The sequence below is a fragment of the Leisingera aquaemixtae genome, assembly GCF_001458395.1.
Taxonomy (GTDB): Bacteria; Pseudomonadota; Alphaproteobacteria; order Rhodobacterales; family Rhodobacteraceae; genus Leisingera; species Leisingera aquaemixtae.
Genome location: NZ_CYSR01000022.1, coordinates 167,180 through 223,536, shown reverse-complemented (window position 1 = coordinate 223,536; position 56,357 = coordinate 167,180). Strand labels below are relative to the sequence as shown.

Annotated in this window: 51 protein-coding genes and 1 tRNA gene (2 of these 52 running past the window's edge); 21 read left to right on the top strand and 31 right to left on the bottom strand. The window is 65.9% G+C overall.

The features are described 5' to 3' along the window. The 5 genes in view from mreC to PHA8399_RS11810 are tightly spaced (at most 17 nt apart) and all read left to right on the top strand, a layout consistent with a single transcriptional unit that may run on beyond the window. Window positions 1-412: the end of a rod shape-determining protein MreC gene (gene mreC / locus PHA8399_RS11830; protein ID WP_058286350.1), read on the top strand. The gene continues 530 nt to the left of window position 1, outside the view; 412 of the gene's 942 nt are visible here — the last part of the coding sequence; its start codon lies off the left edge, out of view; its stop codon occupies window positions 410-412. Then, window positions 405-941 (top strand): hypothetical protein, encoded by a 537-nt coding sequence (locus PHA8399_RS11825; RefSeq protein WP_058286349.1) that lies wholly within the window; start codon window positions 405-407, stop codon window positions 939-941. The genes mreC and PHA8399_RS11825 overlap by 8 nt, the downstream gene beginning before the upstream one ends. After that, window positions 941-2,887 carry a penicillin-binding protein 2 gene (gene mrdA / locus PHA8399_RS11820; RefSeq protein WP_058286348.1) on the top strand — a complete coding sequence of 649 codons (1,947 nt, stop codon included), beginning with the start codon at window positions 941-943 and terminating at the stop codon, window positions 2,885-2,887. Before PHA8399_RS11825 ends, mrdA begins: the two co-directional genes overlap by 1 nt. Next, the gene (gene rodA / locus PHA8399_RS11815; RefSeq protein ID WP_058286347.1) at window positions 2,884-4,035 is read left to right on the top strand and encodes a rod shape-determining protein RodA; all 1,152 of its coding nucleotides are present in this window, start codon (window positions 2,884-2,886) and stop codon (window positions 4,033-4,035) included. Before mrdA ends, rodA begins: the two co-directional genes overlap by 4 nt. Before the next feature lie 17 nt (window positions 4,036-4,052). Then, entirely contained in the window at window positions 4,053-4,985 is a 933-nt protein-coding gene (locus tag PHA8399_RS11810; protein ID WP_058286346.1) for a 2-hydroxyacid dehydrogenase, read from the top strand. A gap of 117 nt (window positions 4,986-5,102) precedes the next feature. Here the strand turns inward: PHA8399_RS11810 and PHA8399_RS11805 are convergent, their stop codons facing one another. From PHA8399_RS11805 to PHA8399_RS11775, 7 genes are all read right to left on the bottom strand, one after another. Continuing rightward, window positions 5,103-7,118: a M3 family metallopeptidase gene (locus PHA8399_RS11805; protein ID WP_058286345.1), complete on the bottom strand. Its 2,016-nt coding sequence runs from the start codon at window positions 7,116-7,118 to the stop codon at window positions 5,103-5,105. A 108-nt stretch (window positions 7,119-7,226) separates the two neighbouring features. Continuing rightward, window positions 7,227-7,577 carry a hypothetical protein gene (locus PHA8399_RS11800; protein WP_058286344.1) on the bottom strand — a complete coding sequence of 117 codons (351 nt, stop codon included), beginning with the start codon at window positions 7,575-7,577 and terminating at the stop codon, window positions 7,227-7,229. A 9-nt stretch (window positions 7,578-7,586) separates the two neighbouring features. Continuing rightward, on the bottom strand, window positions 7,587-8,636 hold the full coding sequence (locus tag PHA8399_RS11795) for a HesA/MoeB/ThiF family protein (RefSeq protein WP_058286343.1): 1,050 nt from the start codon (window positions 8,634-8,636) through the stop codon (window positions 7,587-7,589). Continuing rightward, a complete protein-coding gene (gene dut, locus PHA8399_RS11790; protein ID WP_058286419.1) occupies window positions 8,636-9,091 on the bottom strand; it encodes a dUTP diphosphatase in 456 nt (151 codons plus the stop codon). The genes PHA8399_RS11795 and dut overlap by 1 nt, the downstream gene beginning before the upstream one ends. Window positions 9,092-9,128: 37 nt before the next feature. Continuing rightward, window positions 9,129-10,325 carry a bifunctional phosphopantothenoylcysteine decarboxylase/phosphopantothenate--cysteine ligase CoaBC gene (gene coaBC / locus PHA8399_RS11785; RefSeq protein ID WP_058286342.1) on the bottom strand — a complete coding sequence of 399 codons (1,197 nt, stop codon included), beginning with the start codon at window positions 10,323-10,325 and terminating at the stop codon, window positions 9,129-9,131. Between the two features lie 222 nt (window positions 10,326-10,547). Then, window positions 10,548-11,384 carry a ChaN family lipoprotein gene (locus tag PHA8399_RS11780; protein WP_058286341.1) on the bottom strand — a complete coding sequence of 279 codons (837 nt, stop codon included), beginning with the start codon at window positions 11,382-11,384 and terminating at the stop codon, window positions 10,548-10,550. Beyond that, window positions 11,381-12,259 carry an RNA polymerase factor sigma-32 gene (locus tag PHA8399_RS11775; protein WP_058286340.1) on the bottom strand — a complete coding sequence of 293 codons (879 nt, stop codon included), beginning with the start codon at window positions 12,257-12,259 and terminating at the stop codon, window positions 11,381-11,383. Before PHA8399_RS11775 ends, PHA8399_RS11780 begins: the two co-directional genes overlap by 4 nt. A 275-nt stretch (window positions 12,260-12,534) precedes the next feature. Between PHA8399_RS11775 and cobU the strand changes: the two genes are divergently transcribed. From cobU to PHA8399_RS11755, 4 genes are all read left to right on the top strand, one after another. Next, window positions 12,535-13,053 carry a bifunctional adenosylcobinamide kinase/adenosylcobinamide-phosphate guanylyltransferase gene (gene cobU, locus PHA8399_RS11770; protein ID WP_058286339.1) on the top strand — a complete coding sequence of 173 codons (519 nt, stop codon included), beginning with the start codon at window positions 12,535-12,537 and terminating at the stop codon, window positions 13,051-13,053. Next, window positions 13,050-13,631 (top strand): histidine phosphatase family protein, encoded by a 582-nt coding sequence (locus PHA8399_RS11765; protein ID WP_058286338.1) that lies wholly within the window; start codon window positions 13,050-13,052, stop codon window positions 13,629-13,631. The genes cobU and PHA8399_RS11765 overlap by 4 nt, the downstream gene beginning before the upstream one ends. Window positions 13,632-13,689: 58 nt before the next feature. After that, window positions 13,690-14,373, top strand: coding sequence for a glutathione S-transferase (locus tag PHA8399_RS11760; protein WP_058286337.1), 684 nt, complete (start codon window positions 13,690-13,692; stop codon window positions 14,371-14,373). A gap of 113 nt (window positions 14,374-14,486) precedes the next feature. Next, window positions 14,487-15,995, top strand: coding sequence for a YifB family Mg chelatase-like AAA ATPase (locus PHA8399_RS11755; protein ID WP_058286336.1), 1,509 nt, complete (start codon window positions 14,487-14,489; stop codon window positions 15,993-15,995). Here the strand turns inward: PHA8399_RS11755 and PHA8399_RS11750 are convergent. The 4 genes from PHA8399_RS11750 to rsmI all read right to left on the bottom strand — a co-directional run bounded on the left by PHA8399_RS11750 (window position 15,984) and on the right by rsmI (window position 19,134). After that, entirely contained in the window at window positions 15,984-16,892 is a 909-nt protein-coding gene (locus PHA8399_RS11750; protein ID WP_058286335.1) for an alpha/beta hydrolase fold domain-containing protein, read from the bottom strand. The two genes, PHA8399_RS11755 and PHA8399_RS11750, sit on opposite strands and share 12 nt — an antisense overlap. Then, window positions 16,892-17,827 carry a glutathione synthase gene (gene gshB / locus PHA8399_RS11745; RefSeq protein ID WP_058286334.1) on the bottom strand — a complete coding sequence of 312 codons (936 nt, stop codon included), beginning with the start codon at window positions 17,825-17,827 and terminating at the stop codon, window positions 16,892-16,894. The genes PHA8399_RS11750 and gshB overlap by 1 nt, the downstream gene beginning before the upstream one ends. 71 nt (window positions 17,828-17,898) lie before the next feature. Continuing rightward, window positions 17,899-18,273, bottom strand: coding sequence for a YraN family protein (locus PHA8399_RS11740; RefSeq protein WP_058286333.1), 375 nt, complete (start codon window positions 18,271-18,273; stop codon window positions 17,899-17,901). Between the two features lie 3 nt (window positions 18,274-18,276). Further along, complete coding sequence (gene rsmI / locus PHA8399_RS11735; RefSeq protein WP_058286332.1) at window positions 18,277-19,134, bottom strand: 16S rRNA (cytidine(1402)-2'-O)-methyltransferase; 858 nt, start codon at window positions 19,132-19,134, stop codon at window positions 18,277-18,279. A gap of 87 nt (window positions 19,135-19,221) precedes the next feature. Here rsmI and PHA8399_RS11730 point away from each other — a divergent pair, with 87 nt between their 5' ends. The 5 genes from PHA8399_RS11730 (at window position 19,222) to PHA8399_RS11710 (ending at window position 25,604) form a co-directional block, all read left to right on the top strand. Then, entirely contained in the window at window positions 19,222-20,388 is a 1,167-nt protein-coding gene (locus PHA8399_RS11730) for an ABC transporter substrate-binding protein (RefSeq protein ID WP_058286331.1), read from the top strand. After that, window positions 20,348-23,188 (top strand): [protein-PII] uridylyltransferase, encoded by a 2,841-nt coding sequence (locus tag PHA8399_RS11725; protein ID WP_082649531.1) that lies wholly within the window; start codon window positions 20,348-20,350, stop codon window positions 23,186-23,188. Before PHA8399_RS11730 ends, PHA8399_RS11725 begins: the two co-directional genes overlap by 41 nt. Next, a complete protein-coding gene (gene murJ, locus PHA8399_RS11720) occupies window positions 23,185-24,735 on the top strand; it encodes a murein biosynthesis integral membrane protein MurJ (RefSeq protein WP_058286330.1) in 1,551 nt (516 codons plus the stop codon). The genes PHA8399_RS11725 and murJ overlap by 4 nt, the downstream gene beginning before the upstream one ends. Continuing rightward, window positions 24,732-25,319: a Crp/Fnr family transcriptional regulator gene (locus PHA8399_RS11715; RefSeq protein ID WP_058286329.1), complete on the top strand. Its 588-nt coding sequence runs from the start codon at window positions 24,732-24,734 to the stop codon at window positions 25,317-25,319. The genes murJ and PHA8399_RS11715 overlap by 4 nt, the downstream gene beginning before the upstream one ends. Before the next feature lie 87 nt (window positions 25,320-25,406). Further along, window positions 25,407-25,604: a YgaP family membrane protein gene (locus PHA8399_RS11710; RefSeq protein ID WP_058286328.1), complete on the top strand. Its 198-nt coding sequence runs from the start codon at window positions 25,407-25,409 to the stop codon at window positions 25,602-25,604. 136 nt (window positions 25,605-25,740) lie between these two features. On the opposite strand, the gene PHA8399_RS11705 is transcribed toward PHA8399_RS11710, so the two are convergent. Further along, window positions 25,741-26,427: a rhomboid family intramembrane serine protease gene (locus PHA8399_RS11705; protein ID WP_058286327.1), complete on the bottom strand. Its 687-nt coding sequence runs from the start codon at window positions 26,425-26,427 to the stop codon at window positions 25,741-25,743. 100 nt (window positions 26,428-26,527) lie between these two features. On the opposite strand from PHA8399_RS11705, the gene trpS reads away from it, so the two are divergent. Together trpS and PHA8399_RS11695 are read left to right on the top strand one after the other, a co-directional pair. Continuing rightward, window positions 26,528-27,556, top strand: a complete 1,029-nt coding sequence (gene trpS / locus PHA8399_RS11700; protein ID WP_058286326.1) for a tryptophan--tRNA ligase — start codon at window positions 26,528-26,530, stop codon at window positions 27,554-27,556. Window positions 27,557-27,700: 144 nt separating this feature from the next. Continuing rightward, window positions 27,701-29,737: an OmpA family protein gene (locus tag PHA8399_RS11695; protein ID WP_058286325.1), complete on the top strand. Its 2,037-nt coding sequence runs from the start codon at window positions 27,701-27,703 to the stop codon at window positions 29,735-29,737. Window positions 29,738-29,794: 57 nt separating this feature from the next. On the opposite strand, the gene PHA8399_RS11690 is transcribed toward PHA8399_RS11695, so the two are convergent. The 5 genes from PHA8399_RS11690 to paaG are packed head-to-tail and all read right to left on the bottom strand — an operon-like array spanning window position 29,795 to window position 33,216. Beyond that, the gene (locus PHA8399_RS11690; protein WP_058286324.1) at window positions 29,795-30,007 is read right to left on the bottom strand and encodes a hypothetical protein; all 213 of its coding nucleotides are present in this window, start codon (window positions 30,005-30,007) and stop codon (window positions 29,795-29,797) included. 57 nt (window positions 30,008-30,064) lie between these two features. Further along, complete coding sequence (locus tag PHA8399_RS11685; protein ID WP_058286323.1) at window positions 30,065-30,661, bottom strand: TetR/AcrR family transcriptional regulator; 597 nt, start codon at window positions 30,659-30,661, stop codon at window positions 30,065-30,067. A 16-nt stretch (window positions 30,662-30,677) separates the two neighbouring features. After that, entirely contained in the window at window positions 30,678-31,988 is a 1,311-nt protein-coding gene (gene paaK / locus PHA8399_RS11680) for a phenylacetate--CoA ligase PaaK (protein WP_058286322.1), read from the bottom strand. A gap of 14 nt (window positions 31,989-32,002) precedes the next feature. After that, window positions 32,003-32,428 carry a hydroxyphenylacetyl-CoA thioesterase PaaI gene (gene paaI / locus PHA8399_RS11675; protein WP_058286321.1) on the bottom strand — a complete coding sequence of 142 codons (426 nt, stop codon included), beginning with the start codon at window positions 32,426-32,428 and terminating at the stop codon, window positions 32,003-32,005. 2 nt (window positions 32,429-32,430) lie between these two features. Next, window positions 32,431-33,216 (bottom strand): 2-(1,2-epoxy-1,2-dihydrophenyl)acetyl-CoA isomerase PaaG, encoded by a 786-nt coding sequence (gene paaG / locus PHA8399_RS11670; protein ID WP_058286320.1) that lies wholly within the window; start codon window positions 33,214-33,216, stop codon window positions 32,431-32,433. A 126-nt stretch (window positions 33,217-33,342) separates the two neighbouring features. On the opposite strand from paaG, the gene paaZ reads away from it, so the two are divergent. From paaZ to PHA8399_RS11655, 3 genes are all read left to right on the top strand, one after another. Further along, window positions 33,343-35,373 (top strand): phenylacetic acid degradation bifunctional protein PaaZ, encoded by a 2,031-nt coding sequence (paaZ, locus tag PHA8399_RS11665; protein WP_058286319.1) that lies wholly within the window; start codon window positions 33,343-33,345, stop codon window positions 35,371-35,373. An 83-nt stretch (window positions 35,374-35,456) separates the two neighbouring features. Continuing rightward, window positions 35,457-36,257, top strand: a complete 801-nt coding sequence (locus PHA8399_RS11660) for a PaaX family transcriptional regulator C-terminal domain-containing protein (RefSeq protein ID WP_058286318.1) — start codon at window positions 35,457-35,459, stop codon at window positions 36,255-36,257. A gap of 191 nt (window positions 36,258-36,448) precedes the next feature. Then, a tRNA-Met gene (locus tag PHA8399_RS11655) sits at window positions 36,449-36,525 on the top strand. 204 nt (window positions 36,526-36,729) lie between these two features. Here the strand turns inward: PHA8399_RS11655 and PHA8399_RS11650 are convergent. From PHA8399_RS11650 to PHA8399_RS11605, 10 genes are all read right to left on the bottom strand, one after another. After that, window positions 36,730-38,271, bottom strand: a complete 1,542-nt coding sequence (locus PHA8399_RS11650) for a catalase (RefSeq protein WP_058286317.1) — start codon at window positions 38,269-38,271, stop codon at window positions 36,730-36,732. 114 nt (window positions 38,272-38,385) lie between these two features. Further along, window positions 38,386-39,333 (bottom strand): YihY/virulence factor BrkB family protein, encoded by a 948-nt coding sequence (locus PHA8399_RS11645; protein WP_058286316.1) that lies wholly within the window; start codon window positions 39,331-39,333, stop codon window positions 38,386-38,388. 64 nt (window positions 39,334-39,397) lie between these two features. Then, a complete protein-coding gene (locus PHA8399_RS11640; protein ID WP_058286315.1) occupies window positions 39,398-40,543 on the bottom strand; it encodes a DUF3618 domain-containing protein in 1,146 nt (381 codons plus the stop codon). Beyond that, complete coding sequence (locus PHA8399_RS11635; protein WP_058286314.1) at window positions 40,533-40,946, bottom strand: phage holin family protein; 414 nt, start codon at window positions 40,944-40,946, stop codon at window positions 40,533-40,535. Before PHA8399_RS11635 ends, PHA8399_RS11640 begins: the two co-directional genes overlap by 11 nt. Then, window positions 40,943-41,449 carry a hypothetical protein gene (locus PHA8399_RS11630; protein WP_058286313.1) on the bottom strand — a complete coding sequence of 169 codons (507 nt, stop codon included), beginning with the start codon at window positions 41,447-41,449 and terminating at the stop codon, window positions 40,943-40,945. Before PHA8399_RS11630 ends, PHA8399_RS11635 begins: the two co-directional genes overlap by 4 nt. 278 nt (window positions 41,450-41,727) lie before the next feature. Then, a complete protein-coding gene (locus PHA8399_RS11625; RefSeq protein ID WP_244270207.1) occupies window positions 41,728-42,702 on the bottom strand; it encodes a C45 family autoproteolytic acyltransferase/hydrolase in 975 nt (324 codons plus the stop codon). A gap of 15 nt (window positions 42,703-42,717) precedes the next feature. Next, complete coding sequence (locus PHA8399_RS11620) at window positions 42,718-44,178, bottom strand: biotin carboxylase (protein WP_058286312.1); 1,461 nt, start codon at window positions 44,176-44,178, stop codon at window positions 42,718-42,720. Between the two features lie 15 nt (window positions 44,179-44,193). Next, a complete protein-coding gene (locus PHA8399_RS11615) occupies window positions 44,194-46,956 on the bottom strand; it encodes an aminotransferase class I/II-fold pyridoxal phosphate-dependent enzyme (RefSeq protein WP_058286311.1) in 2,763 nt (920 codons plus the stop codon). 66 nt (window positions 46,957-47,022) lie between these two features. After that, window positions 47,023-47,976, bottom strand: a complete 954-nt coding sequence (locus PHA8399_RS11610) for a carbon-nitrogen hydrolase family protein (protein ID WP_058286310.1) — start codon at window positions 47,974-47,976, stop codon at window positions 47,023-47,025. A 131-nt stretch (window positions 47,977-48,107) separates the two neighbouring features. Further along, a complete protein-coding gene (locus PHA8399_RS11605) occupies window positions 48,108-48,671 on the bottom strand; it encodes a TetR/AcrR family transcriptional regulator (RefSeq protein WP_058286309.1) in 564 nt (187 codons plus the stop codon). Between the two features lie 207 nt (window positions 48,672-48,878). On the opposite strand from PHA8399_RS11605, the gene PHA8399_RS11600 reads away from it, so the two are divergent. Beyond that, window positions 48,879-49,352 (top strand): nuclear transport factor 2 family protein, encoded by a 474-nt coding sequence (locus PHA8399_RS11600; protein WP_058286308.1) that lies wholly within the window; start codon window positions 48,879-48,881, stop codon window positions 49,350-49,352. Window positions 49,353-49,415: 63 nt separating this feature from the next. Here PHA8399_RS11600 and PHA8399_RS11595 read toward each other — a convergent pair whose 3' ends face one another. From PHA8399_RS11595 to PHA8399_RS11585, 3 genes are all read right to left on the bottom strand, one after another. Continuing rightward, window positions 49,416-50,399, bottom strand: coding sequence for a GlxA family transcriptional regulator (locus PHA8399_RS11595; RefSeq protein ID WP_058286307.1), 984 nt, complete (start codon window positions 50,397-50,399; stop codon window positions 49,416-49,418). A 20-nt stretch (window positions 50,400-50,419) separates the two neighbouring features. After that, the gene (locus PHA8399_RS11590) at window positions 50,420-52,894 is read right to left on the bottom strand and encodes a GcvT family protein (protein WP_208856295.1); all 2,475 of its coding nucleotides are present in this window, start codon (window positions 52,892-52,894) and stop codon (window positions 50,420-50,422) included. A gap of 152 nt (window positions 52,895-53,046) precedes the next feature. Then, window positions 53,047-54,567, bottom strand: coding sequence for a trimethylamine methyltransferase family protein (locus PHA8399_RS11585; protein WP_058286306.1), 1,521 nt, complete (start codon window positions 54,565-54,567; stop codon window positions 53,047-53,049). 94 nt (window positions 54,568-54,661) lie between these two features. On the opposite strand from PHA8399_RS11585, the gene PHA8399_RS11580 reads away from it, so the two are divergent. Next, entirely contained in the window at window positions 54,662-55,576 is a 915-nt protein-coding gene (locus PHA8399_RS11580; protein ID WP_058286305.1) for a LysR substrate-binding domain-containing protein, read from the top strand. Window position 55,577: 1 nt separating this feature from the next. On the opposite strand, the gene PHA8399_RS11575 is transcribed toward PHA8399_RS11580, so the two are convergent. Continuing rightward, window positions 55,578-56,357: the 3' portion of a metal ABC transporter permease gene (locus tag PHA8399_RS11575; RefSeq protein WP_058286304.1), read on the bottom strand. Its footprint extends 81 nt past the window's final position; the window shows 780 of its 861 coding nt (coding positions 82-861); the start codon falls outside the window, past its right edge; it ends in the stop codon at window positions 55,578-55,580.

Sequence of the window (56,357 nt, the reverse complement as noted above, 5' to 3'; positions counted from 1 at the left end):
GATCCTGCTGACAGATGCCGCCAGCGCGGTGCCGGCGACCATCCAGCCCTCCGGCCAGACCGCACTGGTCACTGGCGACAACAGCGCCGCGCCGGTGCTGAGCTTTCTGGAAAACCCCGATCAGGTGCGCCCCGGCGACCGGGTGATTTCCTCCGGCGACGGCTCCGTCTTTCCGGCGGGCCTGCTGATCGGCCAGGTGGCCAAGGACCGGTCCGGGCGGATGCGGGTGCGCCTGTCCGCGGATTACGGGCGGCTGGAGTTCCTGCGGGTGCTGCGCCACCACGGCACCGAAGTGATCCAGGACCCGGGCGGGCTGGTCGGGGCGCCGCCGGGCGATCCGGTGCCGCAGCCGCGGCCCGAGGGCTTGGGGGCAGAGAGCGCAGACGGCACGGCTGAGGCGGGCAATGGCTAATACCTCGCCCGCCCGGATCTGGACCATGCGCGCGGCGTTTGCGGCGCTGGCACTGCTGATCATGTTCTTCCACCTGCTGCCGCTGGAGACCGAGCCGCGGTTCTGGGCGCCGCCGGACCTGCTCCTGGCGCTGGCGATGGCCTGGAGCCTGCGCCGCCCGGATTATGTGCCTGCGCTCTCCATCGGTCTGGTGATGCTGCTGGCGGATCTGCTGTTCCACCGCCCGCCGGGGCTGCTGGCGCTGCTGACGGTGCTGGGCTGCGGCTTCCTCAAGGGCCGCGCAGCGCCCCATCGCGAGAGCACCTTTGCCAGCGAATGGCTGTCGGTTGCGCTGGTGCTTACCGGGATTGCCACCCTGAACCGGCTGATCCTGACCCTGTTCGGGGTTGCGCAGGCGCAGCTGAGCCTGACCGTGATCCAGGTGGTGATGACCATCGCCGCCTATCCGCTGGCAGTTTGGGCCAGCCAGTCTATTCTGGGGGTGCGCAAACTGTCCCCGTCCGAAGCCGAAGCCCTGGTGAGCCGCTGATGAAACGCAATCCCAAGGATCTGGATGCCGCACACGGCAAGATGACCCGGCGGGCGCTGTTCCTGGGCGGGCTGCAGCTGGCCTTTGCCGGCGGCCTGGCGGCCCGGATGCGCTATCTGCAGGTGGATCAGGCCGATGAGTTCCGCCTGCTGGCCGAGGAAAACCGCATCAACATCCGCCTGCTGCCGCCCGCGCGCGGCCAGATATTCGACCGCAACGGGCTGATCGTCGCGCAGAACTCGCCGTCTTACCGGATCACCGTGGTGCCGGAGGATGCGGGCGACGTCGAGGCGGTGATTGCCAAGCTCTCCAGCCTGGTGCCGCTGGACCCGGAGGACCTGGAGCGCGCCCGCACCGAGATGCGCCGCTCGCCGCCGTTCCTGCCGATCACCCTCGCCGACCAGATCGGCTGGGAGGATATCTCCAAAGTCGCCGTGAACGCCCCCGCCCTGCCCGGCGTCACGCCCGAGGTGGGCCTGACGCGGGTCTATCCGCAGTTGGACGATTTCGCCCATGTGGTGGGCTATGTCGGCCCCGTGTCCGACTATGACCTGAGCAAGATGGAAGACCCGGAGCCGGTGCTGATGATCCCGCGCTTCCAGATCGGCAAGGTGGGCTTTGAGGCCCGGCGCGAGGATGTGCTGCGGGGCAAGGCCGGCGCCAAACGGGTCGAGGTCAACGCCACCGGCCGGGTGATGCGCGAGCTGGACCGGCGCGAGGGGATCTCCGGCGCCGACATGCAGCTGACCATTGACGCCGAGCTGCAGAATTATGTGCAGGCGCGGCTGGGCCGGGAAAGCGCTGCCGCGGTGGTGATCGACTGCGAGGACGGGGACATCCGCGCGATCTGCTCCTCGCCCAGTTTCGACCCCAACCTGTTCGTGCGCGGCATCTCGGTTGCCGACTACCGGATGCTGACAGAGGACAAATACCGCCCGCTGTCCAACAAGACCGTGCAGGGCACCTATCCGCCCGGCTCCACCTTCAAGATGATCACCGCGCTGGCGGCGCTGGAAAACGGCGTGATCGGGCCGGAGGAAACCGTCTGGTGCCCCGGCTACCTCAAGGTTGCCGGCCGCCGCTTCCACTGCTGGAAACGTGCAGGCCATGGGCATGTGGATCTGAACACCTCGCTGAAACGGTCCTGCGACGTCTATTACTACGACGTGGCGATCAAGACCGGGATCGACAAGATCTCCGAGATGGCCAACATGTTCGGCCTGGGCATCAAGCACGAGCTGCCGATGTCGGCGGTGGCCCAGGGGATCACCCCGACCAAGGAGTGGAAGGCCAGCTCCTATGGCAAGGACTGGCTGATCGGCGATACCGCGAACTCCTCCATCGGCCAGGGCTATATGCTGGCGTCGCCCTTGCAGCTGGCGGTCATGACCGCGCGGATTGCCACCGGGCGCAGCGTGACGCCGCGGCTGCTGAAGTCGCTGGACGGCGTGGAACAGCCGAGCGGCGCAGGCGAGCCCCTGGCGGTCAGCGGGAACAGCCTGCGCATGGTGCGGCGCGGCATGCATTCGGTCAGCAATGACCGCCGCGGCACCGCCTACCGCTCCCGCATCATCGGCGATGGCATTCAGATGGCCGGCAAGACCGGCACCAGCCAGGTCCGCAACATCACCGCCGCCGAACGCGCGGCCGGTGTGATCCGCAACGAGGACCTGCCGTGGGAACGGCGCGACCATGCGCTGTTTGTCTGCTTTGCGCCCTATGACAAGCCCAAATACGCGGTTGCGGTGGTGGTCGAACACGGCGGCGGCGGCTCCAAGGCGGCGGCTCCGGTGGCACGCGACGTGCTGCTGCAGGCGCTTTACAACGGCACCCCGCCGCTGGAGGCCTACCCCAACGCCGACCGCAGCCGCATCAAGGCGCAGCAGGAGCGGCTGGAGCGCGAGCGCGTCAAGCGGCCGCTGGGCAGCAGGAGCAGCCGGGCATGAGCTATCTTGAGTACCACGCCAAATCGACCCCCACGGGGCTGCGCAAGATCCTGCACCTCAACTGGGGGCTGACGCTGCTGCTGATCACGGTCGCCAGTGTCGGCTTCCTGATGCTCTATTCGGTGGCGGGCGGCTCCTTCAGCCCGTGGGTGGAGCCGCAGGTCAAGCGGTTTGCCCTCGGCCTTGCGGCCATGTTTGTGGTGGCGATGATCCCGATCTGGTTCTGGCGCAACATCTCGGTGGTGGCCTATCTGGGGTCGCTGGCGCTGCTGGTCGCGGTGGAGCTGTTCGGCACCGTCGGCATGGGCGCGCAGCGCTGGATCGACATCGGCTTCATGCGGCTGCAGCCCTCGGAAGTCACCAAGATCGCGCTGGTGATGCTGCTGGCCGCCTATTACGACTGGCTGCCGCCCGAAAAGACCTCCCGCCCCTTGTGGGTGCTGCTGCCCGTGGCGCTGATCCTGCTGCCCACCGCACTGGTGCTGAAACAGCCGGACCTTGGCACCTCGATCCTGCTGATGGCGGCAGGCGGCGGGGTGATGTTCCTGGCGGGCGTCCACTGGGCCTATTTCGTGGCGGTGATTGCCGCCGGCGTGGGGCTGGTCAGCACCGTGTTCCAAAGCCGCGGCACCGACTGGCAGCTGCTGAAGGACTATCAGTTCCGCCGCATCGACACCTTCCTGGACCCCTCGCAGGACCCCTTGGGCGCGGGCTATCACATCACCCAGTCCAAGATCGCGCTCGGCTCCGGCGGCTGGTCGGGGCGCGGGTTCATGCAAGGCACCCAGTCGCGGCTGAACTTCCTGCCGGAAAAGCACACCGACTTCATCTTCACCACCCTGGCAGAGGAGTTCGGCTTTATCGGCGGTGTGACCCTCTTGGTCATCTACATGCTGATCATCCTGTTCTGCATCGCCTCGGCGATTGCCGCCAAGGACCGGTTCTCGTCGCTGGTGATCATGGGCATTGCCATCACCTTCTTCCTGTTCTTTGCGGTGAACATGTCGATGGTGATGGGGCTGGCGCCGGTGGTTGGCGTGCCGCTGCCGATGGTGTCTTATGGCGGCTCGGCGATGCTGGTGCTCCTCGGTGCCTTCGGCATCGTGCAAAGCGCCCATATCCACCGCCCGCGGCAATCGCCGCGCTAGAACGTCAGGGAGACCTCATGACCGCCAATGTCCTGTTTGCAGGCCGCGCCGATGGCTGGCCAACCTATGAGCCGCTGCTGAAAGCGGAGCTTGCCCGGCGGGGCGTGGAGGCAGATCTGCGCACCGGCTTCGCGCCCGAAGACGTGGATTATATCGTTTACGCCCCCAGCGGTCCGGTCAGCGATTTCACCGCCTTCACCCGGCTGAAGGCGGTGCTGAGCATGTGGGCTGGTGTTGAAAAAATCGTGCCTGTTGTGCCCGCTTCCGTGCCGCTCACCCGGATGGTGGACAGCGGGCTGGAACAGGGGATGACCGAATGGGTGGCTGGCCACACGCTGCGCTATCACCTGGGCATGGACCTCCATATCCGCGGGCTGAACGGGCGCTGGCACCGGCATGTCCCGCCGCTGGCCAAGGACCGGCACGTCACGGTTCTGGGCCTCGGCGCCCTGGGCACCGCCGCGGCCAAGGCGCTGGCGGCGCTGGGGTTCCAGGTTACCGGCTGGAGCCGCACCCAAAAGGAGATCGAGGGCATCACCTGCCACGCAGGCCCGGAGGGGCTGACGGCCGCGCTGCGCCAGGCCGAGATCGTGATCCTGCTGCTGCCCGACACCCCCGCCACCGAAAACACGCTGAATGCCGAGACACTGGCCCTGCTGCCCAAGGGGGCAAAAGTCATCAATCCGGGCCGCGGGCCGCTGATTGACGACGCGGCGCTGCTGGCGGCACTGGACAGCGGCCAGGTTGGCCACGCGACGCTGGATGTGTTCCGCGTCGAGCCGCTGCCGCCGGAGCACCCCTATTGGGCGCATCCCAATGTCACGGTCACGCCGCATATCGCTTCGGAAACCCGGGAAAGCACCGCGGCCGAAGTCATTGCCGAAAACATCCGCCGCGCCGAAGCCGGCGAGCCGCTCTTGCACCTCGTCGACCGCAGCCTCGGCTACTGAACGGACAAGAGCGGGCTGGCGCCCGCTCTTTCATCTTTCCTGAAATACTCAAGTCCCGCTGCCCGGCAGGCGGCTTTGCCGCCGGAAGGGGAGGCAGCGCCCGCTAGGGCGCTTTCCTTACTCCGCAGCCAGCCCGCGGCCTTTCAGCAGTGCCTCCACGCCCGGAAGCCGCCCGCGGAAGGCAACATACAGCTCCGCCGGATCCGCAGAGCCGCCGGTGGAGAGAATATGTTCCTCCAGCGCCCTGGCGCGTTCGGCATCAAAGGCTCCGCCTGCCTCCTTGAAGGCGGCAAAGGCATCGGCGTCCATCACCTCCGACCACATATAGCTGTAATAGCCCGCGGAATAGCCGTCGCCCGAGAACACATGCGCGAAATGCGGCGTCGCGTGGCGCATGGTGATCGCGTGCGGCATGCCGAGTGCCGCAAGCACTTCGTTTTGCTTTTCTATCGGGTCGGACGGCGCAGGACCGTCATGGAAGGCAAGGTCCACCAGCGCAGAGGCGGTATACTCCACCGTTTGGAAGCCCATGTCGAAATTGGACGCCCCCAGCACTTTCTCCAGCATCTCCTGCGGCATCGGCGCGCCGGTTTCCGCGTGGGTGGCAAACTCCTGCAGCACCTCCGGCACCTCCAGCCAATGCTCATACAGCTGGCTGGGCAGCTCCACGAAATCGCGCGCCACCGACGTGCCCGAGATGCTCTCATAGGTCACATCCGACAGCATCTGATGCAGCGCATGGCCGAACTCATGGAACAGGGTTCGGGCATCGTCCCAGGACAGCAGCGCCGGGTCGCCCTTGGCGAAGTTGCAGACGTTGATCACCACCGGGGCCTGCACCTCCGGGAACTTGGCCTGCTGCCGCATGGCTGAACACCAGGCGCCGGAACGCTTGGAGCGGCGGGCGAAGTAATCACCGATGAAAACCGCCACATGCCGGCCCTCCCGCGTCACCTCCCAGGCGCGGCAGTCCGGATGGTAGAGCGGCACGTCCAGCGGTGTGAACTCCAGCCCGAAAAGCCGGGTTGCACAGGCAAAGGAGGCCTCGATCATCCGGTCAAGCTGCAGATAGGGTTTCAGCTCCGCCTCATCGAGATCATGCTCCGCCTTGCGGCGCTTCCCGGCGTAGTAGCGCCAGTCCCAGGGCTCCAGATCGCCGTTGTTTCCATCGGCCTGCATCATCCCGGTCAGCACCCCGGCGTCTTTTTCGGCCCGGGCCTTGGCCGCCTCCCAGACCTCCATCAGCAGCCCGCGCACCGCCTCAGGCGTTTTGGCCATTTCGGTTTCCAGCTTGTAGGCGGCGAAATTTTCATAACCCAACAGCTGCGCCCGCTCCTCGCGCAGTTGCAGGATCTCGGCGGCAATGGCGCGGTTGTCGGTTCCGCCGCCGTTGGCCCCGCGGGCGGCCCAGGCGTTGAACGCTTTCTCGCGCAGGTCGCGGCGCGGTGAGAACTGCAGGAAGGGCGTGATCAGCGAGCGCGACAGGGTGACAACCGGACCGCCCGCGCCCTTCTCCTCGCCTGCCGCACGCGCGGCCTTGACCACAAACTCCGGCAGGCCTTCCAAGTCGTCTTCGGACAGCTCCATGAACCAGTCGCGCTCATCCGCCAGCAGGTTCTGGGTGAACTGGGTGCCCAAGGTCGCCAGCCGCCCCTTGATCTCCTGCATCCGGGTGTCGGCCGCGCCCTCCAGCGCCGCGCCGCCGCGGACAAAGCCGCGGTGGGTCAGCATCAGGACGCGCTGCTGCTCCTCGGTTAGATCCAGCTCCTCCCGCTGGTCCCAAACCGCCTTCACCCGCGCATACAGCGCCTTGTTGGCGGTAATTGCCGAGAAATGCGCCGCAAGCTTCGGGGAGAACTCCCGCTGCAGCTCCTGCCGCTTGGGGTTGCTGTCGGCACCGGCCACGGTGAAGAAGACGCCCAGCACCTGCTCCAATGCGCGGCAGGGCGTTTCCAGCGCCTCGATCACATTGGCAAAGCCGGGCGGCTCGGCGCTGTTGGCGATGGCGCCGATCTGTTCCTTATGCGCCGCCAGCGCCTGCTCCAGCGCGGGGGCGAAATCATCATCGGAAATGCTGTTGAACGGGGCAATTTCAAACGGCGTGTCCCAGCGGGACAAAAGCGGGTTGGACATATGCGGGTCTCCTTTGCAGGCGACGCTAGCGGTAAAGACGGGGGGCCGCAATCACGCTCAGGCGGGTTGCGCGGGCCGGGCCGGCGTATCCGGTTCCGGCTGCCTGGATCAGCCGCCGGCCCCGAGGCTGTGCGCCAATTCAGCCGGGATAATCCGGATCGGAACGCCCGCGATATTGGCCGCGCGGGCGATGCGCCACTCAAAGCGGCCCAACGTGCCGTCGGTATCAATCAGCGCAACCACCGCTTCCTTGCCGGTGATTTCCGCCGCGAACAGCGCCTGCTGAATACTGTCCAGGCTGCTGCGCTTGTCGAGACCGAATTCAATGACGCGGTTGCGGTTTTCGCAATCGGTCCGGATGGATGCCGCCCCGCCGGGATAGGTGAACTGATGCACCGTCTCCGTCTGACCGCCGAACAGGGCGCCGCACAGCAGCGCGATGTAGTAAGCTTCATTCACGGGAAAGGATCAGCTTGCTTGCGTGCCGCCGCAGACCGGGCAATCGTCCCGTCGGGACAACCTGATCTTGCGGGTCTCGCCATAGAGCCCGTCGTAGATCAGCATTTCGCCCCGCAGGACGGCTCCTGCCCCGATGATCTGCTTGACTGCCTCGACCGCCATCATCGACCCGACAACCCCCGGCAGCGGGCCGATCACCCCGGCCTCGGAGCAGCTGGGCGCCAGGCCGGCCGCAGGTGCCTCCGGGAAAATGCACTGGTAGCAGGGCCCGCCTTCTGCCGGGTGAAACACGCTTAGCTGCCCCTCCCATTGCGACAGCGCGCCGGAGATCAGCGGCTTGCCCAGCGCCACGGCGGTGCGGTTGACCAGATAACGGGTTTCGAAGTTATCGGTGCCGTCAAGGATCAGATCATATTCGGCAAACAGATCCGCCGCGATGTCATCGCCCAGGCGGCGGTTGTAGGGGCGCACCTCCGCATAGGGGTTCTGCGCCTCCATCGCGGCCTGGGCAGAGAACACCTTTGGCGTGCCGATGTCCTTGTCCCGGTGGATCACTTGGCGCTGCAAATTGGCGTTGTCGACCACGTCATCATCAATCACCCCGATGGTGCCAACACCAGCGGCGGCCAGATACTGCAGCGCAGGCGCGCCCAGACCGCCTGCGCCGATCACCAGCACCTTGGCCTGTTTCAGCCGTTTCTGCCCCGGCCCGCCCAGCTCGCGCAGGACGATATGGCGGGCATAGCGGTCAAGCTCGCTTTCGGTGAAGGTGCCTGCGGGCTGGCTCATCTGCGTGTCCTGGGGCTGGGCGCGGTTTCTTAAAGCCGCCACGATACGCGCATAGAAACCGGCCACAAGGGCAAAGCCGCCGAGCATAAGCCAGGGCGCGGCTGAACCGCCGGTGCCTTCGCGCAAGGGATGCCCGTCCGGCAGGGTCAGCTGCACTGCCAGCACGGCGGTGAACAGCACCGCCAGCAGCCCAAGGCGCAGGTTGCGCGGCAGGCCTAGGAACCGCCCGCCCCACCAGATCAGCGCCGCCAGGATCAGGATCCGCAGCATCAGGCCTGCCCGGTCGAGCCAAAGCCGCCCGCCCCGCGGGCCGTTGCGGACAGCTCATCCGCCCGTTCAAACCGCGCCTGCAGGACCGGCGCCACCACCATTTGCGCAATGCGGTCGCCATGCGCGATCTGAAACGGCTCCTGCCCCGCGTTCAGCAAGATAACCCCCAAGGGCCCGCGGTAGTCGCTGTCGATGGTGCCCGGCGTGTTGGGCAGCGTGATCCCGTGTTTCAGCGCCAGCCCGGAGCGCGGCCGGATCTGCACCTCATAGCCAGCCGGAATCTCCACGCGCAGCCCGGTGGGCACCAGCGTGCGCTCCCCCGGCTGCAGCACCAGAAAACCGCGGTCCGGCAGGTTGGCCCGCACATCAGCCCCCGCCGCACCGGCAGTCTCATAGGAAGGCAGCGGCACATCCCGGTCCGCAGCTTCCTCATGGATCACACGGATCGTGACCATCCCCGCTCCCCCTTCATCTTTCCAAAAATACTCAAAATCACCCGGCCAGCGCCGCGGCAATCCGCTCTGCCAGTTTGCGGGCGACCTCATCCTTGGCCATGCGCGGCCATTCCTCGGCGCCGCCGTCAGAGATCAGGATCACCGCGTTTTCGCTGCCGCCCATGATGCCGGTCGCGGGCGAGACGTCATTGGCGACGATCCAGTCGCAGCCCTTGCGCTTGCGCTTGGCGGTGGCGTTTTCGACCACATCGTTGGTTTCCGCGGCAAAGCCGACCACCAGTCCGGGCCGGCCTTCGCTCATCTGCGAGACGGTTTTCAGGATGTCGGGGTTTTCCGCGAACTCCAGAACCGGCAGCCCGTCCTTGGATTTCTTGAGCTTGCGGTCCGAGGCGCTGGCCACCCGCCAGTCCGCCACCGCAGCGGCAAAGACCCCGGCGTCTGCGGGCAGCGCCGCCTGCACCGCGGCTGCCATCTCGCGGGCGCTTTCCACCGGCACCACCTGCACCCCCTCAGGGGGCCGGACCGCTGCCGGGCCGGTGATGAACACCACCTCCGCGCCCAGATCGCGCAGAGCACGGGCCACCGCCGCCCCCTGCGCCCCGGAGGAGCGGTTGGCGATGTAGCGCACCGGGTCGATCGGCTCATGCGTGGGGCCGGAGGTCACCAGGATGCGCTTGCCCGTCAACGGCCCATCCGAGAGCTTGGCCGCGATGGCGGTCAGGATCTCCTCCGGTTCCGCCATCCGCCCGAGGCCGAATTCGCCGCAGGCCATGCTGCCCTCGTTGGGGCCCACAAGGGACACACCGTCGCCTTTCAGGATCTCAAGATTGCGCCGGGTGGCCGGGTGCTCCCACATCCGCACGTTCATCGCGGGCGCCAGCAGCACCGGCGTGTCGGTGGCCAGCAGCAGCGTCGAGGCAAGGTCGTTTGCATGGCCTTGCGCCATCTTGGCCATTAGATCCGCGGTGGCCGGCGCCACCACCAGCAGATCGGCGCTGCGCGACAGCTGGATATGGCCCATCTCGGCCTCTGCCGTCAGGTCGAACAGCTCCTGATGCACAGGCGTTCCGGCCAGGGCCGACACCGACAGGGGCGTCACGAATTCGGCACCGGATTTGGTCAGCACCGGCGTCACCCGGGCGCCCTGATCCTGCAGGCGGCGGATCAGTTCCAGCGATTTATAGGCCGCGATGCCGCCGCCGATGATCAGAAGAATATGTTTGCCAGCCAGCATTTGCGCGTCCTCGCCCGGTTTGCCGCGACTGTACTGCGCCGAAAGGGAAGTGTGAAACGGTTTTCCCGGCCCGGCGCGCCATCCCAAGGGCAGAGGCAAAGGCTCCCGTCCCCGCGCGGCACAGGCCTGCGGCCCCTGCCGCTGGCGGCGTTGGGCCGGGCGCCGCGCTGCGCACGGCGCGGTCCGGAGCAAATGCAGCGTCAGCTGCTTGCGCAGCCTCCCTCAGCCGCTTTTCTGAAACGCCAGACAGGGATCGGGACGCTCTGCCGCAGGCGCATCCAGTACCAGATCGAAAGTGCCGCTGATCTGCCCATCCTCCGACTGGCCCAGGCTGCGGATCCGGGCCTCGGGGCGGGCCTTGGCAAGGTACACCGCCAGCCCGCGGTCCGCGCGGGCGTGGCCATTGCCGGTGATCACCGCCACCGGGCCGCCGGTCTCTGCCAGCGCCCGGTCCGCGGCAGCGGCCAGGCTGGCGTCGCGCAGGCGCTGGATATCCACCAGAACCGGCAGCATCTCCGCCGGCATGGCGTTGCAGTGACTGGCCAGTTGATCCCCCTCGCGCGCCGCCTGTTCGGCAGCGGGCAGCGGCTGATCCAAGCCAAAGCGCGCGGCGGCCTCTGCACCGAAATAGGCGGCGGCACCTTCCTCCAGCGCCCGGGCGGCCTCTGCCCGCGGCACCAGCGCGCCGTACTGGCGGGCGCCCCGGGCAGCCGCAAAGACCGGCGCATAAAGGGAAAACTCCGGCCAGCCGGACTGCGCCCAGTCCAAGGCTTGCGCAACCTGCTCCGCGTCCGAAAGCGTTGCCGCATCGAGGCGCTCTGCCTGCTCCGCCGTGATCATCTCCCAGACCACGGCCTTGGGCTGCAACTCCGCCAGCAGCGCGGCCTGCCGCTGGTGATGCGCCGCGTTGTCATGCACCTCACCGAGGATCGCCACATCTGCGCCGCGCAGCAGTCCGGCCGCCGCCGCCAGATCGCCGGCGCGGGCGCCAGACAGGCCAAACGCCGCCAGAACGGCGGCGCTTGCCAAAGTTTTCAGGACAGTCAGCCGCTTTCTCATGAAAGCAGTTTCTGCACCTCCCGCGATTGGCTTTCAAGGCTCTTGCGCATCTTCTGGAACGCACCGGCCTCCAGCTGCCGCACCCGCTCTTTGGAGAGGCCCAGCTCCGTGCCGAGGCTTTCCAGCGTGCGCGGACGGTCGCGCAGCTTGCGTTCCGTGATGATAAAGCGCTCCCGGTCATTCAGCGCCTGCAGCGCCGTCACCAGCCATTTGCGCAGCTGACGGCGGTCGTGCCGCTCCTGCACCAGTTCTTCGGCTTGCGAGGTGTCATCCTCCAGCGCGTCGATCCACTCGCGGCCCTCCTCGTCGGTGGACTGCACCGCGTTGAGCGAGAAGTCGGCCCCGGACAGGCGCCCCTCCATCATCTCCACATCGCGCAGCGGCACACCGATTTCTGTGGCGATCTTCTGATGCAGCTGGTGCTGATCCAGCGGCACGCCCGAAGACCGCGCCTCACGCTCCAGCTGCGCCTGCACCCGGCGCATGTTGAAAAACAGCGACTTCTGCGACGAGGTCGAGCCGGTGCGCACCATCGACCAGTTGCGCATCACGTAATCCTGGATCGACGCCTTGATCCACCACACCGCATAGGTGGAGAACCGCACGCCGCGGTCCGGATCGAACTTGTCTGCCGCTTTCATCAGGCCCAGGCCTGCCTCCTGGATCAGGTCGTTCATCGGCGCCCCGTAGCGCTTGAACTTGGCGGCCATGGAAATGGCCAGGCGCATATAGGCGTTGATGAGCCGGTGCAGCGATGCAACATCGCGGTTATCGCGCCAGGCATAGGCCAGCCGGCGCTCGGTTTCGGCATCCAAAAGCTCTGCCTTCATTGCCTGCCTCGGCAATGGGTTTTCGAGTGTTTGATCAAGTGCCATGTGATTTCCCCCCGGAAACTAATTAACAAACTGCCGTCTTGAGGACGCGCACGGAACAATGGGGGCCCGGTTTCTATAGACCGGCAGCAACAGCACAGCGGATGCGACTCGCGGCTCATCCAAAGGCCAAAATGGGAACGTTAAATTTTATTTTGGCCCCTGCGCAGGCTTACCCGGCCTTAATAAGTGGAACCCCGGGATGCTGCGGTCTCTTGTGTTCACCGGGCCCTGCGGATACCCACAGGAACGGCTTCGGACTTACAGGTTAGCAAGAAATGCCTGCAAATGTAACTTTTATTCTTGGGGGGGCCGCCTCAGGGAAATCGGCCTATGCCGAGCAGCTGTGCTTAAACTCCGGGAAAAGCAGGGTTTACTGGGCGACTGCGCAAATTTTCGACAGTGAGATGCGCGCTAAAGTGTCCCGCCACCTCGAACAAAGGGGGTCAGGCTGGTCCACTGTTGAAGAACCGGAAACAGCGGCCAGGGTTCTGGGCGTTCTGGAGCCGGGCCAGATCTGCCTGATGGATTGCGCCACCATGTGGCTGACCAATCATTTGCTGGCAGATCACGACCTGCAAGCCGCCCAGGACGGTCTGCTGGCGGCGGTGGACCAGTGCCGGGCGGACCTGGTGATCGTGTCCAATGAAACCGGCCTTGGCATCGTGCCCGAGAATGCGCTGGCCCGCCGGTTCCGCGAGGCGCAGGGGCGGCTCAACATCGCGCTGGCGGCGCGGGCGGACACCGTGGTGCAAGTGACCGCGGGGCTGCCGCTGGTGCTGAAAGGGGCGTTATGATCACCCGGCTGTTCCTGATCCGGCATGGCCCGACTCATGCCAAATCCATGGTCGGCTGGTCGGATCTGCCCGCCGATCTGTCCGATTCGGCGGCGCTGGCGCGTCTGTCGGACTATCTGCCTGCAGACGCGCTTGTGGTGTCCTCGGACCTGTCCCGCGCGGCAGAGACCGCCACCGCCATCCAGGGGCAGCGCCAGCGCCTGCCGCATGTGCGGGCGCTGCGCGAGATCCACTTTGGCGCCTGGGAGCTGCGGACCTGGGCCGAGGTCGACGCCGAGGACCCGGAGCGCATCCGCGCCTATTGGGAGACCCCCGGCGATGTGACACCGCCCGGCGGCGAGAGCTGGCACCAAGTCTGCAACCGGGTGAATGCGGCTGTTGACGGACTGATCGGCGCGCACCGGGGCCGCGACCTGATTGTTGTCGGCCACTTCGGCCAGATCCTGACCCAGATCCAGCGGGCGGAGCTGCTGACCGCGGAAGAGGCCTTTGCCCACCGCATCGACAACTTGTCGGTCAGCGAAATCTCCCATAGACCGGACGGCTGGCGGACGGGTGTGATCAATCACCTCCCGTGACGGGTGCCATCACAAACATTCCATTTCAACATGTTACGCCCGGCGCTAGCCTGCTGGCATGACTTATGAACTTTATATCGGCGACCGCATGTTCTCCAGCTGGTCCTTGCGCGGCTGGCTCATGCTCGAAAAATTCTCCCTGCCCCATACGGTGCATATGGTGGGGCTGTATTCCGGCACCATGGCGGATGACATGGCGCATCTGGCCCCGGCCCGGCTGGTGCCTGCCCTGCGCACGCCCGAGGGCACGGTGATCGGCGAAAGCCTTGCCATTGCCGAGACGTTGGCGGAACGGCACCCGGAGGCCGGCCTTTGGCCGTCGGATCCGGCGCAGCGGGCCACGGCGCGCTGGCTGGCGGCGGAGATGGCCGCAGGCTTTGGCGCGCTGCGCGGCGGCTGCCCGATGCAGCTGGCGCATGTCTACGAGGGGTTCGAGGTGCCGCCCGCGGTGCAGGCGGACCTGGAGCGGATCGAAACCCTGTTCGCCCATGCCCGCAAGGTCTCGGGCCACAGCAGCGGCTATTTGTTCGGGGCGTATTCGCTGGCGGATGTGTTCTACACCCCGGTGGCCGCGCGGATCGCGGGCTACGGCCTGCCGGTGTCCGCTGAAACCCGCGCTTATTGCAAGCTGCTGCTGTCCGACCCGGCCTTCCTGCAATGGCAGAGGCAGGCGCATGAGGTCAGCTATGACCCGGAACCCTACGCGACGGATCTGCTGCGGCGGCCCTGGACGCTGGACTGAGCCTGCCGCGAGCGCGAATTCTGCGTGAATTCGCTGCCCGCCGCCCTTGGCGTTAACGACTCGGAAACCACGATTGCCAAGCATTTCTCCCTGCACAAGGAGGGTTGGGAGAAATGACTGCACGGTCCTACACAGTTGCCTTTCAAGGGGTTGAGGCCCGGCTGGTCGAGGTGCAATGCGCCGTCGCCCCGGGCTTGCCTGCCTTCTCTGTCGTCGGTTTGCCGGACAAGGCGGTCCAGGAAGCCCGCGAACGTGTGCGCGCGGCTTTTGCGGCGATGTCCATCGCCCTGCCCTCGCGCCGGATCACGGTGAACCTGTCGCCCGCGGACCTGCCCAAGGAGGGCAGCCATTTCGACCTGCCGATTGCGCTCGCCCTGCTGGCCGCCATCGGCATCATCCCGGCGGAAAAAGCCGAGGAGACCATCGCCCTGGGAGAGCTGTCGCTGGACGGCCAGCTGATGCCGGTGACCGGCGCCCTGCCCGCCGCCGTCACCGCGGCGGAGGAAGACCGGCTGCTGCTCTGCCCGAAACCTTCGGGGCCGGAGGCGGCCTGGGTCGATGCGGCGCAGGTGATCGGCGCCGCCACGCTGACGGAGGTGGTGCAGCATTTCACCGGCCAGCGGCGCATTGAACCCGCCGCCCCCGGCGAGGCGGTCAGCGGCCTGGGCGGCAAGGACCTGCGCGATGTGAAGGGCCAGGAGACCGCCAAGCGCGCGCTGGAAATCGCGGCCGCCGGGCGCCATCACATGCTGATGATCGGCCCGCCCGGCTCCGGCAAATCCATGCTGGCAGCACGGCTGCCCTCGATCCTGCCGCCGCTGTCGCCCGCGGAGGCGCTGGAAACCTCGATGATCCATTCCCTGTGCGGGCTGATCGACGACGGCGGCATCAGCCGCGCCCGCCCGTTCCGCGAACCGCATCACACCGCCTCGATGGCGGCGATTGCGGGCGGCGGGCGGCGCGCCCAGCCCGGCGAGATCAGCCTGGCCCACAATGGCGTTTTGTTTCTGGATGAGCTGCCGGAATTCGGGCGCCCGGTGCTGGAAACCCTGCGCCAGCCGCTGGAAACCGGCGAGGTGATGGTGGCGCGCGCCAATGCCCATGTGAAATACCCCAGCCGGTTCATGCTGGTGGCCGCCGCCAACCCCTGCAAATGCGGTTACCTGGCCGATGCCAACCGCGCCTGTTCCCGCGCGCCCCTCTGCAGCGCCGACTACCTGGGCCGGATCTCGGGCCCGCTGCTGGACCGCTTTGACCTGCACCTGGACGTGCCGCCGGTGGCTGTCGCCGACCTGGAACTGCCGCCCGGCGCCGAGGGCTCTGCCGGCGTTGCCAAGCGGGTGGCTATCGCACGGGAGATGCAGACCGCCCGGTTCCGTGACCATCCCGGCCTGCGCCAGAACGCCGATGCCGAGGGCAGCCTGCTGGAGGAGATCGCCGCGCCCGACGCCGAAAGCCGCAGCCTGCTGGTCCGCGCCGCCGAACGCTTCGGCCTCAGCGCGCGCGGCTATCACCGGGTGCTGCGGGTTGCCCGCACCATTGCCGACCTGGCCTGTGAAGAGCGGGTGCAGCGCCAGCACTTTGCCGAGGCGCTGAGCTTCCGGCTGCCCTCAACCCGCTGAGCCGCCGTCCAGCGCCGCGACCGCAAAGGCGGCCGCCTCTTCCAGCGCCGCCTGCCCTTCCGGCAGGTGCCCGGCCATGAACTGCCAGACATGCGGCACATCGCGCCACAGGGTCAGGCGCACGCTGCCGCCCGCGGCCTGCAGCCGCTCTGCCATCCGCTCGGCATCCGACAGCAGCACTTCGACGTCGCCTGCCTGGATCAGCACCGGCGGCGGGCCGGGAAACTCCGCAAACAGGGGGGAGGCGCGGGGATCAGCGGGGTCCGCGCCCGCCAGATACTGCTCGATAACCTCTTTCATCCGCCCAGCGGGGATGATCACATCCTTGTCCCGGTTGGCCTGGATGCTGGCCCCGCTCAGCGTCAGATCGCACCAGGGGGAAAAGGCAATCACGCCCGCCGGGCGCTCGCCCCTGGCCAGAAGCCCGCCCAGCAGCGCCAGCGCCAGCCCGCCGCCTGCGCTGTCGCCCGCCAGCAGGATGTCCCCCGGCCCGTAGCCCATCCGGCGCAGCGACTGCCAAGCCGTCATGGCATCGTCATAGGCGGCCGGAAACGGCGCATCCTGCAGCAGCCGGTAATCGGGGACGGCGATCTCGGTGCCTGAGGCATAGGACAGGCGGGACAGCATCCCCTGATAGGCACGGGCGCTGCCGGCCAGATAGGCGCCGCCGTGCAGGAACAGGATGATCCGCCTGCTGCGGGTCTGCCCGGCAGAGACCAGATACAGCGGCAGCGGCGCGGGCCGCCGCAGCACCCGGGTATAGGGCAGCGCCGGGCAGAACAGCGGTGCGGTCAGGTCAAAGACCTTGCGCACAAACTCCGGGCTGCCGGTCAACCGCAGCGCCGGCTTCAGGCCATAACGCATCCAGGCATTTATGGCCCGGCGCTGCCAGCTCATCAGCGGATCTTGGCTTCGATCGCCTGCCAGACCTTTTCGGCGATGTTCACCCCGTCAAACCGCTCCAGTTCCTGAATGCCGGTGGGCGAGGTCACGTTGATCTCTGTCAGGTAGTCGCCGATCACGTCGATGCCGACAAAGACCTGGCCCTTTTCGCGCAAGAGGGGCCCGATGGCGGCGCAGATTTCCAGATCGCGTTCGCTCAGTCCGGTCTTTTCGGGGCGTCCGCCCACATGCATGTTGGACCGGGTCTCGCCCGCTGCGGGCACCCGGTTGATGGCGCCCACCGCCTCGCCGTCGACCAGGATCACGCGCTTGTCGCCGTTGCTGACGTCGGGCAGGAATTTCTGCACGATCAGCGGCTCGCGGCTGAAGCCGGTGAACAGCTCATGCAGCGAGGTCAGGTTGCGGTCGTTTGCGTCCAGACGGAACACGCCGGCCCCGCCATTGCCGTACAGCGGCTTCAGGATCACATCGCCATGGACCTCCTTGAACGCCCTGATGGTCTGCAGGTCGCGGGCGATGGTGGTCGGCGGCGTCAGATCCGGGAATTTCAGAACCAGCAGCTTTTCCGGGTAGTTGCGCACCCAGAACGGGTCGTTCACCACCAGCGCCTGCCCCTTCAGCATATCCAGAAGATGGGTCGAGGTGATGTAGTGCATGTCAAACGGCGGGTCCTGGCGCAGCCAGACCACGTCGAACTCCGCCAGATCCACCTCGCGTTCCGGGCCCAGAACAGCCGGCGCATCCGCCACCCGCTGCACGGTCATGTCATGGCCGCGGGCGGTGATGCGGCCCTCCTGATAGGCCAGATGGTCGGGGCCGTAGAAGAACAGCTCATGACCGCGCGCCTGCGCCTCCTCGGCCAGGCGGAAGCTGCTGTCCGCGTTGATGTCCACGCCCATGACCGGGTCCATCTGGAAGGCGATTTTCATGGCAGTATCCCTTGTAAACTGGCCAAATACATGGCCCACCCTGCCCTGGGGTTCAATGGGTCAGGCGCGGTTCAATCCATGCCGAAAGCGTTTTCGATAATTTCCACGGCGCCGGTTGCGTTGACCAGCGCCGCGTCAAACCGCACTGGTGTGAGCTGGCCCTGCGGCGTGCTCTCCAGGTACTGCCCGGCGCTGGCATAGATGCGTTCCGCCTGCCGCGGGGTGATCCGCTGCGCCGCACCGGCGCTGGTGGCGCTGTGCTTCACCTCCACGAACACCAGCCCGTCCGGGGCGCGCAGGATCAGGTCGATCTCGCCGCCCGCCCCGCGCCAGCGGCGCTCCGCCACGGTGTAGCCGCGGTTTTCATAATGGCGGGCAACGATCTCCTCCGCCGCCTCGCCCGCCAGATGGGCGCGGGCACCGCGGTGCTGGCGGGCGCGGGCCAAGGCTCAGCTGTCCTTCGCCAGATGCAGCGCCAGCTGATAGACCTTACGCCGCGGCAGCCCGTGCATTTCGGCGACAATCCCGGCGGCATCCTTGACCGAGTTGCCCTGCAACGCGGCCTGCAGATCGCTTTCCAGATCGCCCTCGCTCACCTCCGATTCCTGCGCGCGGTCGACCAGCAGCACGATCTCGCCCTTGACCGGCCTGTCTTCCAGCCCCGCGGCCAGCTCCGCCAGCGGCGCGCGGCGCACTTCCTCGAACTTCTTGGTCAGCTCGCGGCACAGCGCCGCCGGGCGGTTGCCCAGAACCGCGGCCATATCCGCGACCGAGGCGGCAACCCGCTTGGGCGATTCATAGAAGATCAGCGTGCCGGGGATTTCCCGCAGTTCCTCCAGCCGCTTGCGGCGGGCGCCGGCGGCGTTGGGCAGGAAGCCGGAAAAGAAGAAGGCGTGGGGGGGCAGCCCCGCCAGTGTCAGCGCCGTGGCCGCCGCCGAGGCGCCGGGGGCGCAGGTCACCATGTGGCCCGCCTCCGCCGCGGCCCGGCTGAGGCCGAAGCCCGGATCGGCAATCAGCGGCATCCCGGCCTCGGAGGCATAGGCGACCGATTTCCCCTCCGCCAGCGCCTCCAGCAGCTTGGCGCGCGCGCCGCTGCCGCTGTGATCGTGGTAGGCGATGATCCGCCGCCCGCCCAGCGGCACCCCGTGAATCTCCATCAGCTTGCGCAGCGAGCGTGTATCCTCAGCCGCAAGCACATCGGCCGAGGCCAGCACATCCAGCGCCCGCAAGGTAATGTCGCGGGCCGTGCCGATCGGCGTGGCGACAAAGTACAGCCCGGGGGACAAAATGACATTCTGGTGATTCAACGCTGGACCCGCCTTTTTGGTCGTTTATGATCCGTCCTTAAACCCACACCGCGCAACCGCGCCGGGAGAACGGAGTTTCAAGCCATTATGTTTGCTGTTTTCAAACGGGCCCGCAAGGCGGCACTGACAGCTGCCGCGGCACTTTCTGCCATTGCCCTGTCTGCCTGTGATCCGGTTGCCATCAGCACCGGCCCGACGATCAACACCTCCAAACCGGTGCCGGTGGCGCTGCTGGTGCCGCGCGGCTCCGCCCAGCAGGGCGACCGGGTGCTGGCCCAGAGCCTGGAAAACGCCGCCCGCCTGGCCATCGGCGACCTGCAGGGGGCGCAGATCGACCTGCGCGTCTATGACACCGCGGGCAACCCGGCAACCGCCTCCACCGCGGCGCAGCAGGCGCTGGACGACGGCGCCCGGGTGATCCTGGGCCCGGTCTATGCCGAGGCTGCCAACGCGGCCGGCATCGCCGCCCGCCAGCGCGGCGTGAACGTGCTGGCGTTCTCCAACAACCCGGCGATTGCCGGCGGCAACGTGTTCATTCTGGGGCCGACCTTCGACAACACCGCCCGCAGGCTGACCAGCCTTGCGGCCCGCAACGGCAAGCGCAACATCCTGATTGTCGGCGGCAATGACGCGGCCGGCGCCGCAGGCCGCGCTGCCATCCAGCGCGCCGCCAGCGAGACCGGCGTCAGCATCAAGGGCAGCGTCGGCTACGACCTGTCGCAGCAGGGCGTGATCAATGCCATCCCCGCCATCCGCAGCGAAGCGGCCGGCGCGGATGCGGTGTTCCTGACCTCGACCACCGCAGGCGCGCTGCCGCTGCTGGCGCAGCTGATGCCCGAAGCCGGCGTCGATCCGGCAGTGACGCAGTACATCGGCCTGACCCGCTGGGACATCCCGCCGCAAACCCTGACCCTGCCCGGCGTGCAGGGCGGCTGGTTCGCCCTGCCGGACCAGGGCAAGGTGCAGCAGTTCAGCGCCCGCTACCAGGCCAGCTACGGCGCAGCACCGCATCCGATCGGCAGCCTCGCCTATGACGGCATCGCCGCCATCGGCGCGCTGGTTGCAGCGGGCAAATCCGACGCCCTGACCGGCGGCGCGCTGACCCAGGGGGCAGGCTTCCAGGGGGCGGGCGGCATCTTCCGCCTGCGGCCCGACGGCACCAATGAGCGCGGCCTGGCGGTTGCCACCATCCAAGAACAGAAGGTCGTGATCATTGACCCAGCCCCAAGAAGCTTCGCCGGCGCAGGCTTCTGAGGCCTCTGCCCGGCCCCCGCGGCGCGCTGCCAACGGGTTTCCCGAACCGCTGGGGCCGCTGATCTGCGGCCCTGCGGACATCTTCGATGCCGCCGCCGTCCGGGCGCAGATTGACGCATCGGCGGCGGGTTGCACCCCGGCGGAGCTGCGCGGCGAGACGGTGAAAATCCTGCGCGCGGCCAACAAGGCCGGGCGCGCGGTCATCGCCGAAGCCTTTGCTGCCAAACCTTTCGCGGCGCGCGAGCTGACCCGTTCCTACACCTTCCTGACCGACGGTCTGGTCACCACCGCGCTGCATGTCGCCAGCGGCCTGCTGCACCCGCTGGCCAACCCGACCCGGGGCGAGCGCATCGCGGTGATGGCGGTCGGCGGCTACGGGCGGGGCGAGATGGCGCCGGCCTCGGACGTCGATCTGCTGTTTCTGACCCCCTACAAGATCACCGCCTGGGCCGAGAGCGTGATCGAATCCATGCTCTATATCCTGTGGGACCTGCGGCTGAAGGTCGGCCACGCCAGCCGCACCATCAAGGATTGCATCCGGCTGGGCGCCGAAGACTACACCATCCGCACCGCGATGCTGGAGCACCGGTTCCTGGCCGGGCACGCGCCGCTGGCCAAGGAGCTGGACAAACGGCTGCGGGCAGAGCTGTTCTCCAAGGATGCCGAACAGTTCATCGAGGCAAAGCTGGCCGAGCGCGACGCGCGCCACCTGAAACAGGGCCAGCGCTATGTGGTTGAACCCAACGTGAAAGAGGGCAAGGGCGGCTTGCGCGACCTTCAGTCGCTGTTCTGGATCGCCAAGTACCTTTACCAGGTCAAGGATGCCGAAGACCTGGTGCCGCTGGGCCTGTTCCGCGCCGAGGAGATGGAGCTGTTTGCCAATGCGGCGGCCTTCCTGTGGGCGGTGCGCTCGCATCTGCATCTGGCCACCGGCCGCGCCACTGAACAGCTGACCTTTGACATGCAGGTCGATGTCGCCGCGCGCATGGGCTATGAAGACAAGGCCGGCCGCCGCGGTGTCGAGCTGTTCATGCAGGATTACTTCCGCCACGCCACCCGCGTCGGCGACCTGACCCGGATTTTCCTGACCAAGCTGGAAGCCACCCACCAGAAAGGCGCGCCGCTCCTGGAGCGGATCTTCCGCCGCCGCCCGCGGACCAAGGCCGGCTACCGGGTGGTGCATAACAGGCTGGACGTGACTGACCCGCAGGCGTTTTTGCAGGACAAGCTGAACCTGCTGCGGCTGTTCGAGGAGGCGCTGCGCACCGGCATGCTGATCCACCCGGACGCGATGCGGCTGGTGACCGCCAACCTGAACCTGATCGACGAGAATATGCGCAACAACAAGGAGGCGCAGCGGCTCTTCCTTGATCTGCTCTTGAAGCACGGCAACCCGGAGCGCGCCCTGCGGCGGATGAACGAGCTGGGCGTGCTGTCTGCCTTCCTGCCGGAGTTTGAGCCGATCGTCGCGATGATGCAGTTCAACATGTACCACTCCTACACGGTGGACGAGCACACCATCCAGGTGATCGCCAATTTCGCCGCCATCGAGCGCGGCGAGCTGGAGGATGAGCTGCCGCTGTCCTCGGAGGTGCTGCGCAAGGGGCTGAACCGCAAGGTGCTGATGGTGGCGATGCTGCTGCATGACATCGGCAAGGGACGTGCGCAGGACCATTCGATCCTGGGCGCCCAGATCGCCCGCAAGGTGGCGCCCCGGCTGGGGCTGAAGCCGTCGGAATGCGAGACCGTGGAATGGCTGGTCCGCTATCACCTGCTGATGTCGGACATGGCCCAGAAACGCGACATCGCCGACCCGCGCACGGTGCGCGATTTCGCCAAGGCGGTGCAGACTGTCAAACGGCTGGACCTGCTCTTGCTGCTGACCGTCTGCGACATCCGCGGCGTTGGCCCGGACACCTGGAACAACTGGAAAGCCGCGCTTTTGCGCGCGCTTTACGGCCAGACCCGCGCCGCGCTTGAGGGCGGCATGGAAGCGCTCAACCGCGAGCACCGCGGCGCGTCGGCCAAAAAAGCCCTGCGCCAGGCGCTGCCGGACTGGTCCAAGGCCGACCTCAAGACCGAAACTGCCCGCCACTACCCGCCCTACTGGCACGGGCTGCATGTCACCGCACACGTGGATTTTGCCGAGATGCTGCGCGAGTTCACTGCCAAGGGCGACCCGGGCGAGGTAATGATCCGGCTCTATCCTGACGTCGACCGCGACGCCACCCGCGCCTGTTTCGTGATGGAGGATCACCCCGGCATCTTTGCCCGCATCGTCGGCGCGCTGGCGCTGGTCGGGGCGAATGTGGTGGACGCGCGCTCCTACACCACCAAGGACGGCTATGTGACGGACGCCTTCTGGATCCAGGACAGCGAGGGCCATCCCTTCGACCCGATGCGGCTGCACCGGCTCAAGCAGATGATCGAGAAGACGCTCAAGGGCGAGGTGATCGCCCGCGATGCGCTGAAATCCCGCGACAAGATCAAGAAGCGCGAGCGCGCCTTCAAGGTGCCGACCCATATCACCTTCGACAACGAAGGCTCGGAGATCTACACCATCATCGAAGTCGACACCCGCGACCGCCCGGGCCTGCTCTATGACCTGGCGCGCACCCTTGCCGCCGCCAATGTCTATATTGCCAATGCGGTGATTGCGACCTATGGCGAGCAGGTGGTGGATGCCTTCTATGTCAAAGACATGTTCGGCTTGAAATACTATTCGGCGTCCAAGCAGCGGACGCTGGACAAGAAGCTGCGCGAGGCGATTGCCGAGGGCGCAAAGCGGGCGGATATATGAAGCCAATCAGATTGCTTTCGGGGTTCCTGACCGTCGGGTTCTGGACGCTGGCCAGCCGCGTGCTCGGCTTTGCGCGCGAGATCCTGATCGCCGCCTTCATCGGGCCGGGGCCGGTGCTGGACGCCTTTATCGTGGCCTTCCGCCTGCCCAACATGTTCCGCCGGTTTTTTGCCGAGGGCGCCTTTAACGCGGCCTTTGTCCCGGCATTCTCCAAACGCTACGAGGCCGGCGAGGACGCCACCGCCTATGCGCAGCAGGCCTTCAACCTGCTGGCTGCCGCGGTGCTGGCGCTGGTGGGCCTGGGCATGGTGTTCATGCCGGGGCTGGTCTGGCTGACGGCCGGGGGTTTTGTCGGCGATGCGCGGTTCGACATGGCGGTGGGCTTCGGCCATATCGTCTTTCCCTACATCCTGTTCATGTCGCTGGCGGCGCTGTTTTCCGGGGTGCTGAACGCCACCGGGCGCTTTGCCGCAGCCGCCGCCGCGCCGGTTCTGCTCAACATCTTCACCTGCGCGGCCATGACCGCAGGCGCACTGCTGGGCGGCGAGGTGGTCACCTGGCTGGTCTGGACCATACCGGCGGCCGGCGTCGCCCAGCTGGCGCTGGTCTGGGCCGCCGCTGACAGGGCCGGCATCCGCCTGCGCCCCGGCCTGCCCCGCTGGAACAGCGAAATGCGCAATCTGGTCCGGGTTGCCGTGCCTGCCGCGCTCGCGATGGGCGTCACCCAGATCAACCTTGTGGTCGGGCAGTATGTAGCCTCCGACATCGAAAAGGCCGCCAGCTGGCTGTTCATCGCCGACCGCCTGTATCAGCTGCCGCTGGGGGTGGTGGGCATTGCCGTCGGCATCGTGCTGCTGCCCGCCCTGTCGCGCCGCCTGCGGGCCGGCGACGGTGCAGGCTCGCAGGACGCCCTGTCGCGCGCCGGGGAGTTCTCGCTGCTGCTGGCGGTGCCCTCCGCCGTTGCCTTCATCACGGTGCCGCTGCCGCTGGTCTCGGTCCTGTATGAACGCGGCGCCACCGGCCCCGAAGATGTCGCCGCCATTGCCATCGCCGTTGCCATCTACGGCGCGGGCCTGCCCGCCTTCATGCTGCAAAAGGTGCTGCAGCCGCTTTACTTCGCGCGTGAGGACACCCGGACCCCGTTCCACTATGCGATGGTGGCGATGGCGGTGAACGCCGCGCTCGCCTTTGGCCTCAAGCCGGTGCTGGGCTGGATCGCCCCCGCCATTGCCGCCTCTGCCGCAGGCTGGGCCATGGTGGTGCTCTTGGCGCTCGGCGCCCGCAGCATGGGGGAGGAAGCCCGGTTCGATGCCCGCTTCCGCCGCCGCGCCTGGCGCATCCTGGCGGCCTCTGCCGTGATGGGCGCGGTGCTGTTCACGGTGGCGCAGACCGCGGGCTGGCTGTTCAAGCTGGACTACTGGCGCTACCTGTCCCTGCTGGGGCTGGTGGTGCTGGGCGGCGCGGTCTACTTCGCTGCGGGCCAGATCCTCGGCGCCTTCCGGCTTTCGGAGTTCCGCAGCGCCCTCAGCCGCCGGAGACAGGCATGAGCCGCCTGTCCTGCGCCGCTGGCACCGTGCTGTTCCGCCCGGGGCAGGACTGCCCCGGCTTTGTCCGCCTCACTGCCGGCCGCATCAAGGTCACCCTGACCGCCGCCAACGGCCGTGAGGTCGTGCTGTACCGCGTCGGACCGGGCGATGTCTGCCTGCAGACCTTTGCCTGCCTCACCGACGGCCGCCCCTACGCGGCGGAGGGCGTCGCGGAAACCGCGCTGGAAGGCGAAATCATCCCGCACGCCGCCTTCCGCGAGGCGATGTCGCAGGACGGGGACTTCCGCAGCGAAGTCCTGACCGCCGTCGCCCGCCGTTTCGCCGATTACGAGCAGCTGGTCGAGGATGTTGCCCTCACCGGCTTTGACGCCCGCCTTGCCCGCGTGCTTCTGCGGCTGGCACAGGACAGCGGCGATCTCGCCATCACCCATGACGCGCTGGCTGCCGAAACCGCCTCAGGCCGCGCTTTCGTCACCCGCCGCCTGCGCGAATTCGCCCGCCTTGGCCTGGTGGAAACACAGCGCGGGCACCTTCGGATCCTGGACCGCGCCGGGCTGGAGCGGGTGGCTCAGGATGAAACCTGAGCTTTGGTGACACTGTCACCGACAGCCCCCCTGCCGCGGTTTAAAATGGGCTCAGAAATTTCAACCTGAGTTCGAAAGGACCACGCAATGCCCCGTAACGAAGGCACCCTCGACCGCGCCCTGCGCATCCTTCTTGGCCTGATCCTGCTGTCGCTGGTGTTCATCGGCCCGCAAACCCTGTGGGGCCTCATCGGCCTGGTGCCGCTGGCGACCGGCATTATGGGCTACTGCCCGGTCTATAAGGTCCTCGGCCTGAACACCTGCCCGCTGAAAAAACAGGGCTGACCCGTCCGGCCAGCCGCACAATCAAACCAGCGCCGTCAGGAGCAGTCCTGCCCTGCGGCGCGCGCAGCGCGCTGCCCGGCCCAACGGCTGGCGGTGCCCCGCCAGGGGCGCGGGCAGCGGGCGGGAGCGCGCCGCTTCAATCGTGGCGGATGCGGTTGCGGATCCGCGCCCAGCCGCCCGGCGCCAGGAAGAACGACAGGCCGAACCCGGTGGCAAAGCCCGCCAGATCCGCCACCCAGTCCTTCTGGCCGCCAAACAGCAGCCCGAACAACAGCTGCGCGCCCATCAGGAACGCAATCAGCGAAAACGCCCGGCTCTGCTGCGCCCCGACCGAGGCCAGCGAGCGCCACAGCAAAAAGGTGAACGCCCCGATCAGCCCGTAAACCGCTGGAAACCCGCCGATCAGGGGCTGGCCGCCGCTGACCAGCAGCGCATAGCCCAGCGCGCCGCCGGCGCCGGACAGGATGAAGATGATCACCATCGCCAGATCGCCCATCACCTCGCCCACCATCTTGCCCATCGCCAGCACAAAGACGCAGACAAACAGCGCGTGGGTAAAGGCACCATGCACGAAGGTGTAGGTCGCAAACCGCTTCAGATGCTCCGGCAGCCAGCGGCCGCTGTCCTGCATCCACCAGAAGATCTCGCTGGAGAACGCATAAGACTGGATCGCCTCCAGCCGCCAGCCGATCGCCTCCGGCCCGCCCAGGATGCCGCGCGCGCCCAGCGAAAACACGGCTTCGATCCCGATGATGATCAGGACCAGCGCCACCACCGCGGCGGGCAGAGGGTTGAGGGGGGCGTTGTGGGGCTGGCTGCTCATCCGGGCTCCTTGCGGCACGGAATTCCCCGCGCCTGTTGACCTATCCTGGCCCCATGGGTAAGCGACGATGGTGCATAATTCCAGACGGGAGTTTCCGGCCATGAGCGAAACCAGCTTCACCCCGCGCGTCTTTTCGGGGATCCAGCCTTCGGGCAACCTGCATCTGGGGAATTACCTCGGTGCGCTGAAGCGCTTCGTCGACTGGCAGGCCAAGGATATCGAGACCATCTACTGCATGGTCGACCTGCATGCGATCACCGTCTGGCAGGACCCCGCGGATCTGAAAAAGTCCACCCGCGAGCTTTGCGCGGGCTTCATCGCCGCCGGCATCGACCCGGAAGAATCAATCCTGATCAACCAGTCCCAGGTGCCGGAACATGCGCAGCTGGCGTGGATCTTCAACTGCGTCGCCCGTATGGGCTGGATGCAGCGGATGACCCAGTGGAAGGACAAGGCCGGCAAGAACCAGCAGAACGCTTCGCTGGGCCTGTTTGCCTACCCGGCGCTGATGGCGGCGGACATTCTGGTCTACCACGCCACCCATGTGCCGGTGGGCGAGGACCAAAAGCAGCACCTGGAGCTGACCCGCGATATCGCGATCAAGTTCAACCACGACTTCGGCGTCGATTTCTTCCCGGAGACCGAGCCGGTGATCGAAGGCGCGGCCACCCGCGTCATGTCCCTGCGCGACGGCTCCAAGAAGATGTCGAAATCGGACCCCTCCGACGCCTCCCGCATCAACCTGACCGATGACGCCGACGCCATCGCCAAAAAGATCCGCAAGGCCAAGACCGACCCTGATGCCCTGCCCTCCGAGGTTGAGGGGCTTGAGGGGCGGCCCGAGGCGCGCAATCTGGTCAATATCTACGCCGCGCTGAACGAGCAAACCGTGGAACAGGTGCTGGCGGATGCCGGCGGCAGGCAGTTCTCGGAATTCAAGCCGATGCTGGCGGATCTGGCGGTGTCCAAGCTGGCGCCGATCTCGACCGAGATGGCGCGGCTGATGCAGAACCAGGACGAAATCGACAAGATTCTGTCCCGCGGGTCGCAGCGCGCGCGCGAGATCACCGCGCCGATCCTGCGCAAGACCTATGACATTGTCGGCATGGTTCCGCCCGTCAGCCTCTGACGCGGCGCGCAGCTGGCGGAAAACGGCCAAAGTCCAGCCGCCCCTCCCGGGACGGCTTCTTTTTTGCCGGAACGGCGGGAAACTTTTCCTGCCCTCAGCGGTTACCCCCCTACGGCCCTGTGCCGGAACAAGGAAGGAACCGCAATGAAACCGGGAATTTTCAAATCGACCACGGCGCTGGCAGTGATGGTCTCGCTGGCAGCCCCGCTGCCCGCCCTGTCGCAGGACAAGGGCAACAAGCGCTTCGACCTCACCCAGATGACCAGCGCCGAAATCGGCGAGCTGGTCGACCGCTGCAGGAAACGCGCCGACCGGCAACAGAAGAAGCTGGCCGCCGGCGGGGAAGTTCAGGAAAAATCCGGCCGGATCGCCAAGTTCTGCCAGGCCTACGGCACTGGCGCCTTTGACGCGGAGCTGCCGGGCGAGCTGCAATCCGCCACCGTGCTGGCCAGCGTCGCGGACATGACAGCCGAAGCCGAGGCCGCGGCGGCTGTTGAAGCTGAGGCCGGCGCGGACGCGCAGGCAGAAAGCGGTGCAGACACCCAGCAGCAGGCAGACGGCACCGAACCGGCCCAGGCCGAAGCCGCAGCTGAGGCCGCTGCTGACGCGAACGCCGAAGCACAGGCCGCAGCAGAGGCACAGGCCGCAGCAGAGGCACAGGCCGCCGCAGAGGCAGAGGCCGCCGAAGAGGCACAGGCTGCCGCCGAAGCTGAGGCTGCTGCCGAATCCGCAGCCGCTCAGGAAGCCGCAGAAGCCGCAGCCCTGGCAGAGGCGCTGGAGCAGGAGGCCGAAGCTCAGGCCGCCGCTCAGGAAGCGCAGGCCGAAGCACAGGACGAGCAGGCCGAGGCCCAGGCTGAGCAGCAGACCGAAGCTGAAGCCGGCCAGCAGGACGCCGCCCAGGCTGAGCAGGAGACCGAAGCGCAAGCGGATCAGCCGGCAGAGAATACAGCCGCTGAAGACACCGCAACCAGCGCCGAAGCCATTGCCGCCGATCTGGCCCAGTCGCAGGGCGATGCAGGCGAGACCCCCGACAATCCGGAACTGGTAGAGATGGACAGCCAGGCCCAGGCTGACGCCCAGGCCGAAGCCGAGACGGAAACCGCAGCCGCCGCAGCCGCCGCCGCAGAAGGCAGCGAAGGCGACGCTCAAGTGATCGAAGAAACGGTGACCGAGGAAACCGTGCGCAGCTCGGACGAGGAATTCGAAACCGAAGTCGGCGCGGACACCCAGGCCGCGGCAGAAGCTGCTGCCCCGCAGGCCAATGCCGCCCCGCAAGACGATGACAGCGGCCTGTCCGACTCGCAGCGCAACGCCCTGCTTGGCCTTGGCGCCCTGGCCATCGGGACACTGCTCAACAACGGCGGCAAGGTCGTGTCCAACTCCGGCGACCGCGCTATCGTGGAACAGGACGGCCAGTACCGCATCCTGAAAGACGACGATGTGCTGCTGCGCCAGCCGGGCTCGAACGTGACCACCTACCGGTTCCAGGACGGCTCCACCCGCACCGTGGTGACCCGCGAGAACGGGGTTGAGGTGGAAACCATCCGCTCCGCCGAGGGCCGGGTGCTGCGCCGCACGCGCATCCTGCCGGATGGCCGCAGCGTGGTGCTGTTCGACGACACCCAAAAGGCCGAAAAGGTCGTCGTGAACGAGCTGCCGCAGGTTCAGGACAACCGCCGCGCCTTCTCCAGCACCGGTGCCGTGTCGGCACAGGACCTGGCTGCAGCGCTGGCCGCGCAGGACGCTCCGCAGATCGACCGCCGCTTCTCGCTGGTGCAGGTCCGCAACATCGACGCGGTGCGCCGCCTGGTGCCTGTGATCAACGTGGACTCGGTGAATTTCGACACCGGCTCAGCCGTGATCCGCCCGCAGGAGGCCGAAGAGCTGGCCGCCCTGGGCAACGCGCTGCGCGACCTGATTGAGCGCAACCCGGGCGAGGTGTTCCTGATCGAAGGCCACACCGATGCGGTGGGCGCAGCGACCTATAACCTGGCGCTGTCCGACCGCCGCGCGGAAACCGTGGCGCTGGCGCTGACTGAGTACTTCGATGTGCCGCCTGAGAACATGGTGGTGCAGGGCTATGGCGAAAGCGACCTGGCCGTCAGCACGCTGGACGCCGAGCGCGCCAACCGCCGCGTCGCCGTGCGCCGCATCACCCCGCTTCTGGGCAGCGAAAGCTGATCCGCAAGCCTGAACAGCTGCACCCGGCGGGCCTGCCCCGCCGGGTGCTTTCCACAGCTATTCCGCCGGTGTTCGGGGCCGGGACAGCAGCCCGTATTTCAGCGCAAACGCCTTGAACGAGAACCGGCGCCTGCCGGTTTTTGCGTGTGTCTTCCCGCCCAGGGTGCGGTCGAACTCATACATGCCGATGGCGCGCTCGGCGCAGCCGCAGGCCTCGCCCAGACCGACCTTCTTGTAATAGAAACTCTCGAAGCTCTCAGGTTTCTGCATCACATCCTCCCTTGGCGGAGAAAGCTAGCGCGAAACAGCAGAACCGCAAAAGCGCCGCTACAGCCCCTTGACCCCATGCAGGGTCAGATCCGAAACCAGCCGGGCGTAATCCTCCCGCGCCTTCGAGCCGGCGCCGGTATTCCACATGTAATACCAGTTCAGCATCCCGAAGACCGACATGGTGGCGCCGCGCAGCTTGGCGCTGTCGCCGTCAAAGATCTCGGGCGCCACCGCCAGCAGCGCATCGCTCATGAACTGGACCATCTCGCGCTGATAGCCGCGCAGATGCTTCTGCTGGTCCTCGGGCAACGACCCCATTGCGCCCAGCTGCACCTGATGCTCATGGTCCGCGCCCTGATAGGCCAGCAGAATTTCCGAGACGATGCGGCGCAGCCGCTCCTGCGGGCCATAGCCGTCCAGCTCCACCTCGCAGACCCGGTCGCGCAGGTCGCTGAGGTAGGTGTCAAGGAGGCCGAAGAGAACGGCATCCTTGCTGTCATAGTAATGGTAGATGTTCGCCTTGGAGATCCCGCACTCCCGCGCCAGCTGGGTCATCGACGCGCGGTCATAGCCTGCTTCCGCAAACACTTTGGCTGCGGACTTCAGGATCTGCGCGCGTTTCTGATCATGGTCTTTTGCGATCGTGCGGGCCAAGGCTCACTCTCCCGGGTCAGGACTTGCTGCGGTTGTCGACAACGCGCTTGGCCTTGCCCTGGCTGCGCTCGACGGATCCGGGCTCGCCTACAATGATCTCGGTGGAAACGCCAACCATATCCTTGATCCGCTTGGTCAGCATCCGCGCCGCCGCGGTCTTGCTCAGCTCATCGGTGGCATCCGGGTTGGCCTCCACATAGACCCGCATCGCGTCCATGCGGCCGGATTTATAGAGCTCGATCTGGTAATGCGGCGCCAGCCCGCCGGTCGCCATCAGCTGCTCCTCCACCTGGCTGGGGAAGACGTTGACGCCGCGCAGGATGATCATGTCGTCGCTGCGGCCGGTGATCTTCTCCATCCGCCGCATCGTGCGCGCGGTGCCCGGCAGCAGCCGGGTCAGGTCGCGGGTGCGGTAGCGGATCATCGGCAGGCCTTCCTTGGTCAGCGTGGTGAACACCAGCTCGCCCATCTCACCGTCCGGCAGCACCTCGCCGGTCGCCGGGTCGATGATTTCCGGCAGGAAGTGGTCCTCCCAGATGACTGGGCCATCCTTGGTCTCGACGCATTCATTGGCGACACCCGGCCCCATGATTTCGCTGAGGCCGTAGATATCGACCGCGTGCATATCAAACGCTTCCTCAACCTCCCTGCGCATCGCATCGGTCCAGGGTTCGGCTCCGAACACACCCACCTTGAGCGAGCACTCGCGCGGGTCCATGCCGACCTTGTGATACTGCTCCAGAATGTTGAGCATGTAAGAGGGCGTCACCATGATGCCGTCGGGTTTGAAATCGGTGATCAGCCCGACCTGCTTTTCAGTCTGCCCGCCCGACATCGGAACGACAGTGGCGCCCAGCCGTTCGATCCCGTAGTGCGCGCCCAGGCCGCCGGTGAACAGGCCGTAGCCATATGCGTTGTGCACCATGTCGCCCTTGCGCAGGCCGGAGGCACGCAAGCTGCGCGCCACCAGATCCGCCCAGTTGCTGATATCATTGGCGGTATAGCCGACCACGGTCGGCTTGCCTGTGGTGCCGGAGGACGCATGCAGGCGCATGATCTCACTGCGCGGCACGGCAAACAGGCCGAACGGGTAATTGTCGCGCAGGTCGTTCTTGTAGGTGAAGGGGAACTTGGCCAGATCGGACAGCTGTTGCAGGTCGTCCGGATGCACGCCCGCCTCGTCGAAGCGCTGCTTGTACATCGCCACGTTGTCATAGGCATGGCGCACCGACCATTTCAGCCGCTCCAGCTGCAGGTTGCGGATTTCGTCGATCGAGGCGATCTCGATCGGGTCAAGATCGCTCTTGTTCGGGGTCAGGTCTTCCATGGCGTCCTCCACACCTATTCGTCAAACAACTGGCCTTTGACCGCCCGGGAAAAGCCCCGGAACTCGGCGATCTGCTGGCCGTCCTGGTTGGTCACTGTCACGTCATAGATGCCGCTGCGTCCGGTCAGGGAAATCTCGCGCGCCGTGGCGATCAGCGTATCGCCCAGCCGTCCCGGCGCGGTGAAGCTGATCACGTTGTGCTGCGCCACCGTCGACTGGTTGCGGCTGTTGCAGGCAAAGGCAAAGGCGCTGTCAGCCAGCATGAATGTGACGCCGCCGTGGCAGATGCCGTGGCCGTTGCAGTGATGCCGGGCGATGGTCAGCTCCAGCGTCGCCTCGCCCTCGTCCGCATGGGTGATCTCCATCCCCGCCCATTTGGACGCATGGTCTTCGGCCCACATGGCGGCGGCGGATTTCTCGGCGCGTTCTTTCGGGGTCATGGTCAATTGCCCTTGAACGCAGGCGCGCGCTTTTCCAGGAAGCTGGCGACGCCTTCCGCATAATCGGCGCTTTCGCCGCAGGTTTTCATCGCGTCCGCCTCGATCTCCAGCTGGTCGGACAGCGTGTTGACCGCTGCGGCCTGAATGCACTGTTTGGTCAGACCCAGCCCCAGAGTCGGGCCATTTGCGAATTTCTCAGCCATGGCGCGGGCCTCTGTCATCAGGTCGCCGTCCGGCAGCGCCTTCCAGATCAGGCCCCAATCCTCGGCCTTCTTCGCAGGCAGCGGCTCAGCCGTCAGCGCCAGCCCCTTGGCCCGCGCCTCACCCAGCAGCCGCGGCAGATGCCAGCTGCCGCCGGTATCCGGGATCAGGCCGACTTTGGAGAACGACTGGATGAACTTGGCGCTTTCCGCCGCCAGCACCATGTCGCAGGCCAGCGCCAGATTAGCACCCGCCCCGGCGGCCACGCCGTTCACCGCGCAGATCACCGGGAAGTTCAGCTCGCGGATCAGCCGAACCAGCGGCGCATAGAACTTGCGCACGGTCTGGCTCAGGTCCGGCGGCCCGTCCATCTTGCGCGGATCACGGTCGCCCAGATCCTGGCCGGCACAAAAGCCGCGGCCCGCGCCGGTCAGCAGCACCGCCCGGGCACCGCCGTCACGCGCGGCCTCAAGTGCTGCGCGCAAGGCATTGTGCATCTCTTCGTTGAAACTGTTCAGCCGGTCCGGACGGTTCAGGGTGATCTCCACCCAGGTTCCGTGATCCTCCACCAGAATCGTATCGCTCATCGCTCCCTCACCCTCTCAGCGGCGCATTGACAAACTCCTTGCATAAACCGACCGGACGGTCAATATATCTCAGCATCGGATTCCAGCCAGCCGGCCCCCTGCCGGCCTGACGAAAAGGACACCATCATGAGCCTTCTAGAGATTTCCAGCTTTGCAGCGGGTCAATGGGTCGCACCGGGCGCGGGCGCCCGCAACATCGCCAGCGCCATCACCGGCGAGGTGATCGCCAGCGCCGGCAATGACGCGCTCGACGTGCAGGCAATGCTCGACTACGCCCGCACAGTGGGCGGCCCCACCCTGCGCAAGCTGACCTTCCACGACCGCGCCCGGATGCTGAAGGCGCTGGCAGGCCACCTGAACCAGCACAAGCAGGCGCTCTACGATCTGAGCTTCAACACCGGGGCCACCCAGTCCGACCACATGATCGACATCGACGGCGGCATCGGCACCATGTTCGTCTTCGCCTCCAAGGGCCGCCGCGAGATGCCGGACGGCCATGTCTACCTCGACGGCGAAGTGGAGCAGCTCAGCCGCAACGGCACCTTCCTGGGCCAGCACATCTGCACCCCGCTACGCGGCGTTGCGGTGCATATCAACGCCTTCAACTTCCCGGTCTGGGGGATGCTGGAAAAACTGGCCCCGACCCTGCTGGCAGGCGTCCCCGCCATCGTGAAACCCGCCACCAACAGCTGCTATGTGACCGAGCTGGCCGTGAAACTGATGCTCGACAGCGGCATCCTGCCCGAAGGCGCGCTGCAACTGGTCTCCGGCGGCCTCGGCGACATGCTGGACCATCTGACCATGCAGGACGTGGTCAGCTTCACCGGCTCCGCCAGCACCGCGCTGAAACTGCGCGCGAACCCGGTGATCCTGGAAAACTCGGTCCGCTTCGTGGCCGAACAGGACAGCCTCAACGCCTCGATCCTTGGCCCGGACGCGCAGCCCGGCACGCCGGAATTCGACCTGTTCGTCAAGGAGGTCAGCCGCGAGATGACCACCAAGGCAGGCCAGAAATGCACCGCCATCCGCCGCATCATCGCACCGCAAGCACAGGTGGACGCGGTGATCGAAGCCCTGTCCGCCCGCCTGGCCAAAACCCAGATCGGCGACCCGCGGCTGGAAACCACCCGCATGGGCGCGCTGGTCTCCAACAGCCAGAAGCGCGACGTGCTGGAAAAGGCCGCGATCATCGGCCAGGAGGCAGAGCGTGTCTTTGGCGACCCGGACAACTTCTCCGTCGATGGTGCAGACGCCGACAAAGGCGCCTTTGTGCCGCCGATGCTGTTCCACTGCGCCGACCCGGACAACGCCCAGCGGGTACACGACACAGAGGCCTTCGGCCCCGTCTCCACCATCATGGGCTACCGCGATCTGGACCACGCCATCGCGCTGGCCAACCGCGGCCAGGGCTCGCTGGTGGCCTCGGTCATCACCCATGACTCTGCTGTCGCGCGCGAGGTTGCCATCGGCGCCGGCGCCTACCACGGCCGCCTCTACTTCAACAACCGCGACTCGATGAAGGAATCGACCGGTCACGGCTCCCCCCTGCCCCATATGGTGCACGGCGGTCCGGGCCGTGCCGGCGGCGGCGAGGAGATGGGCGGCGTGCGCGGCGTCAAACACTACATGCAGCGCACCGCCATCCAGGGCTCGCCCGACATCCTGTCCGCCATCGGCGAGAAATGGGTGCCCGGCGGCACCGAGATCGAAGGCCCCGCACACCCCTTCACCCGCAAGTTCGGCGAGCTGGCGATTGGCGAGACCCTGCACACCGCGCCGCGCACCGTGACGCTGGAGGATATCGAGACCTTCGCCCATTTCACCGGCGACACCTTCTATGCGCACATGGACGAGGAAGCCGCCAAGCGGAACCCGTTCTTCCCGGGCCGCGTGGCGCATGGCTACCTGCTGCTGTCCTTCGCCGCGGGCATGTTTGTGCAGCCGGACGAGGGCCCGGTTCTGGCCAATACCGGCCTCGACTCCCTGCGCTTCATGAAGCCGGTTTCGGCGGGCGACAGCATCAAGGTGCGCCTCACCGTCAAGAAGAAGACCCCGCGCAACGAGGAATACGGCGAGGTGCGCTGGCACGTGACCCTGACCAACCAGGACGATGAGGTTGCGGCAGAGTATGAGCTGCTGACGATGAACGCCTACTAAGCGGTGCAAAAGTGGCAGGCAGCGGTGACGCTGCCATGCGCCCGGACTGGCCTAACCGGTCCGGGCGAACTATATTTATCCCTATGAACGAACAGCATAACCCCTGGTTTGACACAACCGTCCAGCAGCTGAACGATCCGCAGAACCAGCGGGTCTGGTCGGTGATCGTATCGCTGTTCGGCGATCTCGCGCAGGACAAAGGCGCCCGCATCAGCGGCAGCGCCCTGACCCGCATCATCACTCCGATGGGAATCAAGCCCGAGGCGATCCGCGTGGCGCTGCACCGGCTGCGCAAGGACGGCTGGATCGAAAGCGCCCGCGCAGGCCGCGCCTCGGTCCACTACCTGACCGAATACGGCCGCAACCAGTCCGCAGCCGTCACCCCCCGGATCTACGAGCGCCGCGCCGCCGCCCCCGGCGCCTGGCACCTGCTGATCGCCGAAGACGGCGCCGGGCAGGCAACCCTGGACGACGTGCTGCTGCTGTCCAATTACGTCGCCGTGAACCGCACCACCGCGCTTGGCCACGGGCCGATGCCGCGCAACCTGGACGACCTGCTGGCGGCCGGCGTCAACAGCATGCGCGTGCCCGGCTGGCTCAAGGCCCGGCTGTTTCCAGAGCACCTGCAGGACGCCTGCGCCACGCTGCAGCGCGACCTGCAGCAGATCGCTGCGCCGCCTGCGGGCCTGACGCCCGCGCAGACCGGAACCCTGCGCACGCTGATCGTGCACCGCTGGCGCCGCGTGGTGCTGCGCCACCCGGACCTGCCGCCCAGCTTCCACCCTGAGGACTGGTCCGGGGAAACCTGCCGCGCCCTGGTGTTCCAGCTGCTCGACCGCCTGCCCCGGCCGGAGCTGTCCACCCTGGACACCCAAGCCGATTGACCACCCGGCCGCGCAATAATCCAATCGCACCGCAGCATGACCCCGCCGCGGCCCGCCAGGGTGGAGGTAAGCTCCTGTATTTGTAGATCTTTTCGCTGTCGCCAGAAAAAATCAGGAAGAATCTGCATTTCCCGGTCTTTTCTGCTTGACCCCACCGGCGGCATTCCTTAAATCGCGTCCACACGGCGAGCGGCGGAGTAGCTCAGTTGGTTAGAGCAGCGGAATCATAATCCGCGTGTCGGGGGTTCAAGTCCCTCCTCCGCTACCACCCTTCCCTTAAATACCAAAAAATCAGCAACCGCCTGCAAGGCCTGCGCCCCGCGTTTGCCGTCCGCGCGCAGCGGCTCCAGCCGCACACTGAAGCTGGCTGGCTGGCACCTGCCTGACGCGCCCGGCGCACTCGCGGATGCTTCTGCCAGCGTGCAAACGGGCCCCGCTAAGGGCCCGCTGCCTGCCAGTGGCAATGCGGTTTTTATCCGCCGGTCCCGCTGCCGCTGATGCTTTCGGCCGAGGCCAGACCCGGCGCTTCCGACGCGCCGCCCAGCTTCTCGCGCACAGCGGCCTCGATCCTGCCGCCGGTCTCGCCGTCGATGTTGCGCCAGTAATCGAACGCCCGCTGCAGCACCGTCTCGCTGACACCGTCGCTCAGATGCCCGGCCACATTCGACACCAGCCGGTCGCGGGCGGCATCGTCCATCACCTCGCGCACCAGCGTGCCGGCCTGACTCCAGTCATCGTCGTCTTCCCGCAGCGTGTAGGCCTGCCGGACCATGCCGCCGTCCGCATGCCACAGGCCGGCCTCGGGGCCAGAGGGGGGCTGCGCCGCCGGCCCGCCATAGGAATTGGGCGCATAGACCGGATCCGCAACCTTCTGCGTGCGTCCCGCCCCGTCCTTGGAATAGCTGTGGACCGGGCATTGCGCCTTGTTGACCGGGATTTCCTTGTAGTTCACGCCCAGCCGCGCCCGGTGCGCGTCCGCGTAGGAAAAGCCCCGGGCCAGCAGCATCTTGTCCGGCGACAGCCCAACCCCCGGCACCATGTTGTTCGGCTCGAACGCCGCCTGTTCGATTTCCGTGTGGAAGTCGGTGGGGTTCCGGTCCAGCACCAGTTTCCCGACCTCGATCAGCGGATAATCCGCGTGCGGCCAGACCTTGGTCAGATCGAACGGGTTGAGGCGGTAGGTCTTGGCCTCCTCATATGGCATGATCTGCCATTTCAGCGTCCAGCTCGGCGGATTGCCGTCGCGGATCGCATTGAACAGATCGCGCCGGTGATAGTCGCCGTCGCTGCCGGCCAGCTTGTCGGCCTCCTCCTGGCTCAGGTACGCGTTGCCATCGCCCTGATCGGTGTGGAAGTGGAACTTGACCCAGAACTTCTCCCCCTCGGCATTCACCAGCGAGTAGGTGTGGCTGGAATAGCCGTTCATCTCGCGCCAGGTCTTCGGGATGCCCCGGTCGCCCATCAGATAGGCCACCTGATGCGCGCTTTCCGGCGACAGGGTCCAGAAATCCCACTGCATGTCATGGTCGCGCAGGTCGTTGTCGGCCCGGCGTTTCTGGCTGCGGATGAAATGCTGGAATTTCATCGGATCGCGGATGAAAAAGACGGGCGTATTGTTGCCCACCATGTCGAAATTGCCGTCCTCGGTGTACATTTTCACCGAAAAGCCGCGCGGATCGCGCCAGGTGTCGGGGCTGCCCCGCTCGCCGGCCACCGTCGAGAAGCGGACGAGGGCATCGCATTTCGCGCCGGGCTGAAAGATCTTGGCCTTGGTGTATTTCGACACGTCCTGCGTGGTCTCGAAATAGCCGAACGCGCCGCCGCCCTTGGCGTGGGGCTGGCGCTCCGGGATGCGCTCCCGGTTGAAGTTTGCCATCTGTTCGATCAGGTAATGATCGTTGAGCACAATCGGCCCGTCCGGCCCCACGGTCAGCGAATGCTCGTCGGTGTGAACGCGCTGGCCCGCATCGGTGGTGGTCGGGGGGGTGCCCTTGCTGTCGTTGGAGCTTGTCATTCCAGACCTCTCTTCAATCACTGTGGAAAAACCTGTCGCTGCAGCGGTAAGGTCCCTGGGCGCCGCCGCTCTCGCCCGGTGCGTTATTGCCAGGAGCCAGCAGCTCCGGCTGCCTCAGCTGCCCTGCCGCGCGCCCAGCTTGTCAGCCTTCACCGCGCCGCGCTCGCCCATCGGCTCATCGGGGCCGACGGTTGTGTCATAGGTGGTCTGCGCCTCGACTTCGGCGTTGATCTCGGCCCCCAGCAGCACGATGAAGGCGGAAATCCACAGCCACATCAGCAGGACAACAACCCCGGCCAGCGCGCCGAAGCTTTCGTTGTAGGATCCGAAGTTGCCGACATAAAACGCAAACCCGGCAGAGCCTGCCAGCCACAGCACACAGGCGGAAGCCGCGCCGGGCGACGTCCACAGCAGCTCGGGCTTGTCGCGCGAGGGGCCATAGCGGTAAAGCACCGCAAGCCCGGCCATGGTCATCACCAGCAGCACGCCCCAGGCCAGCAGCGTGCCCAGCGCTTCGGTCACGGGGCCTGCATCAACCAGCGCGATAACAGACGGAACCGCCAGCGTCGCCAGCAAGCCCATCAGCAAGCCCGCAATCAGGAACAGCGTCAGGACAAGGGTAACAAAGGTCTTCATGAAGAAGCCGCGCTTCTCCTCCTCGTCATAGGCCACGTTCATGCCTTCGATCAGGCTGTTCATGCCCTTGGAGGCCGAATAGAGCGCAATCACGATACCCGCCACCGCGGCCAGTCCCAGGCCGCCTTCCCGTGACCCTGCGACCTGGGTCGCCTGGCCGACGATAATCTCCATCACCTCGTCCGGCACGACCCCTTCCAGCTGCGAAATCTGATCGACGATCTGGGCGGGCTCGACCATCAGCCCGCCGATCGCCAAAAGCGCGGTGATCGCCGGGAACAGCGCCATCAGCCCGTAAAAGGCCACACCGGCAGCGATCAGCCCCACGTGGTCCGCGGCAACCTCGTCCTTGACCCGCAGGGCGATATCCTTCCAGCCCTTGGGCGGGATCCTGTACGGTGCTTCCGCGTGCCTGCCGCGTGCCATGGCGCGTCCTCCCCGTCCGTTTCATGCAAAGGCGGAGGCTGCCGAGGCAGCCTCCGGGCCCGTCTTACGATGAAGGCTTGCCAAGATCCTTTTCCTTGGCCTTGTCGGCAGCCGCTCCGGCGATGCGCTTGCCGGCGGACTTCAACTCGTCGGCAGCAGCCTGGGCTGCGGTCTTGCCTTGCGGCGCCGCGCTGTCCATCGCCTCACGCTTCTCGCTGGCGATGGTTTCAGCTTCCTTGCGGGCGGCCTGCATCACCGCGACGGCCTTCTCCTGCTCTTCGCGGAGGATCGCTTCGGCCCGCTCCGTCATCTTGTCGCTGTAGGCGCCCAGCATGTCATCTTCGGTGCGGGTGCGCGGCAGCGCGCCGCCGATGGCTGCGCCCAGCGCCAGCGCAAGTGCCCCCGCAACCAGCGGCTGGCGGTTGTAGAAGTCCGCCGACTGGCGCGACCCGGAGGCCAGCGCCTCTGCGGCCTTGCGGCGGGCATCAATAGCGGCCTCGCGGGCCGCGATCACGCGGGCCTTGGCCTCTTCGGACAGGTTCTCGGTGCCTTCCGACAGGCGGGCGCGCATGCGGGCAGCGCTGAGCCGGGCGGCTTCTGCAGCGGAGGATGCGCCGTCACGGACCGACTGTCCGGCGGCTGCGGCCTTGTCCTTCGCGGCTGCGCCAGCATCCTTGACGGCAGAGCCCGCCGCCGAGGCCTTGTCGTGCAGCGCCGATCCTGCTGCAGACGCCTTGGCCTGCGCCGATGCGGCGGCGCCGGCAGCGCGGTCAGCCAGGCTGCTGCCATCGTCATCATCGTCGCGCGCCCAGGCGGGAACCCCTTCGGTGCCGCCCTTCATGCGCGGATCGGGGCGCGTCACCAGCGTGCCGCTGGAGGCGTGCCCGCCATAGCTGCCGCCTGCCCGGCGGTCTTCCCAGCCGCTGTCACGGCCGGCACCGCTGCGGCTCGCGCCGGAACGGCCCTGGCCGAAGATCATCCAGGCCAGCCCGACGCCAGTCAGCACCACCGCCGCCGGGTTTTCCTTGACGGTCCGGGTAATGGCATTGCCGATCTCGCCGCCGTGCTCACGCAGCTGTTCGCCCAGCTGCTGCACAACCCCGTCGACGGAAAACTTGTTCTGCAGGTGTTCAAGGTTGCTGGTCAGCTGCGCGCGATCCCGTTCAATCTCGCGCTCAATCTCGTGAACAGAACGGCTGTCATTTGTCATTGTACGTCTCCTTAATGGATTGCGCGTCGCGCTTCACGTTTTCAGCGGTGCGGGTCGGGGCCAGGCTCGACAGCTTCAGGTCGCTGGTGCCCTTGGCGATCATGCCAAAGGCGATGGCGGCAAAGGCCACGCCCACCAGAAGGGCTGCCCAGCCCGGGTCCATTCCGGCTTCGGTCAGCCCGGCGGACAGCGCCGCGGCGAGGACGTTCAGCGCCGTCAGCGCCACCACGACGCCGCCGACGATCAGGCCCAGGGCAACGGCCGCGCGGTTCATGTTTTCGCCGATCTCGGCCCGCGCAAGCGCCAGCTCGTTGCGGATCAGCGAGCTGATGTTGTTCAGCGCTTCGGACACGATGCTGGCGGCATTCGGCGATCCGCCAGGTCCGGGATTCGTCTGTGTCATTTCGGATCTCCCACGTTCTGCGTGACCGGATAGGCGCCCGCTGGTTGCGCGGGGCTGGTGGCGGGGGCAGCCGCGGACGGGTGCGCTGCAGGGAGCTGCGGTGTGTCCTGATGGCTGCTGTCCGACGCCTTGGCAAAGCGTGCGGCGGCAAAGCCCAGCAGCGCAGCGCTGCTCAGGAACATGACCGGATTCTTGCGGGCGAAATCCGAAACCGAATGGACCATGTCGCCAAGGTCCTGGTTGCGGATCGAGTCTGACACATCGGCCAGGGTGCCGGCCACCTGGCCGATCGCGCGTTCATGCGGCGAGCCGCTGCGCATTTCGTTGGAGGCGGAGCGCAGGGCCGAGGCGACGGATTTCACCTCGTCGGCGACGCTTTCCTTGGCGGCTTCGGCGCGCAGCTGCGCCTCCTTCTTGGCGGTTTCAGCAGCGGTTGCCGCGGCGGACTTGGCCTCTTCGGCAACGTTTTTTGCGGCGGCTTTCACTTTGTCTGTTCCGGACATCTGAATACTCCCTCTGATCAGGCGATAAAGTTGAGCAACGCGAGAACGACGACAACGACGCCAATGATGTAGAAGATACTGTGCATGGCTTCCTCCCCGGGCTGTATCGGTCGGTTCGATACATGGACAACTCACAGCACACCCGGTCAGTTCCAATTTTCCCGGAACGTGCAGCCTTTTGATGCGGGGATAAGCGGGGGGCCGCCGGCGGCGGGGCAGCTCAGCGGTCTTTCAGACAGGGGATGGTTCGCCACCGGCAGACCGGACCGGCCCGGCGGCTAAAATACCGGCACCTGCACGGCCAAGGTGCGCTCGTCAAACGCCATCAGCGGCATATGCCAGACACTGCCCGGCCAGCGGAGTTCCATCTCAAGCTTGCGGGGCCGGTAGACCGCCGTGTAAAGCGTGCCGAAACCCTCGCTGAAAGCCGAGGAATACAGCGGCGGCTTCAAAAACGCGCCGATGAATTTCTCTTCCGACTCCACATGCAGCGTCAGCCGCTGCAGCAGAAACCGCTCCCGCTCCACAGTCGCCGTAAAGCGGGCATGGCTGTCCCACTCCACTTTCTCCTGGTGGTTGGTGGCGACTGATACATGTTTCAGCACCGCCTTGCGGTCGGGCGCCATGAAGGCGGTCAGGAACTTGCGGTCCCGGTCGACCACGGTGACGTTATAGCTCATATGCGTCGGCAGACGGGACAGCGCCGCGCCGGCCTCCTCTGCGGTTTCACAGGTCTGCAGCACATAGCGCAGGATCAGCGGCACGCCGAAGCCTTCGCCGACCACCCGGCGGCCGCCGAAGGTCAGCGACACCGCCAGCCCGGCATCGTTGATCCCGTCCACCAGCCCCCACAGGCTGTCGCTGGTGCCCAGCACCGCGCGGCCCAGCCATTCGGTGCGCATCACCACCCCGTCAAAGGCATGCGGGCTGTAGTCGTAATTGCGCACCAGAACCGGCTCCGGCCCGGGCCACAGCGCCTGGGAACAGGCCGACAGATAGGGCGGCGGGCAGTAGAAGCTCAGAAACCGCGCCGCATGATCCGCGCCGCCCGCCAGGCCGCACAGCTCCTCATAAAGCGGCAGCAGCTCCGGCATATGCCGCTTCAGCGCGTTGACGCTGTCCAGGTAACCGGGGCGCGCCTCCGGGCCTTCGCGGACCCACCATTTGTGATAGTCGGGCCAGAATTCCCGGAACAGCCCGGCCCACTTGGGACCGGGCTGGGGTTCGTCGATGGCGCGCCAGCGGATGATCATGCCCTCACAGCAGGCCTACATGATCTTGAAGGCAGGATCGGCCACCACCGGCCCTGCCTCCTGCATCGGCAGCGGCCGCGCTTTGACATTGCTCTTGATGGCGTCGATCCAGCGCTTGCCGCGGTCATTCAGCTGGAACCCCGGCGTCATCGACCGGCCGCGGGTCACCAGAATGCCGATATCGGCGCCTTCATACCGGTAATCGCCCGGCTGCAGGATGCGCAGGAAAAACGCCTCCTGCTCGCTCTCGACCGCACGGCGGTGATAGTCGAAGCGGTCGAACTGGACGGTGCCGTCCTCGGCCATGCGGTAAATGCCGGTCTCCGGCACCTCCGTGGCGATATCGACGGAATCATCCGTGTGCTTGATCACCATCTGCGACCAGCTGTCGATCATCTTGGGATCGGCCCAGCGGTCGTTCAGCTCTGCCACGTCCAGCTTGAACTTCTTCTTGGAGAACTCCAGCAGATGGAACAGGAACAGCGGCGCGTCCGCATGGGCAAAGGCCGCGTGGTTGGTCATCGAGGACGCGCCGGTGATGCGCGGGTTCAATTCGCCCAGCCAGATCTCCCCGGTCTTCTTGTCGATCAGGAAATCCAGCTCGAAATAGCCGCGGTAGCCTTCCTTGCGCAGCTGCTCGCCGAACTTGAAGGTCAGCTCGCGCGCCCGCTCGCGGGTCTTGGGCGGAAACGCGGTCGAAAAAATCTCGTTGCCGCACCAGCCGCCGCGGTAGGGGGTCAGCTCCTTGAAGCCGACCAGTTCCGTCATCAGCGGCCCGACGATGGTGCCCTCCCTGGTCGCGCAGGCCTCGATGGCGGAGCCGCGGCAGTCGATCCGCTTCATGATCTTGATCTCGCCCTCGCCCACGATCTCATGCTCGTGGCGGCGGAAATCGGCCTCGGAATTGATGAAGAAGGTGGTGTGGCCGCTGTCGCCAAAGGCCGACTGCAGCACCACGTCATGGCCGATGCCCGCCTTTTCGCAGGTCTTCTTCAGATCCTCGTAATCCTTGACCTCCGCCAGCACGTTCGGCACCGAAGGCACCCCTGCCTTGTTGCCGATCCGGACCGTTTCGATCTTGCTGTCCATGCTCTGGCGCAGCTTGGCGCTGGGGAACCAGACCTCGCCGCCCAGTTCCTTGGCCAGGCGCTCGGTCTCCTCGTCGAACATCAGGAACACAAACTTGGGCTTGCCGCCGCGCCCCTTGATCCATTCGACCACCTCCTTGTGCTGCAGAAGGTAGTTGTTGATATCCTCGATCGACTGGAATTCGGCGTGCGGCTGCTCGGACGGGCAGAACACGTTGGGGTGCTTGCCGCCATAGCAGTCAATGTAACATATGTATTTGAAATTCTTGCACCATTCATCCAGCCCCAGCAGGTTGAAATTGGTTGCCGAGACGAAATACACAGGGTCTTCGTTGCGGTGAAAGTGCCGGCGTATTTCAGAGATATTTTTCAGTGCTGCAGATGGCATGCCTTATTTCTCCCTTCAGAAAATCTTGTGCCGGGCGGCGTTCAGCTTCAGCCGCGCCTGATTGGCCTTGGCCTGCTGTTTCAGGGCCTCCTCGGTGAACACGCGCAGCCCCAGGTCGGCCCGGTAGCCGTGGATTTCGCTGACGTCCAAGGCCCGCATGAAGGCCAGGATCTCCTGGCTTACGACCTGCCCCGGCACCAGGATCGGAAATCCCGGCGGATACGGGATGATGAAAGAGGCTGAGACCACCTCCTGGCCGCTTTCCATCGCCGCCTTGATCGAGCCGTCCAGCTCCAGATAGTCGCAATTGTTTTCCTCATAGCTCAGGAAAAACGCCGAGCGGATGTCCCCCTCGGGCGTTTCCGGAGCAGAGCGGAAAGCGTCGTGAAAGCGGCTGAAGTCGGGCAGCGGCGGCAGGTCGTGCATCAGGTTCGACACCCGCTTCTCGAAGCCGCGCTTTTCCATCATCGAGGCATCATCCAGCAATTCGTCCAGATCGGTGGCAATTTCCACCAGAACCTCGATCAAATAGGCCACCGAAGACCGCGTGGTGCCGATGTTGGTCATGAACAGCACCGTGTTGCGCGAGGTCTTGTTGATCTGGATCCCGTATTTGTCCATCAGGATCTGTGTCTTGAAGGTGTCGCCGTCCCAGCCGGTGCCGCCCACCGCCAGCGTCACCCGGGTCGGGTCCAGCACGAACTCGTCATGCACCAGGCTGTCCCAGACATCCGACCAGCCGCGCTCGGGATCGTAATAGCTTTCCAGCCCGCTTTCGCGGTGCTTGCTTGGGATCATGTCGGCGGCGGTGAGGATCCTGAAATACTTGCTCAGCCGCGGATGCGTCATGATCGCCCGCCGCATCGCCATCGCCGCCTCCACCTGCCGGTGGACGAATTCGAACCCCTCCAGCTCCACCTGCCGCCGCCCCACGTCCAGCGAGGCAATGATCTGGTAATTCGGCGAGGTCGAGGTATGGGTCATGTAGGCTTCGTGGAAACTCACCTCCACTTCGCCTTTGAAATCCTGGTCATTCACGTGGATCATCGACCCCTGCCGCAGCGAGGTCAGCGTCTTGTGGGTGGACTGAGTGGCATAGGTCCGCACCCGCGCGTCGGGCGGCGGCAGCAGCCGGGTGTTCAGCCACTCCTCCTCGCTGGCATCCTTCAGCTGCTTCTGCTGCTCCTCCCAGGCTCTGGCATGGGCGTCGCTGCGCAGCCGCTCGCGCAGCACATTGGCGGCGTTCATCGCGGTGCGCTGCCGGTACAGCGGGCTGAACCGGGCAAAGGCGAACCAGGCCTCGTCCCACAGGAAGATCAGGTCCGGCTTGATCGCCAGGCATTCCTCCATCACCCGCTCGACGTTGTAGACGATGCCGTCAAAGGTGCAGTTGGTCAGCAACAGCATCCGCACCCGGTCCAGCTTGCCCTGCGCCTTGAGGTGCAGCAGCATGTGCTTGACCTCCCGCAGCGGCACCGCGCCATACATCGAGTATTCATTCAGCGGATAGCTGTCGAGATAGACCACCTGCGCGCCCGCCAGCACCAGCCCGTAATGGTGCGACTTGTGGCAGTCGCGGTCCACCAGCACGATATCGCCGGGCCGCACCAGCGCCTGCACCACGATCTTGTTGCAGGTGGAGGTGCCGTTGGTGGCAAAGAACGTCTGTTTCGACCCGAAGGCGCGGCTGGCCTGTTCCTGCGCCTGCTTGATGGGCCCGTGCGGCTCCAGCAGGCTGTCCAGCCCGCCGGAGGTGGCAGAGGTCTCGGCCAGGAAAATATTGGAGCCGTAAAACGCCCCCATGTCCTGAATCCAGTGGCTGCGCGAAACCGACTTGCCGCGGCTGATCGGCATTGCGTGAAAGACGCCGGTCGGCTGTTTGGAATACTCCACCAGCGCCGTGAAGAACGGCGTCTTGTAGCGCGCCTGCACCCCCCTCAAGATATTGAGGTGCAGCTCCATGAAATCTTCCTGATTGTAAAAGACCCGGCGGCAGATCCCCAGATCATGGCCGGCGATCTCTTCGACCGAGCGGTCGGTGACCAGATAGGCATCCAGTTCCGGCCGGACATTCGCCACCAGCCGGCACAGCGCCGGGCCATGGTCAAGCGAACGGACCGCCTCGATGCCCTCGGTGCCGCCGGCCCAGTCCAGGTAGCGGGTCAGAAGCGACATCTCCATCTTCGAGTCGAACTTGAGGCCCGGCCGCACCACAATCGCCTGAATGTTATAGTTGAACAGGATCCCGATCAGCGCGTCCTGCAGGCTGGGCACCACCACGGTTTCATAATGGAACGGATCTTCCGGGCGGCGCATCTTCTTGAAGTTGCTGTGCAGCCAGCGCTCCTGATGCTCGTTGACGTTGTCGACCACCAGCACCTCGAAATAAGGCTTGGCCAAGGCCCGCGCCTCGGGCGGCTGGATGACCTCGTCCTCATGCTCGTCCGCATCCGCCGAGTCGCGATCCAGCGGCACATGCCGCCGCCGGTAGGCGCCGGTGGACAAGGCCCGGCAGATGCGCTGGACGGAAAACGCCACATCAGCGTAATTGCCGTGCTCGAACTGGCGCCGTATCTGCTCAAAGGCCTGCACACCGGGAAAGGCCCAATAGGTCTCAATCGGACCCAGTAAATCAAACAGCGCCCGGACATTCGTCACGAGCGCTGCTTCACGTTTGGGTTTTCGGGCACTGGCCAGGGCTTCGGTCACTTCCCTCAGCGTTGTCCACTGATCGTGACGCAGCTGGATCGCCGAGTAATAGTCGCCCATTACTTGCATGTGCACCTCCCATCCTGGTTATCGGCGGGAGATCAAAAGGCTCTGGCTACTAAGAAATGAGACTGATCAACCGCCTGCTTTTCTTTCAGCGTAGTGTATCGAATGCAATTCGGCAAACCCGTTTGCGCCGTCGCCCGGCGCGCGGGCATTCAGGCCCGCCTGCGAGCCCTGCACCGGAATCTCCAGCGGCCCCAGCGTATGCAGGTAAGCATCCGCCCCGCTGGTGCGGTCGTATACCGGGAAATCCGCCTCCCGGTCGCGGAAGCTTTTCAGCACCTGGCCCAGCCCCTTCAGGCCGACCTCGCGCTGGCGGCGCACCTGGTCAAGATCCAGCTCCAGCGGGAACATGTCCTCATGGCGGCCCGACTGGTGCAGCACCGTGGCCGACGGATCAATGATGCAGGACTGCCCCACGCCCCCGGCGCCCAGCCCGTTCACATCGACGACAAAACACTGGAACTGCGCCGCTGTGGCCCGGGCGATGGACAGTTCGGCATCCCGGTCCGCCGTCCCGGTCAGCACCGGATGCAGCAGCACCTCGACCCCCTGGCTGGTCAGCTGGCGGGTGGTTTCCGGGAACCAGATGTCATAGCAGATCGACAGGCCGAACCGGCCCACGTCGGGAATGTCGAACACGCAGAAATCCGTGCCCGCTTCCACGCCTTGCTCATACGGGCGGAACGGGAACATCTTGCGGTAGACCGCCACCACCTCGCCCTGCGGATTGATCACCGAGGAGGTGTTGTAGATCTTGCCGGCGTCCGTGATCTCGAACATCGACCCGGGCACCACCCAGATCCCGTGTTTCACCGCCGCGGCGCAAAACCGCTCAATCGCCTCATTGTGCAGCGGCTGCGCATATTTGGTCAGCGGCCCGTAGGGCGCCAGTTCGCTGAACACGGCCATCTGCGTCCAGGGAAAGCGCGCCATCAGCACGTCGATCCGGTGTATCATTGCGTCGACATTCGAATGCAGCGCGTCCACGTGCATTTGGATGCCCGCGATGGAAAATGGGGTCATTCGGCCCGTACTCCGTTGGCATTTCTGTCCGCGATGGTACAGGATTGCCGCAGCAGCCGCCATCCCGCGCAGCGCGGGCTGACGCGCAGACAGGGCAAGTGTTGCGCGCAGGCCGGCAAACCGCCTTAAGGCTAGCCGATTGCCTGCTCGATCAGCGCCGCAGCAGCGGCGCGGGCATCCCGGGCCGGGGCGCTGCTATGGGTCAGGGCGGCAAGCACAATCGCGCCCTCCTTCAGCACCATCAGCTGCCGCGCCAGCGCGTCCGGATCACTGGCCCCGGCCCCGGCCGCCAGATGCGCGAAATGCGCCTGCAGCACCTGCTTGTGGTCTGCCGACTGCAGGTTGATCGGATCGTCCGGCGACTGATACTCGGCGCTGGCCTTGATAAACATGCAGCCCTGAAACCCGGGCTGTTCGAACCATTCCTGCAGCACGTCAAACAGCGCCTCCAGCTGGCCGCGCGGGGTATCCGCCCGCGCCTCCAGCCGTGTATAAAGCCAGGTGCGGAAATCCTCGTCCCGCAGTTTCAGAACCGCCAGGATCAGCTCCTCCTTGGAGCGGAAGTGCTTGTAGATCGAGGTTTTCGACACCCCGGTCTCCGCCGCCACCAGGTCCATGCCGGTGGCGTGAAAGCCGTTCCCATAGAACAGATCCAAGGCTTTCCGGACCAGCTCGCCACGTTTGTTCGGCCTCATTGCACCTCCAGCGGGGCTATTTCTGCACCGATCAGTTAATAATATTTTCGCAACAAACGTCAAGCTAACCAACGAAAAGAAAATAACTTTCTCCAGGAACTGGAACGGCTCACGCATCTGTGCGGACAGAAACCTGTCTTTGGCCTTGAATCCCTTTACCGATCTGTTCACTTTGCCCCATATAACTTAACAGATCGGTAAATAAACATGACAGAAGCTCCCCGCCCCCCGCTGCCGCCTTTCACGCGCAGCACCGCCATTGCCAAGGTCCGCGCCGCCGAAGATGGCTGGAACAGCCGCAACCCCGAGGCCGTGGCCCAGGCCTATACTCTGGACACCAAATGGCGCAACCGCACCGATTTCCCCCAGGGCCGCGACGCGGTGCAGGCGTTTCTGGCCGGCAAATGGGACCGAGAACTGGAATACCGGCTGATCAAGGAGCTCTGGGCCTTTGACGGCAACCGTATCGCCGTGCGCTACGCCTACGAGTGGCACGATGCATCCGGCCAGTGGTACCGTTCCTACGGCAACGAAAACTGGGAATTTGCGGAGGATGGCCGCATGGCGCACCGGTTCGCCTCGATCAACGATCTGAAGATCACCGGGGACGCGCGCCTGTTTCACTGGCCGCAGGGCCCGCGCCCGGCAGACCACCCCGGCCTCAGCGACCTCGGTCTCTGACAGCCCCCTGCGCACCCCCTTGGCCGGGCGGCCCTTCCGCCCGGCCGCCTGCCGCGGATCCGCCTAGAACGGCCGCTCCTGATGCGGCGGCTTGCCGGAATAGCGGCGGTAGACCTTGGCGAAATGGGTCTGGCTGTTGAACCCCGACGCCAGCGCGATGTCGATGATCCGCATATTGGTCTGCAGCAGCAGGCTGCGCGCGTAGTCCAGCCGCAGCCGGGTGTAATAGACCTTGGGCGTGGTCTGCAGATACTTGGAGAACAGCCGCTCCAGCTGGCGCACCGACAGGCCGACCAGACCGGCGATGCGTCCCGGGGTCAGCGGCTCCTCCAGATTGCTGCGCATCAGGCTCAGGGCCGCGGCCAGTTTTTCATGCCGCACGCCCGTCCGCCCGAACTCGGACACCGTCTGGTCCTGACTGCCCTTGCGCGCGGCGGAACAGACCATCAGATCCGCCGCCGCCGTCGCCACATCGCCGCCGTGACGGTCCGCAATCAGGTCCAGCATCATGTCCGCCGTGGCCGTGCCGCCGGCGCAGGTGATCAGCTTCCCCTCCACGGTGAACAGCGAGGTCCGGACCTCCACATCCGGGTGCATTTCGGCCAGCGTGGCGCGCTGCGCCCAATGGGCGGACGCCTGGCGCCCCGACAGCAGGCCCGCCCGCGCCAGCGCCATGACACCACCGCCCAGGGCCGCCATCACCAGCCCCATGCGCTGCGCCTTGCGCAGCCAGCCCAGCACCTTCAGCGGGATGCCCGGCTCCACGCCCTGGCCGCCGCAGACAAACACCATGTCGCCCCGCGCCAGCTCCGGCAGGCCGCCGTCCACCGCCACCCTCAGCCCGTTGGGCGCAGTGACCGCCAGCCCGTCCCCGCTGACCACGCGCCAGGCATAGCGCGCGGTCCCGCCGTAACTGTTCGCCGCCTCCAGCGCTGCCACTGCGCTGGACAGGTCCAGCGGCGAGAAGGTCGGCAGCAGCAGGAAGATGCAGCGGCAGGCCGGCACGGCCCGGGCCGCTTCGGGGAGCGTCCGCATGGATTGGGTCATGGTATCCGCCCCCGCTTTGATCAGGCGCGCATATTGGCGCCATTGGCGTCGTAGACCGGCGCGCCCAGCACCTCGGCGTCGTACATCTCGCCCAGGATCTCGACCTGCAGCCTGGTGCCGGCCGCGGCGTGCTCTGCCGAGACATAACCCATCGCCATCGACGCCTGTGCGTGATGCGCATAGCCGCCGGAGGAGATGTAGCCCACCGCCGCGCCATCCTTCAGGATCGCCTCGTCGCCCGACACATCAATGCCGTCCACACCGATGGTCATGGTGACCAGCTTGCGGCTCGGCCCGGCCTCGCGGGCCTTCAGCGCAGCGGCCTTGCCCACGAAATCCTTCTTCCAGTTGATGAAGGCCTCCATGCCGCTTTCCGCCGCGTCGAAATCCGGGCGGAAATCCAGCGTCCACACGCCCCAGCCCTTCTCCAGCCGCATCGACATCAGCGCCCGCGCCCCGTACCAGCGGTAGCCCAGATCCGCGCCCGCCTCCTCCACCGATTCCGCCAGGCGCAGCAGGTACTGCGGCTTGCAGTAGATCTCATAGCCCAGCTCGCCGGAGAAGCTGATCCGGTTCAGGATCACCGGCACCCCGCCCACGAAAGTCTGGCGCAGGTCGCGGAACTTGAACGCCTCGGCAGAGACATCCTCGCGGGTGATCCGCTGCAGCAGCTGCCGCGATTTCGGACCCGACAGCGCGATGCCGTGCCAGTCGTCGGAGACGTTCTGATAGGACACATCCTCGGGCAGATCCTTCTCGAACCAGCGGCGGTGCGCCTCCTGCATGGCGCCGGAGCCGAACAGCATGAAATGCTCCTCACCCAGGCAGGCCACGGTCAGATCGCCATAAAGCTTGCCCTTCGGCGTCAGCATCGGCGTCAGCGTCAGGCGGCCCGGTTTCGGCACATACCCCGCCAGCACCCGGTCCAGATAGGCCCGCGCGCCTGCGCCCTTGAACTCATGCTTGGCAAAGTTGGCAACCTCGATGCCGCCCACGGCCTCGCGCACCGCCTTCACCTCGCGCGCAACGTAATCATGCGAGCGGTTGCGCTCGAATGTCGGCTCCTCATGCGCATCCTCCGGCCCGTCGGCAAACCACAGCGCGTTCTCCAAGCCAAACCCCTGCCCCATCCGCGCACCCTTGGCGACCAGCCGGTCGTACAGAGCAGTCGTCTTCTGCATCCGCCCCTTCGGCAGCGTCTCGTTCGGGAAGGTCATCACAAACCGGCGCTCATAGTTCTCGGTCGATTTCACGGTACCCCAGTCGGGCGTCGCAAACTCGCCAAACCGCGCCACGTCCATCGCCCAGACGTCGATGGACGGCTCGCCGTCGATCATCCACTCCGCCATAGTCAGGCCCACGCCGCCGCCTTGGCAGAAGCCCGCCATGACGCCCACCGCACACCAATAGTTCTTCATGCCCGGCACCGGCCCGATCATCGGGTTGCCATCGGGGCCGAATGTGAACGGCCCGTTGATCATATCCTTGATGCCCGCCTCACCGATGGCCGGGATGCGCTCAAACGACATCTCCAGACGGTCGGCAATCCGGTCCAGATCCGGCTGCAGCAGCTCATGCCCGAAATCCCACGGCGTGCCGCCCACCTTCCAGGGCGTGCCCTTCGGCTCATAGGTGCCCAAGAGCATCCCCTGCCGCTCCTGCCGGAAATAGATGTTCGCCTCATAGTCGATCCCGGCCGGCAGGCGGGTCGGGTGGTTGGCCACCGCATCGATCTTGTCGGTGATCAGGTAATGGTGCTCCATCGGCTGCACCGGCAGGTTGACGCCCTGCATGTGGCCGACCTCACGCGCCCACAGGCCGCCGCAGTTCACGATATGCTCGGCATTGATCACCCCGCGCGGCGTGGTCACATCCCAGCTGCCGTCGGCGCGCTGGGTGGTCGCAGTCACCGGCGTGTGGGTAAAATACTGCGCCCCATGCACCTTGGCCGACTTGGCGAATGCATAGGTCGCGCCTGAGGGGTCCAGATCGCCATCCTGATCATCCCAAAGCGCCGCGTGGTAGTGTTTCGGATCAATCAGCGGATGGCGCTCGGCCACTTCCTTGGGGCTGATGAACTCCTGGTTAAGGCCCATGTAACGCGCCTTGGACCGCTCCCGCTTGAGGTAGTCATACCAGGTCTTGTTCGACGCCAGATAAAACCCGCCGGTGATGTGCAAACCCACGGAATGGCCCGAGGTCTCCTCGATCTCCTTGTACAGATCAATGGTGTAGGATTGCAGGCGCGAGATGTTCGGGTCCGAGCTGATGGTATGGATCTGCCCCGCCGCGTGCCAGGAGGAGCCGGAGGTCAGCTCGTCACGTTCCAGCAGCACCACGTCCTTCCAGCCGAACTTGGCCAGGTGGAACAGGATCGAGCAGCCAACCACACCGCCGCCGATGATCACCGCCTTGGCGTGGCTCGGCAGCTTCTTGTCGCCGGTGCTCTCCTCCTTGTGGATGTTGAGCGTCGATTGAGCAAAATTGTCTGACATGGATTTGTCCTCAGGTCCGGGGCAAAGCGCAGGAATTGCGGCAAATGGCACCCAGGGGGTGCACAGGGGGTGTACGCGGGGTGCACAGGGGGTGCCGGGGCAATCCGGCCCGTCCTGCATAAGCTGGAGAAATGGGTGAAGAATTCCTTACCTCAGTACCACGCATCCGGGATCTCCTCTTTGCGGCGGGCGACATAGGCGGCCAGTTCCTCTTTCACCGCCTCGTCCATCGGCGGCGCCTCGTACTGGTCCAGCATCTGGTTCCAGCGGTCATAGGCGCGCTGGCGCATGTCCTTGGAACCGCCCTCTTCCCAGCTTTCGACATTCTCGCTGTCGCTGAGCTTCGGTTCGTAGAAGGCCGTCTGGTAGTTGCGCATAGTGTGCCCGGACCCCAGGAAATGCCCGCCCGGCGCCACCTCGGCGTAGGCATCGCGCGCCATCGCCTCGTCGCTGGTGTCCAGCCCCTGGCTCAGCACCTTCTGGTAGGACCCCAGCCGGTCCGCATCCATGATCAGCTTCTCGAACCCGGTGCACAGACCGCCTTCCAGCCAGCCCGCCGAATGCAGCACATAATTGGCGCCGGCCAGCATGGTGGAATGCATCGAGTCTGCACTCTCGTAAGCCGCCTGCGCGTCCTCGATCTTGGAGGCCGTCAGCGACCCGCCGCAGCGCAACGGCAGCCCGGCCCGGCGCGCCAGTTGGCCGATGGCGTAGTTGGAGACCACCGGCTCCGGCATCCCAAATGTCGGCGCGCCGGATTTCAGCGACATCGACGACAGGAAGTTGCCCAGCACAAACGGCGCGCCGGGCCGGACGATCTGGGTAAAGGCGCAGACCATCATCGCCTCTGCCATCGCCTGCGCGACTGAGGCGGCGGTGGAGACCGGCCCCATCGCGCCCGTAAGGATAAACGGCACAACGATAATTCCCTGCCCTCGGGCGCAATAGGTGCGCACCGCCTCGGTCACCACCTTGTCTACCAAAAGCGGCGAATTGGTGTTCACATTGCCCATGATCACGCAGTTTTCGTCCATGACGTCCTTGCCAAAGACGATCTCCGCCATGTCGACGCTGTCCTGCGCCCGGGACATCTCAGTGATCGCACCCAGATGCGGTTTGTCGCTCAGCGTCATATGAGCAAACAGCATGTCGAAATGGCGCTTGCTCACCGGCACGTTGCAGGGTTCGCAGATCACAAACCCGCCGTGATGCAGGTTCGGATGCATATAGGTGAGCTTCACCAGCTTCTCGAAGCTCGCCATATCGCCATAGCGCCGCCCGCCCTCCAGATCGCGCACAAACGGCGCGCCATAGATCGGCGCAAACACCTGATTGGTGCCGCCAATGGTGACGGACCGCGCCGGGTTGCGGGCCAGCTGGGTGAACTGCCGCGGCGCCTTGGCACACAGGGAGCGGATCCACTGCGCATCCGCGCGGATCGTGTCGCCGTCGATCCTGGCGCCCGCTTCTCTCCAGATCCTGAGCGCTTCCGGGTCGTCGCGGAAGGCAATGCCGACCTCCTCGAAGATCCAGTCAACCTGGGCTTCCAGCCGGGCCAGCTTCTCCTCGTCCAGCACGTCAAAGAACGGCAGGCTCCGCCGGATAAAGGGCGATGCCGGAGCGCCCGCGGGGGCGGTGTTTCTGTCGCGGGATGCGCGGGCGCGTCGGGCCATGGGGGTCTCCAGTCGTCAAAAGCTGCGTAACGATACGGTCCGCGGCCTGCGTTGTGACGGTTGAAAAATCTGATGATTTGGATAATTCAGAGTTATGCAAGACCTGTGGAAACTCCTCACCAGCCCCCGCCACCTGATCGTGTTTGAAGCCGCCGCACGGCACGCCTCCTTCACCCGCGCGGCTGAGGAACTGAACGTCCAGCAGCCGGCCGTCAGCGCCGCGATCAAGCAGATGGAAGCATCGTTGGGCGTTATTTTGTTCCGCCGCGGCCACCGCAAGGTGGAGCTGACCGGCGCAGGCATGCGGCTTTACACCGATGTGTCCAAAGCGCTGGAGGACATCCTCTCCTCCGCCAAGGCGGTGCGGCAGTTCGGGCGCAATGACCACGTAACGCTCAACTGCTCCTCCGCTTTTGCATACTACTGGGTGATGCCTAGACTGACCCGGCTGCATGAGGCGCACCCGGATATCGACCTGCGCCTGCAAAGCTCAGACCGGGAGCCGGACATCAATACCGAAGGCATCTCATTGGCGGTGCGCCGCGGCAACGGCACTTGGCCGGACTGCCATTCCGCCCTGATCGCGCCTGAGGTGATCTTTCCCGTTGCCAGCCCGCGGGTGATGGCCTCGGCGGTCAATCTGGCGACGGTGCCGAACCTGCTGCACGAACGGCTGATCCATCTGGAGGAACCGGTCCGCGAGCGCCCCAGATGGCAGCAATGGTTTGAACATTTCGGCGTCACCGGCCGCCCGCCCGCCGCGGGCATGCGCCTCAACGACTACGCGCTGGTGCTGCAGGCGGCGATTGCGGGCGAGGGCTTTGCCTTTGGCTGGCAGCATGTGACCGAGCCGCTGATCAAGCAGGGCCTGCTGGCCGCCCGCAAGGAATGGTCCTGGACCACCGGGGCAGGGTTCTATCTGGTGTGGTCCAAAACCCAGGATCTGGTTCCCAACGCGGAACTGGTGCGGCAGTGGCTGTTGGAGATGGCCAAGCCCGGAACCGCGTGACTCACGCGGCGCCGGAGGAGTCCATGGCGCGCTTCATCGACCTGCGATGCGTCAGGTACAGCCGCCGCACAAAGGCCAGCACAAACAGAATGGTCAGGATCAGCACGATGGTCGGCGCCGGCGCGCTGTCGAGGAAGAAGCTGGCATAGGTGCCCGCCAGCATCGAGAACATGCAGACCAGAACCGAGAGCCACAGCATCGTGCTGAACTTGCGCCCCACCAGGAAGGCAACCGCCCCCGGCGCGATCAGCAGCCCGATCGCCAGGATCAGCCCCGCCGCAGACAGCGTCGCCACGATGGTCAGCGACAAGGCCGCCAGCAGCCCGTAATGCAGCACCGTCACCGGCAGGCCGCAGGCCTGCGCCTGCGCCGGGTCGAAACTGTGCAGCAGCAGGTCCTTCCACTTCAGCACCAGCGCCGCACCCACCGCCAGCGAGATGATGCCCGCCGTCCACAGCTCATCCGGCTCCACCCCCAGCATATTGCCGAACAGGATGTGATCCAGATGGGCGTTGGTCTCCAGCCCCACGTACATCACGATGCCAAGCCCGAACATGCCCGAGAACACCACCCCCATCACCGTGTCCTGCTTGACCCGGCTGTTGCCGGACAAAAACCCGGTTGCCACCGCACACAGCATACCGGCGGCAAAGGCGCCGATGATCAGCGGGAAGCCCAGCACATAGGCCAGCACGATCCCCGGCAGCACCGCGTGGCTGACCGCATCCCCCATCAGCGCCCAGCCCTTCATCACCAGAAAGCACGACAGCAGCGCCGTTGG

Coding starts and splice junctions, on each gene's coding strand:
- PHA8399_RS11825 (WP_058286349.1), top strand. CDS start 405: ATGGCTAATACCTCGCCCGCCCGGATCTGGACCATGCGCGCGGCGTTT.
- mrdA (WP_058286348.1), top strand. CDS start 941: ATGAAACGCAATCCCAAGGATCTGGATGCCGCACACGGCAAGATGACC.
- rodA (WP_058286347.1), top strand. CDS start 2,884: ATGAGCTATCTTGAGTACCACGCCAAATCGACCCCCACGGGGCTGCGC.
- PHA8399_RS11810 (WP_058286346.1), top strand. CDS start 4,053: ATGACCGCCAATGTCCTGTTTGCAGGCCGCGCCGATGGCTGGCCAACC.
- PHA8399_RS11805 (WP_058286345.1), bottom strand. CDS start 7,118: ATGTCCAACCCGCTTTTGTCCCGCTGGGACACGCCGTTTGAAATTGCC.
- PHA8399_RS11795 (WP_058286343.1), bottom strand. CDS start 8,636: ATGCTGCGGATCCTGATCCTGGCGGCGCTGATCTGGTGGGGCGGGCGG.
- dut (WP_058286419.1), bottom strand. CDS start 9,091: ATGGTCACGATCCGTGTGATCCATGAGGAAGCTGCGGACCGGGATGTG.
- coaBC (WP_058286342.1), bottom strand. CDS start 10,325: ATGCTGGCTGGCAAACATATTCTTCTGATCATCGGCGGCGGCATCGCG.
- PHA8399_RS11780 (WP_058286341.1), bottom strand. CDS start 11,384: ATGAGAAAGCGGCTGACTGTCCTGAAAACTTTGGCAAGCGCCGCCGTT.
- PHA8399_RS11775 (WP_058286340.1), bottom strand. CDS start 12,259: ATGGCACTTGATCAAACACTCGAAAACCCATTGCCGAGGCAGGCAATG.
- cobU (WP_058286339.1), top strand. CDS start 12,535: ATGCCTGCAAATGTAACTTTTATTCTTGGGGGGGCCGCCTCAGGGAAA.
- PHA8399_RS11765 (WP_058286338.1), top strand. CDS start 13,050: ATGATCACCCGGCTGTTCCTGATCCGGCATGGCCCGACTCATGCCAAA.
- PHA8399_RS11760 (WP_058286337.1), top strand. CDS start 13,690: ATGACTTATGAACTTTATATCGGCGACCGCATGTTCTCCAGCTGGTCC.
- PHA8399_RS11755 (WP_058286336.1), top strand. CDS start 14,487: ATGACTGCACGGTCCTACACAGTTGCCTTTCAAGGGGTTGAGGCCCGG.
- PHA8399_RS11750 (WP_058286335.1), bottom strand. CDS start 16,892: ATGAGCTGGCAGCGCCGGGCCATAAATGCCTGGATGCGTTATGGCCTG.
- gshB (WP_058286334.1), bottom strand. CDS start 17,827: ATGAAAATCGCCTTCCAGATGGACCCGGTCATGGGCGTGGACATCAAC.
- PHA8399_RS11730 (WP_058286331.1), top strand. CDS start 19,222: ATGTTTGCTGTTTTCAAACGGGCCCGCAAGGCGGCACTGACAGCTGCC.
- murJ (WP_058286330.1), top strand. CDS start 23,185: ATGAAGCCAATCAGATTGCTTTCGGGGTTCCTGACCGTCGGGTTCTGG.
- PHA8399_RS11715 (WP_058286329.1), top strand. CDS start 24,732: ATGAGCCGCCTGTCCTGCGCCGCTGGCACCGTGCTGTTCCGCCCGGGG.
- PHA8399_RS11710 (WP_058286328.1), top strand. CDS start 25,407: ATGCCCCGTAACGAAGGCACCCTCGACCGCGCCCTGCGCATCCTTCTT.
- PHA8399_RS11705 (WP_058286327.1), bottom strand. CDS start 26,427: ATGAGCAGCCAGCCCCACAACGCCCCCCTCAACCCTCTGCCCGCCGCG.
- trpS (WP_058286326.1), top strand. CDS start 26,528: ATGAGCGAAACCAGCTTCACCCCGCGCGTCTTTTCGGGGATCCAGCCT.
- PHA8399_RS11695 (WP_058286325.1), top strand. CDS start 27,701: ATGAAACCGGGAATTTTCAAATCGACCACGGCGCTGGCAGTGATGGTC.
- PHA8399_RS11690 (WP_058286324.1), bottom strand. CDS start 30,007: ATGCAGAAACCTGAGAGCTTCGAGAGTTTCTATTACAAGAAGGTCGGT.
- paaK (WP_058286322.1), bottom strand. CDS start 31,988: ATGGAAGACCTGACCCCGAACAAGAGCGATCTTGACCCGATCGAGATC.
- paaI (WP_058286321.1), bottom strand. CDS start 32,428: ATGACCCCGAAAGAACGCGCCGAGAAATCCGCCGCCGCCATGTGGGCC.
- paaG (WP_058286320.1), bottom strand. CDS start 33,216: ATGAGCGATACGATTCTGGTGGAGGATCACGGAACCTGGGTGGAGATC.
- paaZ (WP_058286319.1), top strand. CDS start 33,343: ATGAGCCTTCTAGAGATTTCCAGCTTTGCAGCGGGTCAATGGGTCGCA.
- PHA8399_RS11660 (WP_058286318.1), top strand. CDS start 35,457: ATGAACGAACAGCATAACCCCTGGTTTGACACAACCGTCCAGCAGCTG.
- PHA8399_RS11650 (WP_058286317.1), bottom strand. CDS start 38,271: ATGACAAGCTCCAACGACAGCAAGGGCACCCCCCCGACCACCACCGAT.
- PHA8399_RS11645 (WP_058286316.1), bottom strand. CDS start 39,333: ATGGCACGCGGCAGGCACGCGGAAGCACCGTACAGGATCCCGCCCAAG.
- PHA8399_RS11640 (WP_058286315.1), bottom strand. CDS start 40,543: ATGACAAATGACAGCCGTTCTGTTCACGAGATTGAGCGCGAGATTGAA.
- PHA8399_RS11635 (WP_058286314.1), bottom strand. CDS start 40,946: ATGACACAGACGAATCCCGGACCTGGCGGATCGCCGAATGCCGCCAGC.
- PHA8399_RS11630 (WP_058286313.1), bottom strand. CDS start 41,449: ATGTCCGGAACAGACAAAGTGAAAGCCGCCGCAAAAAACGTTGCCGAA.
- PHA8399_RS11625 (WP_244270207.1), bottom strand. CDS start 42,702: ATGATCATCCGCTGGCGCGCCATCGACGAACCCCAGCCCGGTCCCAAG.
- PHA8399_RS11620 (WP_058286312.1), bottom strand. CDS start 44,178: ATGCCATCTGCAGCACTGAAAAATATCTCTGAAATACGCCGGCACTTT.
- PHA8399_RS11615 (WP_058286311.1), bottom strand. CDS start 46,956: ATGCAAGTAATGGGCGACTATTACTCGGCGATCCAGCTGCGTCACGAT.
- PHA8399_RS11610 (WP_058286310.1), bottom strand. CDS start 47,976: ATGACCCCATTTTCCATCGCGGGCATCCAAATGCACGTGGACGCGCTG.
- PHA8399_RS11605 (WP_058286309.1), bottom strand. CDS start 48,671: ATGAGGCCGAACAAACGTGGCGAGCTGGTCCGGAAAGCCTTGGATCTG.
- PHA8399_RS11600 (WP_058286308.1), top strand. CDS start 48,879: ATGACAGAAGCTCCCCGCCCCCCGCTGCCGCCTTTCACGCGCAGCACC.
- PHA8399_RS11595 (WP_058286307.1), bottom strand. CDS start 50,399: ATGACCCAATCCATGCGGACGCTCCCCGAAGCGGCCCGGGCCGTGCCG.
- PHA8399_RS11590 (WP_208856295.1), bottom strand. CDS start 52,894: ATGTCAGACAATTTTGCTCAATCGACGCTCAACATCCACAAGGAGGAG.
- PHA8399_RS11585 (WP_058286306.1), bottom strand. CDS start 54,567: ATGGCCCGACGCGCCCGCGCATCCCGCGACAGAAACACCGCCCCCGCG.
- PHA8399_RS11580 (WP_058286305.1), top strand. CDS start 54,662: ATGCAAGACCTGTGGAAACTCCTCACCAGCCCCCGCCACCTGATCGTG.